Annotated in this window: 54 protein-coding genes, 1 tRNA gene and 2 pseudogenes (1 of these 57 only partly in view); 18 read left to right on the plus strand and 39 right to left on the minus strand. The window is 57.4% G+C overall.

The features are described 5' to 3' along the window. Positions 1–15: 15 nt before the first annotated feature. The gene (gene acnB / locus AWM69_RS03625; RefSeq protein ID WP_218725794.1) at positions 16–2,616 is read left to right on the plus strand and encodes a bifunctional aconitate hydratase 2/2-methylisocitrate dehydratase; all 2,601 of its coding nucleotides are present in this window, start codon (positions 16–18) and stop codon (positions 2,614–2,616) included. Positions 2,617–2,694: 78 nt separating this feature from the next. Here acnB and AWM69_RS03630 read toward each other — a convergent pair whose 3' ends face one another. Together AWM69_RS03630 and AWM69_RS03635 are read right to left on the minus strand one after the other, a co-directional pair. Then, positions 2,695–3,765 (minus strand): AI-2E family transporter, encoded by a 1,071-nt coding sequence (locus tag AWM69_RS03630; RefSeq protein WP_131652825.1) that lies wholly within the window; start codon positions 3,763–3,765, stop codon positions 2,695–2,697. 32 nt (positions 3,766–3,797) lie between these two features. Continuing rightward, the gene (locus AWM69_RS03635; protein WP_048379344.1) at positions 3,798–4,037 is read right to left on the minus strand and encodes a sulfurtransferase TusA family protein; all 240 of its coding nucleotides are present in this window, start codon (positions 4,035–4,037) and stop codon (positions 3,798–3,800) included. A 128-nt stretch (positions 4,038–4,165) separates the two neighbouring features. Between AWM69_RS03635 and AWM69_RS03640 the strand changes: the two genes are divergently transcribed. Further along, positions 4,166–5,596 (plus strand): M48 family metalloprotease, encoded by a 1,431-nt coding sequence (locus AWM69_RS03640; protein WP_131652824.1) that lies wholly within the window; start codon positions 4,166–4,168, stop codon positions 5,594–5,596. 51 nt (positions 5,597–5,647) lie between these two features. Here AWM69_RS03640 and nadA read toward each other — a convergent pair whose 3' ends face one another. The 19 genes and pseudogenes from nadA to AWM69_RS03735 all read right to left on the minus strand — a co-directional run bounded on the left by nadA (position 5,648) and on the right by AWM69_RS03735 (position 21,133). Beyond that, a complete protein-coding gene (gene nadA, locus AWM69_RS03645; RefSeq protein WP_131652823.1) occupies positions 5,648–6,706 on the minus strand; it encodes a quinolinate synthase NadA in 1,059 nt (352 codons plus the stop codon). A 252-nt stretch (positions 6,707–6,958) separates the two neighbouring features. Continuing rightward, on the minus strand, positions 6,959–7,645 hold the full coding sequence (locus AWM69_RS03650; protein ID WP_131652822.1) for a type 1 glutamine amidotransferase domain-containing protein: 687 nt from the start codon (positions 7,643–7,645) through the stop codon (positions 6,959–6,961). Between the two features lie 305 nt (positions 7,646–7,950). Next, positions 7,951–8,026, minus strand: a tRNA-Lys gene (locus tag AWM69_RS03655). A 74-nt stretch (positions 8,027–8,100) separates the two neighbouring features. Then, positions 8,101–8,793: a 7-cyano-7-deazaguanine synthase QueC gene (gene queC, locus AWM69_RS03660; protein WP_218725795.1), complete on the minus strand. Its 693-nt coding sequence runs from the start codon at positions 8,791–8,793 to the stop codon at positions 8,101–8,103. Position 8,794: 1 nt separating this feature from the next. Then, a complete protein-coding gene (gene queE / locus AWM69_RS03665) occupies positions 8,795–9,442 on the minus strand; it encodes a 7-carboxy-7-deazaguanine synthase QueE (RefSeq protein WP_131652820.1) in 648 nt (215 codons plus the stop codon). 162 nt (positions 9,443–9,604) lie between these two features. Next, a complete protein-coding gene (gene ybgF / locus AWM69_RS03670; protein ID WP_218725796.1) occupies positions 9,605–10,432 on the minus strand; it encodes a tol-pal system protein YbgF in 828 nt (275 codons plus the stop codon). A gap of 6 nt (positions 10,433–10,438) precedes the next feature. Beyond that, the gene (gene pal / locus AWM69_RS03675) at positions 10,439–10,939 is read right to left on the minus strand and encodes a peptidoglycan-associated lipoprotein Pal (protein ID WP_003441254.1); all 501 of its coding nucleotides are present in this window, start codon (positions 10,937–10,939) and stop codon (positions 10,439–10,441) included. Between the two features lie 55 nt (positions 10,940–10,994). Continuing rightward, entirely contained in the window at positions 10,995–12,245 is a 1,251-nt protein-coding gene (gene tolB, locus AWM69_RS03680; protein ID WP_218725797.1) for a Tol-Pal system beta propeller repeat protein TolB, read from the minus strand. A gap of 47 nt (positions 12,246–12,292) precedes the next feature. After that, the gene (gene tolA, locus AWM69_RS03685; RefSeq protein ID WP_131652817.1) at positions 12,293–13,417 is read right to left on the minus strand and encodes a cell envelope integrity protein TolA; all 1,125 of its coding nucleotides are present in this window, start codon (positions 13,415–13,417) and stop codon (positions 12,293–12,295) included. Next, positions 13,417–13,869, minus strand: a complete 453-nt coding sequence (gene tolR / locus AWM69_RS03690; protein WP_162199347.1) for a protein TolR — start codon at positions 13,867–13,869, stop codon at positions 13,417–13,419. The genes tolA and tolR overlap by 1 nt, the downstream gene beginning before the upstream one ends. 23 nt (positions 13,870–13,892) lie before the next feature. Continuing rightward, positions 13,893–14,588, minus strand: a complete 696-nt coding sequence (gene tolQ, locus AWM69_RS03695; RefSeq protein WP_131652816.1) for a protein TolQ — start codon at positions 14,586–14,588, stop codon at positions 13,893–13,895. Further along, positions 14,578–15,045, minus strand: coding sequence for a tol-pal system-associated acyl-CoA thioesterase (ybgC, locus tag AWM69_RS03700; protein WP_131652815.1), 468 nt, complete (start codon positions 15,043–15,045; stop codon positions 14,578–14,580). The genes tolQ and ybgC overlap by 11 nt, the downstream gene beginning before the upstream one ends. Before the next feature lie 139 nt (positions 15,046–15,184). Beyond that, positions 15,185–16,243 carry a Holliday junction branch migration DNA helicase RuvB gene (gene ruvB, locus AWM69_RS03705; RefSeq protein WP_218725798.1) on the minus strand — a complete coding sequence of 353 codons (1,059 nt, stop codon included), beginning with the start codon at positions 16,241–16,243 and terminating at the stop codon, positions 15,185–15,187. Further along, positions 16,244–16,852: a Holliday junction branch migration protein RuvA gene (ruvA, locus tag AWM69_RS03710; protein ID WP_048379320.1), complete on the minus strand. Its 609-nt coding sequence runs from the start codon at positions 16,850–16,852 to the stop codon at positions 16,244–16,246. A 111-nt stretch (positions 16,853–16,963) separates the two neighbouring features. Then, positions 16,964–17,488: a crossover junction endodeoxyribonuclease RuvC gene (gene ruvC, locus AWM69_RS03715; RefSeq protein ID WP_131652813.1), complete on the minus strand. Its 525-nt coding sequence runs from the start codon at positions 17,486–17,488 to the stop codon at positions 16,964–16,966. A gap of 128 nt (positions 17,489–17,616) precedes the next feature. After that, a complete protein-coding gene (locus AWM69_RS03720) occupies positions 17,617–18,363 on the minus strand; it encodes a YebC/PmpR family DNA-binding transcriptional regulator (RefSeq protein ID WP_048379317.1) in 747 nt (248 codons plus the stop codon). A 120-nt stretch (positions 18,364–18,483) separates the two neighbouring features. Beyond that, the gene (aspS, locus tag AWM69_RS03725) at positions 18,484–20,259 is read right to left on the minus strand and encodes an aspartate--tRNA ligase (RefSeq protein WP_131652812.1); all 1,776 of its coding nucleotides are present in this window, start codon (positions 20,257–20,259) and stop codon (positions 18,484–18,486) included. 109 nt (positions 20,260–20,368) lie between these two features. Continuing rightward, positions 20,369–20,590, minus strand: a complete 222-nt coding sequence (locus AWM69_RS03730) for an FmdB family zinc ribbon protein (RefSeq protein ID WP_003441220.1) — start codon at positions 20,588–20,590, stop codon at positions 20,369–20,371. 180 nt (positions 20,591–20,770) lie between these two features. After that, positions 20,771–21,133: pseudogene (locus AWM69_RS03735) on the minus strand (ribbon-helix-helix domain-containing protein). Positions 21,134–21,998: 865 nt separating this feature from the next. Here AWM69_RS03735 and AWM69_RS23005 point away from each other — a divergent pair. Continuing rightward, the gene (locus AWM69_RS23005; protein WP_048379309.1) at positions 21,999–22,601 is read left to right on the plus strand and encodes a cold-shock protein; all 603 of its coding nucleotides are present in this window, start codon (positions 21,999–22,001) and stop codon (positions 22,599–22,601) included. Between the two features lie 63 nt (positions 22,602–22,664). Here AWM69_RS23005 and AWM69_RS03745 read toward each other — a convergent pair whose 3' ends face one another. Together AWM69_RS03745 and AWM69_RS03750 are read right to left on the minus strand one after the other, a co-directional pair. Further along, the gene (locus tag AWM69_RS03745; protein ID WP_095029646.1) at positions 22,665–22,871 is read right to left on the minus strand and encodes a SlyX family protein; all 207 of its coding nucleotides are present in this window, start codon (positions 22,869–22,871) and stop codon (positions 22,665–22,667) included. Then, positions 22,868–23,299, minus strand: coding sequence for an HIT domain-containing protein (locus AWM69_RS03750; protein WP_048379307.1), 432 nt, complete (start codon positions 23,297–23,299; stop codon positions 22,868–22,870). The genes AWM69_RS03745 and AWM69_RS03750 overlap by 4 nt, the downstream gene beginning before the upstream one ends. Positions 23,300–24,074: 775 nt before the next feature. Between AWM69_RS03750 and AWM69_RS03755 the strand changes: the two genes are divergently transcribed. Beyond that, positions 24,075–25,340 carry an OprD family porin gene (locus AWM69_RS03755; RefSeq protein WP_218725799.1) on the plus strand — a complete coding sequence of 422 codons (1,266 nt, stop codon included), beginning with the start codon at positions 24,075–24,077 and terminating at the stop codon, positions 25,338–25,340. A 272-nt stretch (positions 25,341–25,612) separates the two neighbouring features. On the opposite strand, the gene AWM69_RS03760 is transcribed toward AWM69_RS03755, so the two are convergent. Both AWM69_RS03760 and AWM69_RS03765 read right to left on the minus strand, forming a co-directional pair. Next, on the minus strand, positions 25,613–26,455 hold the full coding sequence (locus tag AWM69_RS03760; RefSeq protein WP_218725800.1) for a mechanosensitive ion channel family protein: 843 nt from the start codon (positions 26,453–26,455) through the stop codon (positions 25,613–25,615). A 177-nt stretch (positions 26,456–26,632) separates the two neighbouring features. Then, positions 26,633–27,118: a YajQ family cyclic di-GMP-binding protein gene (locus AWM69_RS03765; RefSeq protein WP_048379301.1), complete on the minus strand. Its 486-nt coding sequence runs from the start codon at positions 27,116–27,118 to the stop codon at positions 26,633–26,635. 117 nt (positions 27,119–27,235) lie between these two features. Between AWM69_RS03765 and AWM69_RS03770 the strand changes: the two genes are divergently transcribed. Genes AWM69_RS03770 through AWM69_RS03780 form a run of 3 tightly spaced genes read left to right on the plus strand, consistent with a single transcriptional unit; the run spans position 27,236 to position 30,868 of the window. Further along, complete coding sequence (locus AWM69_RS03770; RefSeq protein ID WP_218725801.1) at positions 27,236–28,201, plus strand: putative 2-dehydropantoate 2-reductase; 966 nt, start codon at positions 27,236–27,238, stop codon at positions 28,199–28,201. 46 nt (positions 28,202–28,247) lie between these two features. After that, positions 28,248–30,284 carry an ATP-binding protein gene (locus AWM69_RS03775; RefSeq protein ID WP_218725802.1) on the plus strand — a complete coding sequence of 679 codons (2,037 nt, stop codon included), beginning with the start codon at positions 28,248–28,250 and terminating at the stop codon, positions 30,282–30,284. A gap of 2 nt (positions 30,285–30,286) precedes the next feature. After that, positions 30,287–30,868, plus strand: coding sequence for a cob(I)yrinic acid a,c-diamide adenosyltransferase (locus tag AWM69_RS03780; RefSeq protein WP_131652808.1), 582 nt, complete (start codon positions 30,287–30,289; stop codon positions 30,866–30,868). A 106-nt stretch (positions 30,869–30,974) separates the two neighbouring features. On the opposite strand, the gene AWM69_RS03785 is transcribed toward AWM69_RS03780, so the two are convergent. From AWM69_RS03785 to secA, 4 genes are all read right to left on the minus strand, one after another. Continuing rightward, complete coding sequence (locus AWM69_RS03785) at positions 30,975–31,919, minus strand: Nudix family hydrolase (RefSeq protein WP_218725803.1); 945 nt, start codon at positions 31,917–31,919, stop codon at positions 30,975–30,977. Beyond that, the gene (locus AWM69_RS03790) at positions 31,916–32,548 is read right to left on the minus strand and encodes a glutathione S-transferase family protein (RefSeq protein WP_218725804.1); all 633 of its coding nucleotides are present in this window, start codon (positions 32,546–32,548) and stop codon (positions 31,916–31,918) included. The genes AWM69_RS03785 and AWM69_RS03790 overlap by 4 nt, the downstream gene beginning before the upstream one ends. A gap of 100 nt (positions 32,549–32,648) precedes the next feature. Continuing rightward, entirely contained in the window at positions 32,649–33,866 is a 1,218-nt protein-coding gene (gene argJ, locus AWM69_RS03795; protein ID WP_218725805.1) for a bifunctional glutamate N-acetyltransferase/amino-acid acetyltransferase ArgJ, read from the minus strand. A 115-nt stretch (positions 33,867–33,981) separates the two neighbouring features. Further along, on the minus strand, positions 33,982–36,735 hold the full coding sequence (gene secA, locus AWM69_RS03800) for a preprotein translocase subunit SecA (RefSeq protein ID WP_131652804.1): 2,754 nt from the start codon (positions 36,733–36,735) through the stop codon (positions 33,982–33,984). Positions 36,736–37,043: 308 nt separating this feature from the next. Here secA and AWM69_RS03805 point away from each other — a divergent pair, with 308 nt between their 5' ends. Then, positions 37,044–37,499 (plus strand): DUF721 domain-containing protein, encoded by a 456-nt coding sequence (locus tag AWM69_RS03805; protein WP_131652803.1) that lies wholly within the window; start codon positions 37,044–37,046, stop codon positions 37,497–37,499. A 49-nt stretch (positions 37,500–37,548) separates the two neighbouring features. Here the strand turns inward: AWM69_RS03805 and AWM69_RS03810 are convergent, their stop codons facing one another. Next, complete coding sequence (locus AWM69_RS03810; RefSeq protein ID WP_218725806.1) at positions 37,549–39,042, minus strand: helicase HerA-like domain-containing protein; 1,494 nt, start codon at positions 39,040–39,042, stop codon at positions 37,549–37,551. 196 nt (positions 39,043–39,238) lie between these two features. Between AWM69_RS03810 and AWM69_RS23065 the strand changes: the two are divergent. The 4 genes and pseudogenes from AWM69_RS23065 to AWM69_RS03825 all read left to right on the plus strand — a co-directional run. Beyond that, positions 39,239–40,270 (plus strand): annotated as a pseudogene (locus tag AWM69_RS23065) (cache domain-containing protein); the annotation flags it as partial. Positions 40,271–40,363: 93 nt separating this feature from the next. Further along, on the plus strand, positions 40,364–41,128 hold the full coding sequence (locus AWM69_RS23070; protein WP_373274289.1) for a methyl-accepting chemotaxis protein: 765 nt from the start codon (positions 40,364–40,366) through the stop codon (positions 41,126–41,128). Between the two features lie 125 nt (positions 41,129–41,253). Continuing rightward, positions 41,254–42,366 (plus strand): glycosyltransferase, encoded by a 1,113-nt coding sequence (locus AWM69_RS03820; RefSeq protein WP_131652800.1) that lies wholly within the window; start codon positions 41,254–41,256, stop codon positions 42,364–42,366. Beyond that, a complete protein-coding gene (locus AWM69_RS03825) occupies positions 42,359–43,144 on the plus strand; it encodes a DUF2334 domain-containing protein (protein WP_218725808.1) in 786 nt (261 codons plus the stop codon). The genes AWM69_RS03820 and AWM69_RS03825 overlap by 8 nt, the downstream gene beginning before the upstream one ends. Here AWM69_RS03825 and AWM69_RS03830 read toward each other — a convergent pair. Next, complete coding sequence (locus tag AWM69_RS03830) at positions 43,133–43,330, minus strand: hypothetical protein (RefSeq protein WP_218725809.1); 198 nt, start codon at positions 43,328–43,330, stop codon at positions 43,133–43,135. The two genes, AWM69_RS03825 and AWM69_RS03830, sit on opposite strands and share 12 nt — an antisense overlap. A 70-nt stretch (positions 43,331–43,400) precedes the next feature. After that, complete coding sequence (gene purU, locus AWM69_RS03835) at positions 43,401–44,249, minus strand: formyltetrahydrofolate deformylase (RefSeq protein ID WP_048379257.1); 849 nt, start codon at positions 44,247–44,249, stop codon at positions 43,401–43,403. 350 nt (positions 44,250–44,599) lie between these two features. On the opposite strand from purU, the gene mvaT reads away from it, so the two are divergent. Then, on the plus strand, positions 44,600–44,977 hold the full coding sequence (mvaT, locus tag AWM69_RS03840) for a histone-like nucleoid-structuring protein MvaT (protein ID WP_048363549.1): 378 nt from the start codon (positions 44,600–44,602) through the stop codon (positions 44,975–44,977). Positions 44,978–45,053: 76 nt separating this feature from the next. On the opposite strand, the gene sbcB is transcribed toward mvaT, so the two are convergent. From sbcB to AWM69_RS03855, 3 genes are all read right to left on the minus strand, one after another. Next, a complete protein-coding gene (sbcB, locus tag AWM69_RS03845) occupies positions 45,054–46,505 on the minus strand; it encodes an exodeoxyribonuclease I (RefSeq protein ID WP_218725810.1) in 1,452 nt (483 codons plus the stop codon). A 92-nt stretch (positions 46,506–46,597) separates the two neighbouring features. Further along, a complete protein-coding gene (locus tag AWM69_RS22765) occupies positions 46,598–46,954 on the minus strand; it encodes a PilZ domain-containing protein (RefSeq protein WP_131652796.1) in 357 nt (118 codons plus the stop codon). Between the two features lie 263 nt (positions 46,955–47,217). After that, entirely contained in the window at positions 47,218–47,592 is a 375-nt protein-coding gene (locus tag AWM69_RS03855; protein WP_218725812.1) for a tol-pal system YbgF family protein, read from the minus strand. Between the two features lie 185 nt (positions 47,593–47,777). Between AWM69_RS03855 and pyk the strand changes: the two genes are divergently transcribed. Continuing rightward, positions 47,778–49,229 carry a pyruvate kinase gene (gene pyk / locus AWM69_RS03860; RefSeq protein ID WP_048379244.1) on the plus strand — a complete coding sequence of 484 codons (1,452 nt, stop codon included), beginning with the start codon at positions 47,778–47,780 and terminating at the stop codon, positions 49,227–49,229. Between the two features lie 169 nt (positions 49,230–49,398). Here the strand turns inward: pyk and AWM69_RS03865 are convergent, their stop codons facing one another. Together AWM69_RS03865 and AWM69_RS03870 are read right to left on the minus strand one after the other, a co-directional pair. Continuing rightward, positions 49,399–50,157, minus strand: a complete 759-nt coding sequence (locus AWM69_RS03865) for an enoyl-CoA hydratase-related protein (RefSeq protein ID WP_218725813.1) — start codon at positions 50,155–50,157, stop codon at positions 49,399–49,401. Between the two features lie 30 nt (positions 50,158–50,187). Further along, entirely contained in the window at positions 50,188–51,126 is a 939-nt protein-coding gene (locus AWM69_RS03870) for an iron-sulfur-binding ferredoxin reductase (RefSeq protein ID WP_131652793.1), read from the minus strand. Between the two features lie 339 nt (positions 51,127–51,465). Here AWM69_RS03870 and AWM69_RS03875 point away from each other — a divergent pair, with 339 nt between their 5' ends. Next, on the plus strand, positions 51,466–52,989 hold the full coding sequence (locus tag AWM69_RS03875) for a fumarate hydratase (RefSeq protein ID WP_131652792.1): 1,524 nt from the start codon (positions 51,466–51,468) through the stop codon (positions 52,987–52,989). Between the two features lie 74 nt (positions 52,990–53,063). Here the strand turns inward: AWM69_RS03875 and yiaY are convergent, their stop codons facing one another. After that, positions 53,064–54,212: an L-threonine dehydrogenase gene (gene yiaY / locus AWM69_RS03880; protein ID WP_218725814.1), complete on the minus strand. Its 1,149-nt coding sequence runs from the start codon at positions 54,210–54,212 to the stop codon at positions 53,064–53,066. 156 nt (positions 54,213–54,368) lie between these two features. Here yiaY and AWM69_RS03885 point away from each other — a divergent pair, with 156 nt between their 5' ends. Further along, complete coding sequence (locus tag AWM69_RS03885; protein ID WP_218725815.1) at positions 54,369–55,394, plus strand: DUF4917 family protein; 1,026 nt, start codon at positions 54,369–54,371, stop codon at positions 55,392–55,394. A gap of 52 nt (positions 55,395–55,446) precedes the next feature. Here AWM69_RS03885 and AWM69_RS03890 read toward each other — a convergent pair whose 3' ends face one another. Continuing rightward, positions 55,447–55,779: a YegP family protein gene (locus AWM69_RS03890; protein ID WP_048379232.1), complete on the minus strand. Its 333-nt coding sequence runs from the start codon at positions 55,777–55,779 to the stop codon at positions 55,447–55,449. A gap of 174 nt (positions 55,780–55,953) precedes the next feature. Between AWM69_RS03890 and AWM69_RS03895 the strand changes: the two genes are divergently transcribed. Both AWM69_RS03895 and AWM69_RS03900 read left to right on the plus strand, forming a co-directional pair. Continuing rightward, positions 55,954–56,493 carry an RNA polymerase sigma factor gene (locus AWM69_RS03895; RefSeq protein ID WP_131652789.1) on the plus strand — a complete coding sequence of 180 codons (540 nt, stop codon included), beginning with the start codon at positions 55,954–55,956 and terminating at the stop codon, positions 56,491–56,493. Continuing rightward, a protein-coding gene (locus AWM69_RS03900; RefSeq protein WP_218725816.1) for a FecR domain-containing protein crosses the window boundary here: on the plus strand, positions 56,490–57,272 show its 5' portion. The gene runs 162 nt beyond the window's last position; only the first 783 of its 945 coding nucleotides appear in the window; its start codon is at positions 56,490–56,492; its stop codon lies off the right edge, out of view. The genes AWM69_RS03895 and AWM69_RS03900 overlap by 4 nt, the downstream gene beginning before the upstream one ends.

Here is a 57,272-nt window from a genome sequence, read left to right on the forward strand (position 1 = left end):
ATGAGGGTAATAACTGTGCTTGAAGCCTACCGCAAACATATCGAAGAGCGCGCAGCCCTGGGTATCGTTCCCCAGCCGCTTAACGCCGAACAAACCGCTTCCCTGGTTGAGCTGCTGAAAAACCCACCGGCTGGCGAAGAAGATTTCCTTGTTGACCTGATCACCAATCGCATTCCACCTGGTGTGGACGAAGCTGCTTACGTGAAAGCAGGCTTTTTGGCCGCCGTTGCCAAAGGTGAAGCCACTTCCCCTCTGATCAGCAAAAAGCGCGCTGTTGAACTGCTTGGCACCATGCAAGGCGGCTACAACATCGTGACTCTGGTTGACCTGCTGGACGACGCAGAGCTGGCACCGGTTGCCGCAGAGCAACTCAAGCACACCCTGCTGATGTTTGACGCCTTCCACGACGTCGCTGAAAAAGCCAAAAACGGCAATGCCCACGCTAAAGCAGTGGTGCAGTCCTGGGCTGACGGCGAGTGGTTCAAGAACCGTCCTACCCTGGCTGACAAAATCAGCCTGCGCGTATTCAAGGTAACCGGCGAAACCAACACCGACGACCTGTCGCCTGCACCGGACGCCTGGTCCCGTCCTGACATCCCGCTGCACGCCCTGGCCATGCTGAAAATGGCACGTGACGGTATCGTGCCGGACGTTCAAGGCGCTATCGGCCCGATGAAGCAGATCGAAGAAATGCGCGGCCAGGGCTTCCCTATCGCCTACGTCGGTGACGTTGTCGGTACCGGCTCTTCGCGTAAATCGGCCACCAACTCCGTACTGTGGTTCTTCGGCGACGACGTTCCTTATGTACCGAACAAGCGTGCCGGCGGTTTCTGCTTCGGCAACAAAATCGCTCCGATCTTCTACAACACCATGGAAGATGCGGGCGCACTGCCGATCGAGTTCGACGTTTCCAACATGCACATGGGCGACGTGATCGACCTGTACCCGCATGCAGGCAAAGTCTGCAAACACGGTACTGACGAAGTCATCACCACCTTCGAAATGAAGACCCCGGTGCTGTTGGACGAAGTCCGCGCTGGCGGCCGTATCCCTCTGATCATTGGCCGTGGCCTGACCGAGAAGGCTCGCGCAGAACTGGGCCTGGGTCCATCCGACCTGTTCAAGAAGCCGGAAGCACCTATCGAAAGCACCAAGGGCTTCACCCTGGCGCAAAAAATGGTCGGCAAGGCATGCGGCGTGACTGGCGTTCGTCCAGGCACTTACTGCGAACCTAAAATGACCACCGTCGGTTCTCAGGACACCACCGGTCCAATGACCCGTGACGAACTGAAAGACCTGGCGTGCCTGGGCTTCTCCGCTGATCTGGTGATGCAGTCTTTCTGCCACACCGCGGCCTATCCAAAGCCGATCGACGTGACCACGCACCACACCCTGCCAGACTTCATCAAGACCCGCGGCGGCGTTTCCCTGCGTCCGGGCGACGGCATCATCCACAGCTGGTTGAACCGTATGCTGCTGCCGGATACCGTCGGCACTGGCGGCGACTCCCACACTCGCTTCCCGATGGGCATTTCGTTCCCGGCCGGTTCCGGCCTGGTAGCGTTCGCCGCAGCCACTGGCGTCATGCCACTGGACATGCCGGAATCGATTCTGGTTCGTTTCAAAGGCGAAATGCAGCCTGGTATCACCCTGCGTGACCTGGTTCACGCCATTCCTTACGTCGCTATCCAGAAAGGCCTGCTGACCGTAGAGAAGAAAGGCAAGATCAACGAATTCTCGGGTCGCATCCTGGAAATCGAAGGTCTGGACAACCTGAGCATCGAGCAGGCATTCGAACTGTCCGATGCCTCGGCAGAGCGTTCGGCGGCAGGCTGCACCATCAAGCTGTCCAAAGAATCGATCACCGAATACCTGAACTCCAACATCACCCTGCTGCGCTGGATGATCGGTGAAGGTTACGGCGACGCTCGCACCCTTGAGCGTCGTGCTCAAGCGATGGAAGCCTGGATAGCCAACCCGGAACTGATGGAAGCCGATGCTGACGCCGAATACGCTGAAATCATCGAAATCGATCTGGCCGACATCAAAGAGCCTGTGCTCTGCGCGCCAAACGACCCGGATGACGCTCGCCTGCTGTCCACTGTTGCCGGTGAGAAGATCGACGAAGTGTTCATCGGTTCGTGCATGACCAACATCGGCCACTTCCGCGCTGCGGGCAAGTTGCTGGACAAGGTCAAAGGTCAGCTGCCAACGCGTCTGTGGCTGTCGCCACCGACCAAGATGGACGCTCACCAACTGACCGAAGAAGGCTACTACGGCATCTACGGCAAAGCTGGCGCACGCATGGAAATGCCAGGCTGCTCGCTGTGCATGGGTAACCAGGCACGCGTTGAGCCTAACTCTACCGTGGTGTCGACTTCGACCCGTAACTTCCCGAACCGTCTGGGTGACGGCGCTAACGTCTACCTGGCTTCGGCCGAGCTGGCGTCGGTTGCCTCGATCCTGGGTCGCCTGCCTTCCGTTGAGGAATACATGGCGTACGCGGCCGAGATCAACACCATGGCAGCGGACGTGTACCGCTACCTGAGCTTTGATCAGATCGCCGAATTCCGTGAAGCGGCTGCAAATGCCAATATCCCGGTTATTCAAGCGTAAGCTGAAGCGGTAACGAAAAAGCCCCGCCGTTCGATCCTCTCGAGCGGCGGGGCTTTTTCATGCCTGCCTGAAGGTGATTTACAGCAAGGGCGCGACCGTTTGCTCGCTTCGCGGCCAGGCATCGAGCACGGCCTTGAACAAGGTTGCCAGGGGGATCGCAAAGAACACGCCCCAGAACCCCCACAACCCGCCAAACAACAGCACCGCACAAATGATTGCCACCGGGTGCAGGTTGACGGCTTCCGAGAACAGCAGCGGCACCAGCACGTTGCCATCCAGCGTCTGAATGATCCCGTAGACCGCCATCAGGTAAATGAACTGATCACTCCAGCCCCACTGGAACAGTGCAATCAGCAGCACCGGCACAGTCACCACCACCGCCCCAACATACGGCACCACCACCGACACGCCGACCAACAAAGCGAGCAACGCCGAGTAATTGAGACCCATGGTCACGAAAGCGATGTAGGTCACGCCGCCGCAGATGAAAATCTCGATAACCTTGCCGCGGATGTAATTGGCAATCTGCCGGTTCATTTCCTGCGCAACACGGGTAATCAGGGCGCGCTCACGGGGCAAGTACCCGCGGACCCAGCGGCTGATCATCGCCCGGTCCTTCAGGAAGAAGAACACCAGAATCGGCACCAGCACCAGATAGATCATGATATTGATCAACAACGGCAAGCTGGACAGCGAAAAGGTCAGCGCCCATTGACCGAATTTTCCGATTTCTCCGCGCGCCGCCTCAATGGCTTGCAACACCTGCTCATCCGATACCAGATGCGGGTAACGCTCCGGTAACAGCAACAGCAGCGATTGCCACTTGGCAAGCATGCCCGGTAGCTCATTGAACAACGTAATCAACTGGTGCCAGAGCAACGGCAAGACCACCACCATAAACACCAGCAACAGCCCCATGAAGAGTGCAAACACCAGGCCTACGGCTGCAGCGGCTGGCACCCGTAGCCGCTCCAGCGCCACCACCAGCCCCTGCATCAGGTACGCCAGTACCATGCCCGCCAACACCGGTGCGAGCATGCCGCCCAAGGTCAGCACCGCCGTAAAGGCCAGTACCAGTAATACCGCCAGGACCACAGCCTCTTCATCCGAGAAGTAGCGCTGTACCCAATCCCGCAACACTTTGAACATCGACATTCCTTAAAAGACAGTGCGGCGAGGATTCAGGCCTTGCGAAGCCAGTAGCGGTAGGTACCGGCATCAGACTCTTCGCGCAGCAGTTCATGACCTGCCAGACGCGCAAAGGATCGAAAATCACGCTGTGACCCCGCATCGGTGGCAATCACTTTAAGCACCTGACCAGCGCTCAGCCGATTCAGCTCCATTTTGGCCTTGAGCAGTGGCAGCGGGCAGCTCAGGCCGCTGGCATCCACTAGCGCATCGTGCGCCAATGCATCGATCATTGTTGACTCCTCAGACGTGCCAGGATTGGCATTTTTTATGCTCGCTAGAATACCCCAAGCCGACCCGCTACTGGTCGTCGGGCGAGTGTCCAGCTACAGTGAGCGCTTTACCGACAAGAGCTTTGTGCATGACTTTTCTGCGCCCTACCCTGTTGACGCTCGCCTGCCTGCTCGCATCACCGAGCTTCGCCGACAACTTGCCGTCTCTGGGTGACGCCAGCTCGTCCATTGTCTCGCCCCAACAAGAGTACCAATTGGGCCGAGCCTGGCTAAGCATGCTGCGTGGCCAGGTATCGCAACTCAATGACCCGCAGCTCAAGGACTACGTCGAAGCCAGCGTTTACAAGCTGGTTGAAACCAGCCAGGTTCAGGATCGCCGCCTGGAGTTCATCCTGATCAACAGCCCGCAACTTAACGCGTTTGCGGCGCCAGGGGGGATCATCGGGGTCAATGGCGGTTTGTTTCTCAATGCCCAGACCGAAGGTGAATACGCCTCGGTCATGGCTCACGAACTGGCTCACTTGTCACAACGGCACTTTGCACGGGGCGTAGAAGCCCAGCAACGCATGCAGTTGCCAATGATGGCGGCCCTGCTCGCAGGCATTATCGTGGCGGCCTCGGGCGCAGGTGACGCCGGGATCGCCGCCATTGCCGGGACACAGGCAGCAGCCATGCAAGAACAACGGCGTTTCTCACGCCAAAATGAGCAAGAGGCTGACCGGATCGGCATTCTCAATCTGGAAAAAGCCGGCTACGACCCACGCTCCATGCCCACCATGTTCGAGCGCCTGATGCGCCAGTACCGCTTCGACGGCCGGCCGCCGGAGTTTCTGCTGACTCACCCGGTTACAGAGTCGCGGATCGCCGACACCCGTAACCGCGCCGAACAGGCACGCTCCGGCGGCACCGAAGACAGCCTGCGCTATCAATTGATCCGTGCCAGGGTGCAACTCAACTACGAGGATACCCCGGGGCTGGCCGCCAAGCGCTTCCGCGTGCAGCTCGATGAGAACCCGAAAAACGATGTAGCGCGCTATGGCCTGGCGATTGCCCAAATCAAAGGCAGTCAATTCAAGGAGGCCCGCGAAAATCTCAAGACATTGCTGGACAAGGCGCCTAACGACATCACCTATAACCTGGCGCAGATTGAACTGGACATGGCCAACAACCGTCTGGCTGAAGCTCAGCAGCGGATCGACAGAATGCGCACCCTGTACCCGGGCAACTACCCGCTCAATCAGGCCCGGGTCGACCTGCTGCTCAAGCAGGACCGCCCGAAGGACGCCGAGAAGGCGCTCGATGCCCTGCTCAAAAGCCGCCCCGATGACCCGGATGTCTGGTACATGGTTGCCGAAACACGTGGTCTGTCAGGCAATATCATCGGCCTGCATCAGGCCCGGGCCGAATACTTCGCTCTGGTGGGTGATTATTCTCAGGCCATCAAGCATCTGGACTTTGCGAAAAAACTCACCAGCAACTTCCAGCTCTCATCCCGCCTGGATGCCCGTCAGCGCGAACTGATGGATCAGGAGCGGTCCATCAAAGAGATGATGAACTGATCCCGGCTCCCCGGCTGGCGCCGCTGATCGCGCCGCCGCCGGGGTGGGCCGTCAGGCATTGCCCGCCAGTTTCAAGCGTGCGGCCTGGGTAAAGTCCAGCATGCGCTTGAGGGGGCGAACGGCGTGAGGCACCAATGCCGGATCAACGAAAATCTCGTTACTGCCGGTTTTCAGACACTCCAGCGTGCGCTCAAGCGTGTTCATGGCCATCCACGGGCAATGGGCGCAACTGCGGCAGGCGGCGCCATTACCGGCTGTTGGCGCCTCGATAAAGACCTTGTCCGGGCACAGCTGCTGCATTTTGTAAAAAATGCCGCGGTCAGTGGCCACGATAAAAGTCTTGTTGGGCAGGTTTTGCGCAGCGGCAATCAGCTGACTGGTGGAGCCGACGGCATCGGCCAGGTCGATCACCGACTCCGGCGATTCCGGGTGAACCAGAATGGCCGCATCCGGGTACAGCGCCTTCATGTCTTCAAGCTGCTTGGACTTGAACTCTTCGTGGACGATGCAAGCGCCGTCCCAGAGCAGCATGTCGGCACCGGTCTGACGCTGAATGTAGCGCCCCAAGTGTTTGTCCGGGCCCCAGATGATGGTTTCGCCGTTGTCCATCAGGCTTTCGACGATTTCCAGGGCGCAACTTGAGGTCACCACCCAGTCAGCCCGGGCCTTCACCGCTGCCGACGTGTTGGCATACACCACCACGGTACGCTCGGGATGCTTGTCGCAAAACGCCGAGAACTCTTCAACCGGGCACCCCAGGTCCAGCGAACAGGTCGCCTCTAGCGTCGGCATCAGCACGCGCTTTTCAGGGGTGAGGATTTTTGCCGTTTCCCCCATAAAGCGCACACCCGCGACCAGAATGGTCTTGGCCGGGTGGGCCGCGCCAAAGCGGGCCATCTCAAGGGAGTCGGATACACAGCCACCGGTTTCTTCAGCCAGGGCCTGAATCACCGGATCACAATAAAAGTGTGCCACCAGCACCGCGTCGCGGGCCTTGAGCTCAGCTGCAATCTGCTCGCGCAGGATAAGGGATTGTGCCTCAGTCAACGGTTTGGGTTGCTTGGCATCGAGGTGGGCTTGAACCAGAAGTCGTTCAGAAATTTGCGTCATGTTCGCAAGACCTGCAAGCGCTGCTGCGCGAAAGTCGAGTGTACCACCAGCTCTGGACTGTTCGAGTCCCGCTGGGAGAATGTGTGTTATCAGGCACGGACCAGCTATCAAGGGCGACAAGGCTACAGAATAACCTTGGAATTCAAAAGTTTAATGTTGCGGGGAGCCTGTGATGAGGGGATTCAGACCACTGGCGTGACGAAAAGCCGATACCTGTCTTGCATCAGGTACCGGCTTTCACGCCGAGAGCGATTATCGAAGCGTGCTTAACAGCGCTTCAGCCACCGCCCCGCCTGACGCCGGGTTTTGACCCGTGATGAGGCGCCCGTCCGCAACGACATAGGGCGCCCAGGGCTGATCGGCTTTCTCATAACGGGCACCGCACTTCACCAGTTCGGTCTCCGTCAGATACGGCACGCAGTCTGCCAGACCGACCAGGTGTTCTTCTTCATTGGAGAAACCGGTGAGGTTCTTCCCTTTAATCAGCAGCTCGCCATCCGACAGCCTGATATTCAACAGCCCAACGGCACCATGACACACCGAAGCGACTACACCGCCACGCTCATAGATGCTCCGGCTCAAGGCTTGCAACTCCGTATTATCAGGGAAGTCCCAGATCACCCCATGACCGCCGGCATAATAAATGGCGATGTAGTCATCCGGATTAACCTCAGCGGGCTTGAGCGTCGCCCCCAGCCGATTCATGAAGGCCTTGTCGTGATACCACTGCCAGTCAATCTCGGTGGCCATTTCTGCGGCAAGACTGTGGGGATCAATCGGCGTGTACCCTCCCTGCGGACTCACATAATCGACGGCATAACCGGCAGCCTGGACCTTGGCCACAAAATGCACAGCCTCGCCCAGCCACAAGCCGGTGGCCCGCGGCAGGTCGGGGTATTTTTCGACGCTGGTCAGTACCACCAGTATTTTCTTGCTCATCATGAACCTCCTTAATGGACGCAACCCTTGCTGCCCGGGAACACGGCAGACCTAGAGCATAGACACAAGGTGAGATGCATAAGTGTCCTGTCCGCTTGCGTTCGATCAAGGCTGTCGCCATATCGAGGTCTGCTGCTCGCTTGAGATGGCCGAGTCCGCGCCGTGCTGACGCCATACGGCAGTCGCCAGTTTCGCCAACGGCCCCGGCGTTGTGTACGACCGCTTAGATTCGCACCCGACCAAATCACAGACGCAAAAAAGCCGGTTAACCCTAAGGGCTGACCGGCTGTTTTGGTGTAGCTATATGGTGGGTCGTGTGGGATTCGAACCTACGACCAATTGGTTAAAAGCCAACTGCTCTACCAACTGAGCTAACGACCCGCTTCGTTGTGGGACGTATAATACTGATTTTTAACGAGAATTCAACACCCTGTTAAAAATAAATGCGAAATAATTCAAAAATAGCGGGTTGGGTCAGTAATTCCGGCGGCTGCAAAGCCTTCGGCACGCAGGCGGCAGCTATCGCACTTGCCGCAGGCTTGCCCCTGAGCGTCCGCCTGATAGCAAGAAACCGTCAGTGAGTAGTCCACCCCCAGCTTCACGCCCGCTTGCACGATCTGAGCCTTGCTCATGTTTTGCAATGGCGCCTGGATCCGGAACCCCTGCCCTTCTACCCCGGCTTTGGTCGCCAAATTTGCCATGACCTCAAACGCCTCGACAAACTCAGGACGGCAATCCGGGTAGCCCGAATAATCCACAGCATTGACGCCGATGAAGATATCTCGTGCTTGCAGGACCTCTGCCCACCCCAGCGCCAGAGACAGGAACACCGTGTTACGCGCAGGCACGTAGGTCACCGGGATACCTTCACTCGCAGACTCCGGTACATCGATGGAGTCGTCGGTCAGCGCCGAGCCGCCGATACCGTTCAGATTCAGGCCAATAACCTTATGCTCAACCGCCCCCAGATCGCGTGCAACCCGTGCTGCGGCATCGAGTTCGGCACGGCTGCGCTGACCATAGTCAAAGCTCATGGTGTAGCAGCTATAACCTTCAGCACGCGCCATGGCCACAACCGTGGCGGAGTCTAGCCCGCCAGAGAGCAGGATCACGGCCCGTTTTTCGGTAACAACAGTCTGTTCAGTCATATCAGCGCCCCGGCTCGTCGTTCCACAGGTATTTATGCAGCTGCATTTGCAGGCGCACTGGCAGATTATCCGCCACGATCCAGTCAGCCAGATCACGGGCTGGCAAGTCATGGTGGCTCGGCGAAAACAGCACTTCACCGGCCCGCCGATCCAGTCCGTACTCAATCAGCTTGGAAACCGCCCAGTCGTAGTCTTCCCGTGAGCAGATCACAAACTTGACCTGGTCATTGGGGGTTAGCAAAGCGATATTTTCATAGAGGTTGCGATGGGATTCTTTGGAACCCGGCGTTTTGAGGTCGAGCACGCGGCTTACGCGCGGATCGACCGCCGAAATATCCAGCGCACCACTGGTCTCGATCGAGACCTCGTAGCCCGCATCACACAGCTGTTTGAGCAGAGGAATGGCATTGGGCTGGGCCAATGGCTCACCGCCCGTCACACAGACGTAGCGCGGACGAAAATCGGCGACCTGCTCCAGAATACTGTCGAGCGTACGTAGGGTGCCACCGCTGAAGGCGTAAGCGCTGTCGCAATAACCACAACGTAAAGGGCAGCCAGTCAGGCGAACAAAAACGGTGGGCAGGCCAGCCGTTCGCGTTTCACCCTGTAACGAGTAAAAAACTTCGGTAATTCTCAATGTGTCTTGCATATCCGCCACGGGCGTAACAGCTAAACAGGCTGTCCGCCTCCGTCAGGCACTCCAAAAAACCTGCCGAGCAGGGTTCAGAGGAGCGTATTTCATAAAAGGGCGTGGATTCTAACGAAAAAACCCGCGACAAGCGCGGGTTTCTCGATATAAGCCGTTTGTCGCTTACATGCGTTGCAAATCACGCTGAGCCAACTGAGCAGCCGAAGTACCCGGATACTGGGCCACAACCTGTTGCAAAATGCCTTTGACCTTGTCGGTATGACCCAGACGACGCTCTACATCAGCAAGCTTGTAGAGTGAATCCGGCACTTTTCCGTGCTTGGGATACAACTGGCTAACCTTCGCAAATGCCTGACCAGCGGCTTGCAGATCACCTTTGGCCAGATTGACTTCACCCAACCAGTACTGGGCATTGCCCGCGTATTGGCTATTCGGGTATTTGCGCAAAAAGGCGGTGAATGCCTGGCTCGCCCTGTCGAAATCCTTGGCTTTGATCAAGTCGAAAGCCGCATCGTAATAGAGCTTTTCTTTCGCAGGATCAGCAGGTTCATTACTGGCAGCCGCCTGAGAAGCAGGTGCTGCAGTATTACCGGCATTACCGGCGGCATTAGCGCCACCAGCAGAAGAATTATCAGGCGCGGCGGCAGGAGCCATGCCAGCACCAATGCGCCGATCAAGTTCCTGGTATCGCTCCAGGCTTTCTTGTTTCATGCGCGAGACATCATTTTGCAGAACTTCGATCACACCCTGTTGGCGTGCAATCTGCTCCTGCATTTGTTGCAACTGGTTGAACAGTTCGCCCTGTGCCGAGACAGGGGTCGAAACCCCTCCCCCGGCATAGGCGCCGCTCGCACCGTAACCCGTTGACGGAGAACTCCCCCCGCTATTGTTATAGCCAGAGTTATCCTCGACCACAGGAACCGCAGCCCATGCCGCTAGAGGCATGAGGCTGAGAGTCAGAATAGTTACAGCACGGCGGCACGTTCGCATGACGAATTACTTACGCAGTTCGACGCGACGGTTTTGAGCCCACGACTGTTCGTCGTTGCCAGTAGCGATTGGACGCTCTTTACCGTAGGACACCAGCTCCAGCTGTGCTGGAGAAACACCTTGCAGTACCAGGTAGCGTTGAACGGCTTTCGCACGACGCTCGCCCAGTGCCATGTTGTACTCACGAGTACCACGGGCGTCAGTGTTACCTTCCAGAACAACGCGAGCGCCGTTTGCTTTCAGGTCTTTAGCGTGAACGTCCAGAGCGCGCATTGCTTCTGGCTTCAGGTCCGAACTGTCGTATTCGAAGTAGAAAACTGTGATGGCACGCAGAGCAGCTTCTTCGCTCAGGGAACCATCAACAGCGCCAGTGTTTGCGCCGTAACCAGCGTTTGGATCAACAGCAGCGCCTTCACCGGCATTGTCGCCGCCTTTGGACGAGCAACCTACAGCTACAGCCATGGCCAGTGCCAGCGCAGCGAATTTACCAAACTTCAGCATTTCCATCGTAAAACTCCTAATGAACCCCAAGTGTTATATGCAACGTACAACTATCACCACGTCAGTTCAGGTAAGGGGACCAGGAAGGTTCTCTGACTTCGCCTTGAGCGGTAGGAAGAGGGAGCCTTACGCGTCCATTGATAGACACGAGCATCAAGACTCCCCGGCCCTGCTGGCGGGTGGCGTAGATTACCATGGTGCCGTTGGGTGCAACAGTAGCTGACTCATCAAGGTTGGTATCTGTGAGAATTTTCACGCTTCCACGCTGCAAATCCTGCGCTGCAACCCGGAAATTGGTGAAACCATCCTGACGATGGATCATTACCAGGGTCTTTTCGTCAGCCGAAAGCTTCGGACTGGCGTTGTAGTTCCCGATAAACGTTACGCGCTCTGCATTACCGCTGCCAACTGTGGTTTTGTAAATCTGTGGTTTGCCGCCACGGTCGGAGGTGAAATAGATAGTCGAGCCATCTTTACCCCAAAACGGTTCGGTATCAATAGCCGGGCTATTCGTCACGCGAGTCACTTGGCGCGACGCCAGGCTCATCACGTAAATTTCAGCATTGCCATCTTTGGACAGGACAAATGCCAGCTTCGAACCATCCGGAGACCACGCAGGGGCGCCGTTCAAGCCTTCAAAGTTAGTGATTTGCTCACGACGACCCGTGTCGATGTTCTGCATGAAGATACGCGGACGCTTCTGCTCGAACGACACATAAGCAATGCGCTTGCCATCGGGTGCAAAACGTGGCGACAGGATCGGCTCACGCGACTGCAGCAGGGTGACGGCACGAGCACCGTCATAGTCGGAACGCTGCAGCGTGTAGCGCGTGTTTGTCGCGCTGGCACGTTCAGCCGTCACGTAAAGCAGGCGCGTCGAGAAAGCACCTTTGATACCGGTCAGCTTTTCGAACGACTGGTCGGAGATGTAATGCGCCATGTCGCGCAGTTGCTCGGTCGTACCCGACACGCTGCCAGTCAATACTGGCTGCTCGGTTGCGACGTTGAACAAGGCATATTGCACCTGAAGACGCCCGCCTGCCGGCACGATGTTACCCACCATGACGTATTGGGCACCCAAGGCTTTCCAGTCACGGAAAATGACTTCACTGGCCTGGGTCGGCAAGCCAATCATGTTCTGCTTTGGAATCGGCGCGTAGTAACCCGAGTTGCGCAGGTCATTGCCGATGATTTCAGCCATGTCATCCGGCAGCACGTTACCGCCCTGCCAACCGAATGGTACAACCGCAATTGGCGTGGCCCGGTCGCTACCGCTGGTGACCAGAATGTTCTTTTCATCTGCTACAGCCATCCCTGCCAAGCAGCAGACGACGACCAGCAGTCCTCGAAAAAAGTTAATCACAAGGCTAGATCCTCAGGGGTGAATGTCATCTTGAATGATCGATAAGGATTGAAATCGCTGGGCTTCATGCCCTGCATTTCGGTTAGACGGCCAATATTCTTGACCGCTGCCACAGCCGAGCTATCGAACGGGCCATCACCACTGGACTTGGCAACCGTCACTGAGGTTACCGTGCCATCAGGCAACATGCCGATTTGCAGCACTACTGTCATATTCTTGCGCGCTGAAGGAGGACGAGCCCACCCTTCTGCTGCCCGGGCACGAATCAAGTCGTCGAAGCTTCCGGCGACTTCATCACCCTGCTCATCCGCCAGGGCTTGTTGGCGTTGCGGCGTATCAGACAGCAAATCCGCCAGGGCCTGGGCCTTTTTGTCTTCGGTTGATTTGCGCGCTGCTTCCACGGCCTTTTTCTTGGCAGCATCGGCAGCCGCTTTTTTCTTCGCATCATCAGCGGTCTTTTTCTTCGCTGCGTCTGCTACGGCTTTTTTCTTGGCGTCTTCAACTTTCTTGGCGTCTTCAGCTGCTTTTTTCTTCGCATCTTCGACAACCTTTTTCTTGGCGTCTTCGGCAGCCTTCTTCTTCGCCTCTTCTTCAGCGGCTTTTTTGGCTTCTGCCTCAGACTTCTTCTTGGCTATGTCAGCCAGTTTTTTCTCTTCAGCCTTTTTGGCGTCAGCAGACTTCTTGGCAGCATCCGCCTTTTTCGCTTCGTCGGCTTTTTTGGCCTCGTCAGCTTTCTTGGCTTCACTGGCCTTGGCTTCTTCGGCTTTCTTCGCCTCTGCCGCCTTTTCTGCAGACTCTTCTTTCTTTTGTTCAGCCTTTTGTTCAGCGGCCTTTACAGCTTCCTGCTCAACCTTTTTTTGCTCCATCTGTTCGACTTCAGTCTGGCGCGCGGCGGATTTCTTCGCTTCCCCTGCAATCTTTTGATTGGTTTGGGTGGTCGCCTGACTTTTGGACTTGAGCTGGTACAGCGTCGCTTGAACAATAGGCTTGGAAGGCGGCAGCTCCGGCGTCATGGCAAAACTGACGAACAGCATGCCAAAAATCAGGATGTGCAGCCCTATCGCCCAGACTGCAGGCCAAAAGTAATTCTCAGAGGCGGACGGCTCCCGCTGTTCGCGCATCAGGGAGCCTCGGTTATCAAGCCAACGTTACCGACCCCGGCTTTTTGCAGGCCGCCCATGGCACCCATTACAGCGCCGTAATCCACGGTTTTGTCACCGCGAATAAAGACCTGGGTCTGCTTGCCGCCTTCGTTGCCTGCGCGAATGATTTTAGTCACGGCGTCAGTCATCTGAGGCAGAGTCATGGCCCTGTCCATCTGCTTTTCGGTGTCGACTTCACTGCCAAGGTTCCAGAAATAGGTCTTGTCAGCCTTGATCGAAATAGTCAAAACCTGAGTGTTGTTGTCTTGCGGCAAGGCCTCGCTGGAGACCTTGGGCAAATCAACCTTCACACCCTGATTGAGCATCGGTGCGGTCACCATGAAGATGACCAGCAGTACCAGCATCACGTCGATGTAAGGCACTACGTTCATCTCGGCAACCGGCTTGCGCTTGCGTCGAGCTCGGGCGATTAAAGCCATTGGAAATTACCTGCTTATTCTTCGCTGGTGTGCACTTTGCGGTGCAGGATCGCCTGGAATTCGTCGGCGAAGGTGTAGTAACGGCTGATCAGCGTTTCGCTGCGTGCAGCAAAACGGTTGTAGGCAATCACCGCCGGAATCGCAGCGAAAAGACCGATCGCAGTCGCGATCAGGGCTTCGGCAATACCTGGGGCTACCGTGGCAAGGGTTGCTTGCTGGGCAGTTGCCAGCCCGCGGAAGGAGTTCATGATCCCCCACACCGTACCAAACAGGCCGATATACGGGCTGACAGAGCCCACCGTGGCGAGGAACGGCAAGCTTTGTTCCAGCTTCTCTTCTTCACGGGAAATCGCCACGCGCATGGCACGCGCCACGCCCTCCATCACCGCTTCAGGGTCTACACCCGGCTGCTGACGCAGACGGGAGAACTCTTTGAAACCCGCACGAAAAATCTGTTCAACGCCTGAGTCCGGATCAGGATTGCTGCCTGCCTGACGGTACAGCTTCGACAAATCGATGCCCGACCAGAAGCGCTCTTCAAAGCTTTCAAGGGCACGTCGACCGGCGCGCAGCATGGTGCTGCGCTGAAAAATCATGACCCACGAGGTAACCGATGCAGCTACCAGGATCAACATTACCAACTGAACAACGATGCTGGCATTGCTGACCAAGCTCCACATGGAGGAATGGTCGACGACGTTAGCTTCCACGCTTTATCTCCTGCTCTAAATGTTTACCCGCGCCGCTCACGTCGGCAAAGGCCGTACGCAAGGCTTCGGGAATGGCCCGGGGTTTGAAACTATCGGCGCGCACACAGGCCACCAAAAACTGCCCTTCGCAGAGCAGTGTTGTATCCGCAGCCCGCCAGACCTGCTGCTTGAAACGCAGGCTGGCACGGTTGAGTTCTATTACTTGCGCACTTACCAACAGTTCGTCGTCCAGTCGCGCCGGTGCGTGGTAACGCGCCTCGCTGGAATGCACGACAAATAACAGGTTCTCGCCCACCAGCGCGGACTGGGAAAAACCCAGTTCCCGGAGCCTTTCGGTTCGAGCCCGTTCCATAAACTTTAGATAATTTACGTAATACACGACGCCACCCGCATCGGTGTCTTCGTAATAAACGCGACAGCGGTGTGCGAACGGCTCAAGCCTGTTTTGCGCGCGCATACTCTAGTGCTTACTCCTCAGGTTGCCAATCCGCCAAACGACTGTTTTTTCACTCTTTCCCGGCCTTTAAGACCCGGGATTTTTAACACCCGTCCCTGTGACATCAAAAACCCTCAAAAAATCGACCTCGAAGGGCTTATTAATCACCCAACGCGTTCAAAAACTCATCCGAGGTCGGCATCTCGCCCATACGGGACGGAATGTTCAAGCCGAAGTGCAAATACGCATGACGGGTCACAACACGACCGCGAGGCGTACGCATAATGTAGCCCTGTTGAATCAGATAAGGCTCCAGCACATCTTCAATCGTATGGCGCTCTTCACTGATTGCCGCTGCGAGACTGTCGATACCGACGGGCCCGCCATCGAATTTTTCAATCATGGTCAACAGCAAGCGCCGGTCCTGATGATCAAAACCATGTTCATCAACGTCCAGCAGGTTCAGCGCCAGGTCTGCCACCGACTTGGTGATATGCCCCTTGGCGCGTACTTCAGCGAAATCCCGGACACGCCGCAAGAGGCGATTGGCAATTCGCGGCGTTCCGCGCGCGCGGCGGGCAATCTCGTAGGCGCCCTCGGGATCCAGCGGCAAGCCGAAAATAGTGGCCGAACGCGAGACGATCGTCGCCAGGTCATCCGTGCTGTAAAACTCAAGCCGCTGAACAATGCCAAAACGGTCGCGTAACGGGTTGGTCAGCATCCCGGCCCGCGTGGTCGCCCCCACCAGAGTAAACGGCGGCAGATCAAGCTTGATCGAACGGGCCGCCGGCCCCTCGCCAATCATGATGTCGAGCTGAAAGTCCTCCATCGCCGGGTAAAGAACCTCCTCGACGATGGGTGACAAACGATGGATTTCATCGATGAACAGAACGTCGTGCGGCTCCAGATTGGTCAGCAACGCCGCCAGATCACCCGGACGCTCCAGTACCGGACCCGAGGTGCTCTTGATCGACACCCCCATTTCCTGGGCAATGATATTGGCGAGCGTGGTTTTACCCAGCCCCGGAGGGCCGAAAATCAGCGTGTGATCCAACGACTCGGAACGTCCGCGAGCGGCCTGGATAAACAGCTCCATCTGCTCGCGCACCGTTGGCTGGCCAATGTAGTCAGCCAGGCTCAAAGGGCGGATTGCCCGATCCTGAACCTCTTCCCGGTCTCGCCCGCTGGAGGCGGTTATCAAACGATCGGCTTCAATCACTTAAATCATTCCCTTAAGGGCACGGCGAATCATGTCTTCACTGCTCAATGTCTTGTCCTTGATCGCCGAGACGGCCTTGCTCGCCTCCTGTGGCTTGTAGCCAAGGGAAATCAAGGCGCTGACCGCATCGCTTTCGGCACTGGCCACGGGTGCCGGTGCGTCGGGCTGGTTGGGGACCAGCGCAAACATGCTTGGCACTTGTTCCCATGCCTTGAAACGATCCTTGAGTTCAACCAATAACCGCTCAGCTGTCTTCTTGCCGACACCCGGCACCTTGGTCAGCGCCGACGTGTCCTGAGCCTGCACGCACCGGACCAGCTCATCAACCTCCAGACTGGACATCAATGCCAGGGCCAGTTTGGGGCCAACACCGTTAAGGCGTATCAGCTCACGAAAAAAATCACGCTCACGCTTGCCAATGAAACCATAGAGCAATTGGGCGTCTTCGCGAACCACCAGATGCGTATGCAAGGTTAGCGGCTCTCCCAGGGAAGGCAGCCGATAAAGCGTGGTCATTGGCACTTCGAGCTCATACCCCAGGCCGTTTACATCAAGAATCAGGTGCGGCGGCTGTTTTTCAGCCAGAGTCCCGCGCAAGCGTCCAATCACGTTTCAGATCCTTTTCTCTGGCCAGATCAATGGCTGACAAGTAGAGCGGCAGCGTTTCATCATTGCAGATGAAACGCTGCCAGCAAGCTCGAATTCATTATAAAAAGCGTCTCACAACCTCAAGCGCCCACCCCGGCTACGCGCAGCACCCAAACCATGGGGCAACAGGCTGGAGCGGGTATGCGCATGGCATAGAGCAATCGCCAGGGCATCCGAGGCATCGATTTGCGGCTTGGTGGTGAGCTTGAGCAAGTGCATGACCATCATCATCACCTGCTCTTTGTTGGCGCCCCCCGTCCCTGCCACCGCCTGCTTGACCTGAGTGGCCGAGTATTCGGCAATCTCAAGGTTCTCTTCGGCACCCGCCACAATGGCAGCACCCCGTGCCTGCCCCAGCTTCAACGCCGAGTCGGCATTGCGGGCCATAAACACTTTTTCGATGCCCATCGTGACCGGCCCGTAGGTCTGGATGACCTCGCGTACTCCGCGATAGACGATCTGCAACCGCTCATGCAACTCGCCACTGCCTGTACGAATACAACCCGAAGCCACATACACACAGCCACGCCCGGTGTCCCGTACCACGCCGTAGCCAGTGATTCGCGAACCAGGATCGATACCAAGAATAAGAGTCATAACGCCTGCAGCTTATGAAGTGATGCCCACGGGCACAAACCCGGACAGCTTAAAGGCAGAAGCCGGAGGTGCACAGCACACGATTTTCGCGGCGTTGCACCTCCGGCCTCAAGGATTACAGCAAGGTATCAGGCTAGCTGTTCCAGGACTGCATCAGGAATTTCAGCATTGGAGTACACGTTTTGCACGTCGTCCAGGTCTTCAAGCATGTCGATCAGCTTGAGTACCTTTTCCGCGCCCTCCAGGTCCAGCTCGGCGCTGGTGGTCGGCAACATCACGATTTCGGCGTCAGCGGGCGTAAAGCCAGCGGCCTCAAGGGCATTGCGCACGGCATAGAAACCCGAGAACGACGTGAATACGTCAATGGAGCCATCTTCATTGGTCACGACATCGTCGGCATCCGCCTCCATCGCCGCTTCCATCAAAGCGTCTTCATCAACACCCGCCGCATAGGAGATCTGCCCCTTGCGCTCGAACAGATACGCCACAGAGCCGTCTGTTCCCAGATTGCCACCGCACTTGCTGAACGCATGACGCACTGCGGCGGCTGTACGGTTACGGTTATCTGTCATGCATTCAACCATGACCGCTACACCACCCGGGCCATATCCCTCGTAGCTCAGCTCGACCATGTCGTCAGTGTCAGCCGCCCCAGCACCTCGAGCAACCGCACGATCAATGATGTCGCGACTCATGTTTGCGCCCAAGGCCTTGTCCAGGGCCAGGCGCAAACGCGGGTTGGAACCCGGATCAGCGCCGCCCTGACGGGCTGCAACGGTCAGTTCACGAATCCACTTGGTGAAAATCTTGCCTTTTTTGGCATCCTGACGCTCTTTGCGGTGCTTGATATTCGCCCACTTAGAATGACCTGCCATAACCTACTCCGAATCCTTTTATGCCACGTTGTCGAACCCCGGGTGAGACCGGGGCCGGCAATAAAAATTCTCGACCCAATGACAAAGGCGCATCCGGAGATGCGCCTTTGAAGGTCAGACTTACTCTGCCTTAGGCTGTTCGCGCAAACGAATGTGCAACTCGCGCAGTGCCTTGGCATCAACCAGGCCCGGGGCCTGGGTCATGACGCAGGCGGCGCTCTGGGTTTTCGGGAAGGCAATCACTTCACGAATCGATTGAGCGCCAGTCATCAGCATCACCAGACGATCCAGACCGAAGGCCAGACCACCGTGCGGCGGTGCGCCGTACTTCAGGGCATCCAGCAGGAAGCCGAATTTCTCTTCCTGTTCCGACTCTTCGATACCCAGCAGGCGGAAAACAGCTTGCTGCATTTCCTTGCGGTGGATACGGATCGAACCGCCACCCAGCTCAGTACCGTTCAGCACCATGTCATAGGCACGGGACAGCGCAGTGGCAGGGTTGGCTTCAAGCTCTTCAGGCGAGCATTTAGGCGCGGTGAACGGGTGGTGCAACGCGCTGAAGCTGCCGTCATCGTTTTCTTCGAACATCGGGAAGTCGACAACCCACATCGGTGCCCACTCGCACGTCAGCAGGTTCAGGTCATTACCGACCTTGATGCGCAGGGCGCCCAGGGCTTCGCTAACGATCTTGGCCTTGTCGGCACCGAAGAACACGATGTCGCCATCAACCGCACCCACACGATCGAGGATCACGTTCAGGTTGGCTTCAGGGATGTTTTTAACGATAGGCGACTGCAGACCTTCAACACCTTTGGCGCGCTCGTTGACCTTGATGTACGCCAGGCCTTTGGCACCGTAGATGCTGACGAACTTGGTGTAGTCGTCGATCTGTTTGCGCGGCATGCTGCCGGCGCCCGGTACTCGCAGGGCGGCGATGCGGCACTTGGGATCGTTGGCCGGGCCGCTGAACACCTTGAAGTCCACATCTTTAAGCTGGTCGGCAACGTCAACCAGTTCCAGCGGGTTACGCAGGTCGGGTTTGTCGGAGCCGTAACGGCGCATGGCTTCTTCAAAAGTCATGTGCGGGAATTCACCGAACTCCAGATCCAGCACTTCCTTGAACAGGTTGCGGATCATGCCTTCGGTCAGGCCCATGATGTCTTTTTCATCGAGGAAGCTGGTTTCGATGTCGATCTGAGTGAACTCAGGCTGACGGTCGGCACGCAGGTCTTCGTCGCGGAAGCACTTGGCGATCTGGTAGTAACGGTCAAAACCGGCCACCATCAGCAATTGCTTGAACAGCTGTGGCGATTGCGGCAGGGCAAAGAAAGACCCGGCGTGGGTACGGCTCGGCACCAGGTAGTCACGCGCACCTTCAGGGGTGGCACGGGTCAGGATAGGTGTTTCAACGTCCAGGAAGCCGTTTTCGTCCAGGTAGCGACGAATGCTGGTGGTCATGCGCGAACGCAGACGCAGCTTTTCGAGCATTTCTGGACGACGCAGGTCAATGAAGCGATAACGCAGGCGGGTTTCTTCGCCAACGTCAGAGAATTCGTTGAGCGGGAATGGCGGGGTCTCGGCTTCGTTCAGGACTTCGAGTTCGTAGCCCAGAACTTCGATCATGCCCGACGCCATGTTGGCGTTGCCGGCACCGGCGGGACGCAGGCGCACCTTGCCGGTGACCTTGACGACATACTCACTGCGCACACGGTCTGCCGCAGCGAAGGTTTCAGCGCGATCCGGGTCGAATACCACTTGAGCCAGACCATCACGATCACGGATATCGAGGAAAATCACCCCACCGTGGTCGCGGCGACGGTGGACCCATCCGCAAAGGGTAATTTCCTGGCCTTCCAGGCTTTCGTTCAGTTGGCCGCAATAATGGCTGCGCATCATGATAGTGGTTTCACTTCTCGTAATTCGAAATTCGGTGGAGGTCTTGCGCACCGTCGGTGCCGTGAGCATTGCAAGAGCCCGCTTGTGTTCTGACTGCGTTCGTTCAACCTCAGTCGGACTTGTCGCCGCCTGCCAGATTCTTTTTCGAGCCTGTCTTGAAGTCTGTTTCATACCAGCCTGTACCGCTGAGGCGGAAGCCAGGCATGGACAGCATCTTCTTCAACTCAGGGGCCTGGCAGGCAGGACAATCAACCAGCGGTGAGTCACTGATCTTTTGAATGGCTTCCAGCTGATGACCACAGGAAGCGCATTGGTAATCGTACATGGGCATTGGCGTGTCTCGACAATCCGTTAGCGGCAACCCTTATAGAGGGCCACGCAGCAAAGCGCGTGATTATATCTGGTAAATCGAGCCATTGCAGCCGCATGAGAGCCATTGCGCCCTAAATGCATCACGAATACCGAAAGATTACAAGCCACCGAACACGACCTCGCGTTCTCACCCCCTCCTTCAGCTCACAAACACCTGTGCATGCCCCCCTCCCCGTGCAACACGCCCAGCCTTGAGGAGATGCATGACGCAGACAACCCGAATGAGCCCGCTGAAATTTTTTACACCGCCATGGCGCAAGTGAACTTATCTGTCGATGTAAGACAGCAGTGCATTGATGGAGCAATCGTTAATACGGGAAATATCAGACAATACTTCCCAATACACTTCTTCCAGCCGTAAACACGTGGCAAAACCGTTCAGCCTGACCGACCGTGAAAGTGGCTGGGCCAACGCCATGCCAAAATCAAGAACTACAGGGTCGACCCGAACTCTTTGCAGCATCCTGCCACCGGCACTCTCCTGCCGAACTAACCGTCCCATATTCAAAGCACTCCCTTGCAACTGTTGTTAACCCATAAACTTTTATTTAAAGACGCACCTCATAAAAACATCATGCAAGAATTCCCTTCCAGCGGATCCTCCCCTCAAATACGTAGGAGGGCTCTTGGTGCAACTGAAGAATGTGATCCTGCCGGCAGCCTCAGACACAGCCCGACACCGCATCAGACACTGCGCACCCCGCCACCCCGACTGCCGCCGCATGAGCCTCCCCCCCTCCGTACAGCACCACCGTCTTTCGGTACTCACCGCCTGCTGATAACTCCCGGGCAGCAAACGACCGAACCTGAACCCTGACGATCCACGTCATATACCCGCACATAAAACACCTAACCTTTCATTTACTCTCCAAACAATAGTGCGGGCGCCATAGAGCACGCACGACAACTTAACGGGGCGCAGCACGACTTCGAAGTTTCATTACCGGACGAACACGACCGACTGTCGCCCATACTTTGCAGAGCAACCTCAAACTAGCCAACTTACTTAAACCAAAGAAAACGACCAGCGGTCGCCCCAGCGTTTGAGCTGAGGCACTCCAACTCTTCCCATTCCGATCAGTCTGGACCCCAGAAAAAGGCTACGAATGTCTAGGACAATGCTTTCATGATAAGTACAGATAATTCGGACCGCCCTGCGTAATGCTTCTCACAGACGCTGCCTTACGCTTAATTTGAGAAGGCCCAAGCTTTGCTGTTAAATAGGCAGCGTGTCGCCTTCACCAAGTCTCTGGGGAGGGCGCATAGGCTGATGCCCCGTACGTGTCCGGCGCCTCCATTTTTTTCAGAAGCGAACCGTGCGCCATCAGCTCTTCCTTGCTGATCCGTCTTAATGTGAGTTAATTGAAATGTTGAAAATCGTCCACCTGCTAACGGGCGCAGCTGCCTTGCTGCTGTCCTTCATTCCCAGCCTGCAATCCGACGCTGTACCTTACCTCCAACATGCCGATGCGCTGTACCTGGCTTTCCTTGGCCTGCTTAACCTGACACTGGCGCCAGTGATTCCCTTCTGGAACAAAGGCCCGCGTCATCAACTGCAAAACCTGGTCAGTGCCCTGATGGTTCTTTCCGTGGTCCTGCAAACGCTGACGCTCTTCGGCCTTCTGCTGCCGATCGGCGAGCAACCTGCAGTCCTGCTGGGTCTCGTACCCGCAGTCATTGCCGTTCTGCTTCATCTGGCAGTCAGCTTCTACAAGTCTTCTCCCTCTGCAGCCTCGCAGAGCTATGACATGACCAACCGCGATACAGGCACTGTAAAGTGGTTCAATACGTCCAAGGGTTTCGGTTTTATTTCCCGAGATTCCGGCGATGACATTTTTGTCCACTTTCGCGCCATTCGAGGCGAAGGTCATCGCGTATTGGTAGAAGGACAGCGCGTTGAGTTCTCCGTAATGAACCGCGACAAAGGCCTGCAAGCTGAAGATGTGATTGCAGCTTTGCCACGCCGCTGATTCCAGCCTGAAAAAAAACCGCGATCAGCCAGGCTGCTTCGCGGTTTTTTATTGCCTGATGATCTAGTAATGCGGGGGCGGCGCTTCTTCCTCGAACGACTCGAACTGCCCACCCATTTCTTCCTGACGCTTGAGCAAGGCAGTCATCTGCATTTGCAAACGGTCAACAGCGTTCTGTTGCGCTACCAGCACATCATTCAAGGCCTGAATGGTGTCATCCTGAAAAGCCAGTCGACTTTCAAGATCCATCACCCGAGCTTCGAGCGTCATGACTCACCCTCCGAAAATGTGAAGCCTGCGTCAAGAACCGGCTTGAGCCTGTCGCGGATTGCACACACCTGATCACGCGTATACGGCTTCGCGGGATGCTTGCCCCAGACCGGTCCGGGCCATGCCACGTCTGCCTGGTAACGGACAATCACATGCATGTGCAATTGACTGACCACATTACCCAGCGTGGCGACGTTCATTTTATCCGCACCAAACACTTCTTTCAGCACCTGCGCCAAAGCCGTCGTTTCATTCCACATCAGCTGTTGATCGTGGTCATTCAATTGAAACAACTCGCTTATACCCTCGCGTCGCGGCACCAGAATGAACCAGGGGTAATTCGAATCATTGGAAAGCAGCAAACGGCACAAGGGGAAGTCCCCTATCAGCCACGTATCCTCTTGAAGGCGTGTATCCATAACGAACACGGGAGACTCTCCTGTTTGACCGGTAATTTAAGCTCAACACGATGCCCGATCATCTGCATCAACCGCCAAGCGACAGAGCAGCAGGATACGCCTGATTGGCGCCCACATCACCTCAACCGGCACCTGCACGCCAGCGGATGCAGACCCGTGCAGCCCTTGCGGCACAGAAACAGGCATGCACCAAAACTGCACATCCAGGGCGCTATGAGTGCACTTAAATGTCACCAAGCACCCCAACAAGAGGTAACCGGTAACGCTTTGCAGATTCGATCAGCACCGGCATTTGACCTTGCAACGAAAAAACCCGTGACCCGTTTTACATTTTCAACGTTTTATTCGAGCGCCTCCCGAGCAGATTCGCCAAAAAAAGCCGGAATGCATTATTTTTCAACCCTCAGGGCAACTTGAGCATGCTTGTTGCATGAGGTATCGCCATCGTCCTCAGGGCCTCAGCCGGAGTGCTGTAAGCCTGGCGACAAACAATAATAGCCGGACCTTAAGGACAAGGCGATTTCAATGACTGTGCACGTGTTTTTTTACACGCGCATCCCTCACTGAAAACATACTGGAACACTGCACAACGCTACGCGCTTGCGACATGTAGGGTGCAATTTGCGACATGCCGTAAAGAAGCCGAAAGCTTTTGAGGGCAAGTATCGCCAACATGGCCGGCGTGATATAAGTTTGCGCCGACACAAAAAGAAAGAGCCGCCCCAGATAATAAATTCAGGTGGGACGGCAGTACTCTTCCTAAAAACCAAAGGAGCAAATCACGATGCGCGTGATGAAGTGGAGCATGATCGCCCTGGCTGTTTCAGCCGGCACAACTCAGTTCGCAATGGCTTCGTCCCAGGACGAATCCAAAGGTTTCATTGAAGACAGCTCGCTGACTTCCAAAACCCGCATGCTGTACATGAATCGCGACTTCCGCAACGGTGGGGGCAATATTGCAAAACCGGGCGGCGGCTTTAAAAGCGGCTACCGTGAATCCTGGGGCCTGAGCGAGCTGCTCAACTACGAGTCCGGCTTCACTCAAGGCACCGTTGGCGTGGGTGTTGATGCGTTCGCCATGGGTACAGTACGCCTGGACGGCGGCGGTGGCCGCGCAGGTAACGGTCTGTTCGCCACCGACAGCGACGGCTCCCCGGAAGACACTCAGTCCAAGATTGGCGGCGCGGTGAAGATGCGCTTGTCCGACACCGTTCTGAAGTACGGTAACCAGTTCGTTGCCAGCCCGGTTCTCTCTACTGACGACAGCCGCCTGCTGCCAGAAGTCGCTACCGGCACCTTGCTCACCAGCAAGGAAATCGAAGGCCTGGAACTGAGCGCTGGCCGTTTCACCGGCATGAGCTCGCAGACCGGCATGTACCGCGACAGCCTGCATATGACATCGGCAAACATTGCCGGTGCGACCTACCAGTTCACTGACAACCTGGTCGGTGGCGTGGCTGCATCCGATGTTGAAGACTACTTCAAGAAGCAGTACGCCAACCTGAACTACACCCTGCCTATCAACGATTCCCAAGCCCTGAACTTCGACTTCAACGGCTACCTGACTTCGAGCGAAGGCAAGGAACTGGCAGGCGACGTTGACAACAAAATCTGGAGCCTGGCAGCTGCCTATAGCCTTGGCGCTCACAAGTTCACCATCGCTCACCAGCGCTCCAGCGGTGACAGCGGTTACTACTACGGCGTTGACGGCGGCGGCACCATCTTCCTCGCCAACTCCGTGCAGTACTCCGACTTTAACGGCAAGGACGAGCGTTCATGGCAAGGTCGCTACGACCTGAACATGGCCAGCTACGGCGTTCCAGGCCTGAGCTTCATGGCTCGCTACGTGAAGGGTGACAACATCTCCACAAGCGAAGGCGAAGGCAAAGAGCACGAGTTCAACTTCGAAAGCAAATACGTGTTGCAGGAAGGCCCGGCCAAAGACCTGTCTTTCCGTCTGCGTAGCGCGATTTATCGGACTACCAGCAACTACGGTACAGACACCAACGACGTTCGCGTCATCGTTGAGTACCCATTGAATATCTTGTAATTACCGCCTTCGGGCATAATCACAAGTCCGGTTCAATAAAAAGCCACGCCCTTGTATAAGGTGCGTGGCTTTTTTATGCCCGGGCTGTCGATACCGATATATAGCAAGCTAACCAACTAAGTTTAATGCAAGTAATTATCAGTATGGATTATTGCTCTGCTACCGGTGTATTTCACTGACGACAAAAACAATTAAAGGGGCCATGGCCCCTTTAATATGCACACCCTCTAATTTGCGTTAATCAGAGGTTGCTCGTAACGCTACCTCACGGTTTATTGCGCGCCAGCTTCCTGAACCACGCGAATCACACGCTGCGGAAAAGGAATATCAACACCTGCCGCCTTCAAGCGATCACGAGAGCGTTCGTTGAACATGAACAGCACATCCCAGTAATCCGGGGTGTTCACCCAAACACGCAGCGACACGGTGATTGCACTGTCGCCCAAAGCCGTCACGACTGCGACAGGCTCAGGATCCTTCAGCACGCGCGGATCATCGGCCAACGTCAGCAGCACTTCACGTACCTTTTGCAGGTCCGCGTCGTAATCCACACCCACATCGAACACCACCTTGCGCGTCGGCTGACGGTTGTAGTTAGTGATGATGCCGTTGGACAGATTGCCGTTCGGCACGATGACGGTTTTATTGTCACCGGTACGCAGCACCGTGTGAAAAATCTGAATGCTGTCAACGGTTCCGCTCACGCCTTGGGCTTCGATCCAGTCACCGATCTTGAACGGGCGGAACAACAGAATCAGTACCCCGCCTGCAAAGTTTGCCAGGCTACCCTGCAACGCCAGGCCAATGGCCAGGCCTGCCGCACCGATGGCTGCCACGAACGACGTCGTCTGGATGCCGATCATTGAAGCGACGCTGACCACCAGCAATATCTTGAGAATGATATTGGCCAGGTTACTGATAAAGCCTTGCAGCGCCTGGTCAGCCTTTCTCAGCGCCAGCAAATGCGCCAGCTTGGAGGTTACCCGATTGATCAACCACCAGCCTATTGCCAGCGTGACCAACGCCAATAAAACACGGCTGCCGTATTCCATGATCATCGGAATCCAGGCCTCTGAGGCCTTGATCAATTGGTCGACTTCAGTGTTCAAATCCATTTATCTCTCCTTCTACCGAAACCCGGCATATCATTTATTCAGCGAGACGATTGAGCGGATAACGCTCAATCGTTTCTGCATTACCCGGGAAATACGGACGCCGATGCTGGCCATAGGTTCCCGCAGCCCCCTTGGTCGCGCCATTACGGTGCGAAAGGACTGCTTTAGCCCCCGTGATCAGTCGCGGAAGTTGTTGAATTGCAGCGGCAGGTCGAAGGTCTTGGCGCGCAAGGCAGCGATTGCCTCTTGCAGGTCATCACGCTTCTTGCCGGTGATACGTACCTGCTCACCCTGAATGGCAGCCTGGACCTTGAGCTTGGCATCTTTGACATGAGCGACGATCTTCTTCGCCATCTCTTTATCAATGCCTTCTTTAAGCACGGCTTCCTGCTTCATCAGCTTGCCTGACGCATAAGCATCCTTGACCTCAAGGCACTGAACGTCGATCTTGCGCTTGACCAATGCCAGCTTGAGGATCTCGATCATTGCTTCCAGCTGGAAGTCAGCTTCAGCGGTCAGGTTCACCGTCAGGTCCTTCTCTTTAAACTCAAAAGAGCCCTTGCCCTTGAGGTCATAACGGCGATCCAGTTCCTTGACGGCGTTTTCGACGGCGTTGGTGACTTCGTGCTTGTCCAGTTCGGATACCACGTCGAACGACGGCATGTGATTTTCTCCAATAGTAAAAGGGCACGCTCAACACAGATGGAGCGCGCCTGGCCTGACAGTTAAAATGCGCGGGCATTATAGCGGTTCTTCGACCTCAATCACTTGCGAGCACACATGCCAAACGCATCCACCCCACAAACTGCTGCCGATTCGTCACCCCGAGCATCCGGACTCTGGCACATTCTGGGTGCCGGAAGCATGGGGACGTTGTGGGCCACACGGCTGGCACGAGCGGGTTTTCCGGTCCGGCTGATTGTACGCAACCCGGCGCGACTGAAAGCCTACCAAGCGGCTCAAGGGTTGACGCTGGTTGAGGGCGACCAGGCGCAACGACTGCCCATCGGCGCCCAGCTCCCTGAAGACGACGAACCGATCCGGCGCTTGCTGGTCACTTGCAAAGCCTATGACGCCGAACGTGCCGTTGCGCAGATCGCCGTACGGCTTAGCCCTGATGCCGAGCTGATCCTGCTGCAAAACGGCCTGGGCAGCCAGCAAGCCGTTGCCGAACGCGTTCCGCACGCGCGCTGCATCTTTGCCTCCAGCACCGAAGGCGCCTTTCGTGATGGCGACTGGCGCACAGTGTTTGCCGGGCACGGCAATACCTGGCTCGGTGACGCCCATCAGGGCCCCGCACCGCTGTGGCTCGACGAACTTCAACGCAGTGGTATCCGCCATGAGTGGAGCTCGAACATTGTCGGCCGCCTGTGGCGAAAACTTGCCCTTAACTGTGCAATCAATCCCCTGACGGTGCTCCATGATTGCCGGAATGGCGGCTTGAAAGCCCACCGCACCGAGGTCGAAATCTTATGCGCCGAACTGGCCACCTTGCTTGAGGGTTGCGGACAACCCGAAGCAGCCATCGACCTCAGCGATGAAGTGAACCGGGTTATCGAGGCCACCGCCAACAACTACTCTTCGATGCACCAGGACGTGGCCCAGGGTCGGCGCACCGAAATCAGTTACCTGCTGGGTTACGCCTGCGCAGCCGCCCGCCGTCAACAGCTCGCGCTGCCCCACCTGGAGCACCTGTACCAGCGGCTGACCGAGCACCTGCAACGGCGCGGATTGCCCTCTAACTGAGGCCCGCGCTACCCTGAAGGCGTGTTCCTCTTTATGCGGCCATCCTATGCCCTTGCGCCAGCGCCTTGAAAACCTGCCGGTCGGCCAGAAGTTGCTGGCCGCCCTCCTTGTGCTGCTGACAACGGTCCTGCTGGTGGCCAACTTGACGTTTATCAGCGTGGCTTACTGGATTTCCCATGAAAGTACCGCCCCGCAAGCCTTGCAGACCCTGGGCAGGCTGACCTCAAACCCGGCCCTTATCGCCAGAGCGCTGAACAGCCCCGAAGACGCCCACGCATTGCTTACAGAAATCGGCAGCTATGCCCCTCTGCGAGCCGCGGCCATATATGACAGTACCGGCAATCGACTGGCGCAGCTGCAACAGGGTGAGCACCTGCACCTCCCCAATCACTATCACCAGATTGAAGCCTGGCGCCTGACGGAGTTGCGCAGCAATCACCTCACCCCCCTGCCCAACGGCGACCAGCCCCCCGGACACTTGCTGTTGATAGCCAGCAGTGAACTGCCCACCGCGTTTTATACCGGCACATTCGCTGCAAGCCTGGGGATACTGGTCTTCAGCGTTTTACTGTGGTTTGCCGTGGCCCGGCAGATCAAGCGCCTGATTACCCAGCCTATCCATCGACTTGAGGAATTGTCTCGCCAGGTCACCCGGGAAGAGAACTACGCCTTGCGCGCCGTTCCCGGCAATAACGATGAAATCGGCAACCTGGCAGAAGCGTTCAATACCATGCTGTCGCGCATTGAAGCGCGCGAACAGGAACTCAAGCGCGCAAGAGACGAAGCCCGAGGGGCTTACGATCAAGCCCAGACACTGGCCGAAGAAACCCGCCATACCAATCGCAAGCTGGAGAAAGAGGTTCAGGTTCGAAGCAAAATCGAAAAAACCCTCACCGGCTTCCAGAACTATCTGAACTGCATCATCGACTCCATGCCCTCGGCCTTGATTGCACTGGACGAGCAGCTTTATGTCACGCAATGGAATCAGGAGGCCAGCGCGCTTTCGGGAACGCCGTTGAATGAAGCCATGAATCAGCTGATTTACCTCGCCTTTGAGCCGTTGCAACCCTTCGTGCCACAGCTCAAGGACACCATCGCCCACCACCAGGTCACCAAGATCGAGCGCGTGACCTGGGGCCACGGTGACGAAGCACGGCACTACGCCCTGACGTTCTACCCGCTGATGGGGGGAAGCGGACGCGGGGTGGTGATTCGAATCGACGACATTAGCCAGCGCCTGTCGATGGAAGACATGATGGTGCAATCAGAAAAGATGCTATCTGTCGGCGGCCTGGCAGCCGGAATGGCACATGAAATCAATAATCCGTTGGGCGCCATCCTGCACAACGTGCAGAACATTCGCCGACGCCTGTCGAGCGATCTGCCCAAGAATATCGAGCAGGCGGCACAGGCCGGAATAGACCTGAATGCCATCAGCCAGTATCTGCAGGCGCGGGAAGTGCCGGAGCTGCTCGACGGCATTCAACAGGCTGGCGCCAGGGCCGCTAAAATCGTCACCCACATGCTCAGTTTCAGCCGACGCAGCAACCGGCAAATGAGCCCCTGCGACTTATCGGCCCTGATCGATCAGGCCGTGGACATCGCCAGCAATGACTTTGACCTGGCCATCGGTTTTGACTTCAAGGGACATGCCATTACCCGCCAGTTCGACCCCCAGCTCGGCCCCGTCCCCGGCATTCCCAACGAGCTGGAACAAGTCCTGCTCAACCTGCTGAAAAACGCCGCCCAGGCGATTCACCAGCGCCGCGACCCGCACGAGCCTGGGCGGATCATCCTGCGCACAAGGCTCAATCCACCCTGGGCGGAAATACAGGTCGAGGACAATGGCGCCGGTATGCCGGAATACGTGCGCAAGCGGATTTTCGAACCCTTTTTTACCACCAAGGAAGTTGGCCAGGGCACAGGGCTGGGCTTGTCCGTGTCTTACTTCATCATTACCAACAACCATAAAGGCCAAATGGAAGTACAGTCCACCCTGGAACAAGGCACCTGTTTTACCCTGCGCCTGCCATTGGCCGGTAATCTGCTGCCTCTACACGAATCAACCACGGTGGAGTTGTAAACATGGGCTTTCGTTTATCGAAGATTTACACCCGTACGGGCGACAAAGGCGAAACCGGACTGGGTGATGGTCGACGCGTGCCGAAGGATCATCCGCGGATTGAAGCCATCGGTGAAGTCGATACGCTCAACAGCCAGGTTGGCGTGTTGCTGGCCGGACTGGCCGAGCACAGCCAGCAGCACCCCGGGCTCAACGAACTGATTGAAGTGCTCGAACCTTGCCAGCACCGCTTGTTTGACCTGGGCGGCGAACTGGCCATGCCGGCGTACCAAGCGCTCGACACCACAGAGATCGAACGCCTGGAAACTGCGATCGATCGCTGGAACGAAGAATTGGGGCCGCTGGAAAACTTCATCCTGCCCGGCGGCTCAAGCCTGATTGCCCAAGCCCATGTCTGCCGCTGCCTGGCACGCAGCGCCGAACGACGCTGCCAACAGCTCAACGCTCAGGAGCCGCTGGCTGGCGTAGGGCTGGCTTATATCAATCGCTTGTCTGACCTGCTATTCGTCGCCGCACGCCTGATCGCCAGACGCCAGGGAATTGCCGAGATACTGTGGCAAGCAGCAGCAAAGCCTCAAAGCTGACGGCGGCGACGAACAGTGTGTGTAGCCGCTGCCGCAGCTGCGCACAGGGCCGAAGGGTTTTCAAACCCATCGCAGCCCACGGCAGCAGCTACAGAGCCCTGTAGAGTCAGGCCTGTGGCCAGAACGCCCGTATGCCTGCAATACCCTGCGCGCCCATCGCCCATGCGTGCTGACGATCATCCGGACCCAGTCCACCGAGCAGAAATACCGGTTTGCTGAAATCAGCGATCAGGTGTTGCACATGCTCCCAACCCAAAGGCTCTGCATCGGGATGGGTCTCGGTTGGCAAAACCGGGGACAGGGTGACGAAATCCACGTCCATCTGTTCGGCCAACAACAACTCTTCTGCGTTATGGCACGATGCTGCCAGCCAGCGTGTCTTGGGAAAAGGCCGGCCGTTGGGAGCCAGCTTGCGCAGTTGCTTGGCGGTCAAATGCCAGCCGGCGGACGGGAAATCCCCCAGCCATTCAAGTGGCCCCTTGAGCATCAGTTGCGCCTTGCCGGCACACAAGCCCGTCGCATCTACCGCCAAATCACGGTACTTGGGGTCATAACCATTGGGGGCACGCAGCGATACCAGCTTGATCCCGCCTGCTACGGCCTTCTGCAGCCCGCGAAGAAGCTCCGGTGCTTCCAGGCCATCCGGGGTAATCAGGTACTGATCAGGTAAACGGGCGGCCGCCACTATCGGCTGGTTAGCGGCCGGGAACGCGTAATCCGCCAGCTCGCGCTGAGCAACCCAGGCCAATGGCTGGCCTTCTGCACCGTGGGGTTCGCCCGTGAAGGCCGAAACCTCCCACACATCCAGAAGCACCTGTTTGTCGGGATAATCATGCTGGACCTGGATCAAGGGTCGAGCCGCCTCGACGACGATACCCAGCTCCTCTTTCAGCTCACGACCCAATGCCGCCTCGACCGACTCGCCTGCCTCCACTTTGCCACCGGGAAACTCCCACAGGCCGCCCTGGTGCTGGGTGTCGGCGCGACGGGCAATCAGGATCCTGCCATCGACGCCGCGGATAACGGCCGCAGCCACATGAACTCGTTTCACCCTTGCACTTCCTCTAATCCGGCCTGTTGCCAGGCTTTAAACGCAGGCCATTGATAAATGGCCTCGACATAAGCTTCATCTTCAGCCGACAGCGCGACTTTGTAAGTCCGAAGTCGCACAGCAACCGGTGCAAAAAAGGCATCCACCAAGCTCCGCCGGCCGAACAGCCAGGGACCGCTCTCGGTGGCCGCCGCACGGCATTCCGCCCACAAGGCAGCCATCCGCTCAATGTCGGCCCGAGCCTCCACCGGCATGGGCTCCAGCGCTTCGTCACGCTGCAAGTCAAAGGGCAGATGGCTGCGCAGGCCGAAAAAACCACTGTGCATTTGCGCACAGGCCGATCGGGCCTGAGCCCGCGCCGCGATATCGGACGGCCATAATTGCGCCGCCGGGAATCGCTCATTCAGGTATTCCGCAATGGCCAGGGAGTCGGCAATGGTGCCGTGCTCAGTCTTCAGCAGCGGTACTTTGCCCGTTGCCGAATGCTGTAGCAGCAACGCCCGGGTATCGGCCTGCCCCAGCCTGATCATCTGTTCGGTATACGTCACCCCCGCCAAATCCAGCGCCAGCGCGCCACGCAAGGACCAGGATGAATGCAACTTGTCGCCAATGATCAGGTGGAAGTTCACGGGAAGGCACCTTCAGTCAACGAGGGAGAACAGAATGAGGCGACAATCACCCGCCGGTCGCGACAGCATCGACTGGCCGGCCCGTGATTGTCGAGACAACTCAGGTACGGTATTCGGCGTTGATTTTCACGTATTCATGGGACAAGTCCGTGGTCCAGATCGTTTCGCTGCAGTCGCCACGACCCAGTTCGATCCGGATCGTGATTTCCTCACGGGCCATCACCGCAGAACCCTGCTCCTCGGTGTAGGTGGCCGAACGGGCACCACCGCTGGCAATGCACACTTCGCCGAGGAATACATCGATCTTGCTCACATCCAGGTCAGGGACACCGGCACGCCCGACAGCGGCGAGAATACGACCCCAGTTGGGGTCAGAGGCGAACAGCGCCGTTTTGATCAGTGGCGAGTGTGCCACGGTGTAACCCACGTCCAGGCATTCCTGATGGTTGCCACCGCCATTCACTTCAACGGTCACGAACTTGGTCGCGCCCTCGCCGTCACGCACGATGGCCTGGGCCACTTCCATGCAGACTTCCAGTACGGCCTTTTTCAGGGCAGCGAACAACGGGCCGCTGGCCTCGGTGATTTCAGGCAGGCTGGTCTTGCCGGTGGCGATCAACATGCAGCAGTCATTGGTCGACGTATCACCATCGATCGTAATGCGGTTGAACGACTTGTTCGCACCATCGAGCAACAGGTTTTGCAGCACATCGCGGGAAACCCGGGCATCCGTGGCGATATAGCCGAGCATGGTTGCCATGTTCGGACGAATCATCCCGGCGCCCTTGCTGATGCCCGTCACGGTGACGGTGATGCCGTCGTGCTCAAACTGACGGCTGGCCCCTTTGGGCAGGGTGTCGGTGGTCATGATCCCTGTAGCGGCCTGGGCCCAGTTGTTTTCCGAGAGGTCATCCAGCGCCGCCTGCAATGCGCCTTCGATTTTCTCGACCGGCAATGGCTCACCGATAACGCCTGTGGAGTATGGCAACACGGCGCTGGCATCGACACCGGTCAACTCGGCCAGTCTGGCGCAGGTGCGCGTGGCCGCAACCAGCCCGGGCTCACCGGTGCCGGCGTTGGCATTGCCGGTATTGGTCAGCAGGTAACGAACTGGCCCCTGTACCCGTTGCTTGGCCAAAATGACCGGTGCTGCACAAAATGCGTTCAACGTGAACACGCCGGCAACGCTGGAGCCTTCGGCACAGCGCATCACCACCACATCCTTGCGCCCTGGACGTTTGATGCCTGCTGATGCAATGCCAAGTTCAAAACCGGCCACCGGGTGCAAAGTGGGCAAAGGACCAAGACCAACAGCCATGATGCGCTCCTAAATAAAATATGCGCCGTCGCAAGGGGACGGTGAATTCAATGGTAAAACGCCGCGACGGCTAATGCCGGTCGCGGCGCAGGTGTTTCAGCAGTTGAAGCGGGCTTTAATTGATTTGCCCGTGGCAGTGCTTGAATTTTTTGCCCGAGCCGCAGTAGCACAGCTCGTTGCGACCCAGTTTCGGCTCGCTCCGGACAGGCTCGGTCGGTGTTGCAACCTCAGAGACCTCGGCGCCTTCCAGCACTTCGCTCAGGGCGTCGGGCTGATCAAGGCCTGGCGCCTCCGCATGCTGGAACTGCATGCGGGAAGCCAGCTCTTCAGCTTCCTGACGCAGACGGGCTTCTTCTTCGACCGGATCTTCACGGCGAACCTGCACATGCGACAGCACACGGATCGAGTCGCGTTTGATCGAGTCAAGCAGCTCGGAGAACAGGTTGAACGACTCGCGCTTGTACTCCTGCTTCGGGTTCTTCTGCGCATAACCACGCAGGTGGATACCGTGACGCAGGTGGTCCATGGTCGACAGGTGGTCTTTCCACAGGTCGTCCAGTACACGCAGGACGATCTGTTTCTCGAACGTGCGCAGCGCATCAGCACCGGCCTGCTCTTCTTTCTCGTTGTAAGCGGCGATCAGTTCAGCCAGCAGCTTCTCACGCAGGGTTTCTTCGTACAGGTGATCATCTTCGTCGAGCCATTGCTGGATCGGCAGCTTCACACCGAAACCGCTTTCTAGTGCGGCTTCGAGCCCTGTCACGTCCCACTGCTCCGGCAACGATTGAGGCGGGATATGCGCGTTGATCGTGCTGTCGAGCACGTCCTTGCGGAAGTCAGCGATGGTTTCACCGATGTTGTCGGCAGCCAGCAACGTGTTACGCATGTGATAAATCACTTTACGCTGTTCGTTGTTGACGTCATCGAACTCCAGCAATTGCTTACGAATGTCGAAGTTGCGACCTTCAACCTTGCGCTGAGCCTTTTCGATGGCGTTGGTCACCATGCGGTGCTCGATCGCTTCGCCAGACTGCATGCCCAGGGCCTTCATGAAATTCTTCACCCGGTCAGAGGCGAAGATACGCATCAGGCTGTCTTCAAGCGACAGGTAGAAACGGCTGGAACCCGAGTCACCCTGACGGCCGGCACGACCACGCAGCTGGTTATCGATACGGCGCGACTCGTGACGCTCGGAAGCGATCACGTGCAGGCCACCGGACTCCAGCACTTGCTGGTGACGTTTTTGCCAGTCGGCCTTGATCTGGGCGATCTGTTCCGGGGTCGGATTCTCAAGAGAAGCGACTTCCACCTCCCAGTTACCGCCCAACAGGATGTCGGTACCACGACCGGCCATGTTGGTGGCGATGGTCAGTGCACCCGGACGACCGGCCTGGGCAATGATCTCGGCTTCTTTTTCGTGGAACTTGGCGTTCAGAACCTTGTGCTCGATGCCTTCCTTGTTCAACAGCCTGGACATGTGCTCGGAGGTTTCGATGGTGGCCGTACCCACCAGTACCGGACGGCCCTTGGCCATGCAGTCCTTGATGTCGGCTACGATCGCCGCGTACTTTTCGTCCGCGGTGAGGAATACCAGGTCGTTGAAATCCTTACGGGCCAGCGGCTTGTTCGGCGGGATGACCATCACCGACAGACCGTAGATCTGGTGGAACTCGAACGCTTCGGTGTCAGCCGTACCGGTCATGCCGGACAGCTTGTTGTACAGACGGAAGTAGTTCTGGAAGGTTGTGGAGGCCAGTGTCTGGCTCTCGGCCTGGATGTTCAGGCCTTCCTTCGCTTCGATGGCCTGGTGCAGGCCTTCGGACAGACGACGACCGGGCATCGTACGGCCCGTGTGCTCGTCGACCAGCAGTACCTGACCGTCTTCCACGATGTATTCAACGTTGCGGTTGAACAGTTTGTGGGCACGCAGCGCCGCATACACATGGGTCAGCAGGCCCAGGTTATGCGCCGAGTACAGGCTTTCGCCCTCGGCGAGCAAGCCGATCTGGGTCAGCATGTCTTCAACGAACTGGTGACCGGCTTCGTTCAGCTCGACCTGGCGGGTCTTCTCATCGATCGTGAAATGGCCGGCCTTGGTGACCTCGCCTTCCACTTCCTCGATGTGCTGCTCAAGGCGCGGGATCAGTTTGTTGATCTCGGTGTAGAGCTTGGAACTGTCTTCGGCCTGACCGGAGATGATCAGCGGGGTACGGGCTTCGTCGATCAGAATCGAGTCGACTTCGTCGATCACGGCGAAATTTAGCTCGCGCTGGAATTTTTCTTCCATGCTGAAAGCCATGTTGTCGCGCAGGTAATCGAAGCCAAACTCGTTGTTGGTGCCATACGTGATGTCGGCAGCGTAGGCCTCACGTTTTTCCTGAGGCGGCTGGAACGGCGTGACGATACCCACCGTAAGGCCCAGGAATTCGTAAAGCGGACGCATCCAGTTGGCATCCCGACGTGCGAGGTAATCGTTCACGGTAACAACGTGCACGCCCTTGCCGGACAACGCGTTGAGGTAAACCCCCAGGGTTGCTACCAAGGTCTTGCCTTCACCGGTGCGCATTTCTGCGATCATGCCTTCATGCAAGGTCATGCCACCGATCAGCTGTACGTCGAAGTGGCGCATGCCCATGACACGCTTACCGGCTTCGCGGCATACCGCAAATGCTTCCGGCAGCAGTTGATCGAGGGTCTCACCTTTAGCTATGCGGGCCTTGAACTCTTCGGTCTTGGCGCGCAACTGCTCATCAGTCAGAGCAACCATTTGCTCTTCAAAGGCATTGACGACCTGTACCGTCTTGAGCATGCGTTTAACTTCGCGCTCGTTCTTGCTTCCAAAAAGTTTCTTTAACAAAGGCGCAAACATATCGGCAGGATCTTCCACACATAGGGATGGAGGGCGGCCCCGTGAGTCGCCCGAGCAGCCCTGATGGCCGCATGCGAACGAGCATTCTACCCGGAAACGTCGGTGAGGAAAGTGGCGTTATTCCACGATACTGGTGCAGCGTTGTGACGGGGCCTCACTAAAATAAGGCCTTTTTGCTGAACTTCAACCCACGATGTGCAGAAGTTACTCATTGATTTCACAAATAAAGTCCGTGAAATCAGGATGCCTTCGAGTGGAGCAGGCGGTTTCTGCTAAGATTGCAGCTCTGTTTTCTCAGGTGTTTGAACATGGCATTTCGCCCACATCCAGCACGGGCCCCTTCCGTTCTGCTCCGCGAGGCCAAGCCCCTAAAAGCCATTTTTGGCCATGCCAAACGGCTGGCGCATCTGCAGCGCCTGCTCGAAAGCCAGCTCCAGCCCGCTGCACGTGAACATTGCCACGTCGCCTCATGGCGCGAAGGCAGCCTGTTGTTGATCGTCACTGACGGTCACTGGGCCACCCGCCTGCGCTATCAGCAAAAGCGCCTGCAACGCCAGCTGCAAGCGTTCGACGAATTCGCCAGCCTGACCCGGATCCTGTTTAAAGTGCAGCCGCCAACCGTACTGGCCAAAGTGGCCGGACACACGCTTGATCTTTCGGTCGATGCCGCACAAACCATCCAGGCCACCGCCGACGGCATCACCGACCCGGCGCTGCGTGCCGCGCTTGAGCGCCTGGCCAGTCACGCCAGGCCTAAAGACTAGACACCGCTGATCTGCAGGAGCGAGTCAGCGGTGTACATGCATCACCTGCTTACTTGCGCTTGCTGCCCCCCAGCAATGACCCCATCAGCCCACGGACCAGTTGACGCCCCAGTTGGCCTGCGGCCTGTCGGGCCATGGATTGCAGCGCCTTGCCCGCTGTCGAGCCCAGAAAGTCCCCGGCCTGGTCAAGAAAACCCGGTTCCGGGGCGGCCGCCTTGCCAGGGGCGGATTGCGCTGGCACCTCAGGAGCAACCCCTTTGCGGGCCAGCAGGATTTCGTACGCAGATTCCCGGTCGACCGGCTTGTCATAACGCCCTTGCAAGGCAGAACCGCTAATCAACGCTGAGCGCTCGGCTTCGGTCAACGGCCCGATGCGCGATTGCGGCGGCGCGATCAGTACGCGCTGGACCATGGCTGGCGTACCTTTTTCCTCCAGCATGCCGACCAGAGCCTCCCCTGTCCCCAATTCTGTCAACACCGCCAGGGCATCGAACTGCGGGTTCGGCCGAAAGCCGTCTGCGACCGCCCTCAAGGACTTTTGCTCTTTGGCTGTAAACGCCCGTAGCCCGTGCTGGATACGCAAACCCAGTTGCGCGAGCACTGCGTCCGGCAGGTCAGCCGGTGACTGGGTGACGAAATACACCCCCACCCCTTTGGAGCGAATCAACCGAACGACTTGCTCCAGACGATCTTGGAGCGCTTTTGGCGTGTCGGCGAACAGCAAGTGTGCCTCATCAAAAAACAAAGCCAGCAATGGCTTGTCTGCATCACCGCGCTCCGGCAACTGCTCGAAAAGCTCCGCCAGCAACCACAGCAGAAAAGTCGCATAGACCTTTGGCGCTTCATGCACGAGACGGCTGGCATCAAGCAGGTGAATCTGCCCGCGCCCATCGCTGGCAGGTTGCAAAATGTCTTCCAGCTGCAGTGCCGGCTCACCAAACAACGCTTCGGCACCCTGCTGCTCAAGGGTGGACAAACGTCGCAACAGGGCCTGGCTCGACCCCGTGGTCATCAAGGCCGCGTCATCTCCCAACACCTCAGGGTTATCACGCAAATGATTGAGCAGCGCCTTGAGGTCTTTCAGATCGAGCAGCAACAGACCTTCACGATCCGCCACCTTGAATGCAGCATACAAAGCGGCTTGCTGGCTGTCGGTGAGCTCCAGCAAGCTGCCAAGCAGCAATGGCCCCATTTCGCTCAACGTCGTACGTAATGGATGACCTGTTTTTCCCTGTATGTCCCACAGCGTTACCGGATACGCCTTAGGCTGATAGTTAAGCCACGGCATCCCGGCAATCCGCTCCGCAACTTTGCCCTGGGGATTGCCTGCCGCCCCAAGGCCACACAAGTCACCTTTGATGTCGGCGGCGAACACGGCCACGCCGGCATCGCTGAACTGCTCGGCCAAGCGTTGCAGGGTGACGGTTTTACCTGTCCCCGTGGCCCCTGCCACCAAACCGTGGCGGTTTGCCAGGCGCAATGACTGAGCGATGGCCTGACCCGAGAGGTCAGCACCGAGAACAAGAGCAGAAGAGTCAGGCATTTTGCCACCTTTAATTAATCTTTCACGGTCCGGCGTCGATACACCCTTAATGCTAGACCAGGAAATTCCGAATTTAGCGTAGGAAAGCGCCCCATTAAATATAGAAATTTCGCCAGTTTGGGCAGCAATTTCTAGTGTGCGCGTTTTTTCAGAGTGTAGGCCTCAAACTTTTAGACCTTAGCGGACCCTTCAAGCCATGAATAAAAACCTGCGTTTCAGCCACAAAATACTGCTTGCCGCGTCCCTGATCGTAATAGCCGCCTTCTCGCTATTTACGCTGTACAACGATTACCTGCAACGTAACGCCATCCGCGATGATCTGGAGAGCTACTTGCACGAGATGGGCAGCGTCACCGCCAACAACATCCAGACCTGGCTCGGTGGCCGGATATTGCTGGTCGAAAACCTGGCGCAATCAATCGCCATCGTTCCAGAACCGGCCCAGGTGGCAAGCCTGCTGGAACAAAAAGCATTGAGCAGCACGTTCATGGGGGTTTATCTGGGTGACAGTCAGGGCCGTTTTACCATGCGCCCCGACATTCAAATGCCTGAAGGTTTCGACCCGCGTACCCGTCCTTGGTACAAGGATGCGCTGAACAACGACACTGCCAGCCTGACCGAGCCGTACATCGATGCAGTGACCGGTCAGATGATCATCTCCATCGGCACGGCGGTAAAGAAAGCCGGACAAACCCTGGGCGTCGTGGGTGCAGACCTGTCGCTCAAAACCATTACCGACACCATCAACGCTTTGAACTTCGACGGCATGGGCTATGCCTTCCTGGTTCGGCAAGACGGCAAAATCCTGGTACACCCTGACAACGCTCTGGTGATGAAAAACCTGAAGGACATTTACCCTCAGGACACGCCGCCCATCAGTACCGATATCAGCGAAATCCAGGTCAATGGCCAGACCCGGATCGTGACCTTTGCGCCAGTCAAAGGGTTGGGCTCGGTCAATTGGTTCATCGGCCTGTCCATTGATAAAGAGCAAGCGTTTGCCATGCTCACGACATTCCGCACCTCCGCGATCATTGCCACCGCGATTGCCGTGGTCTTGATCATTGCCCTGCTCGGCCTGTTGATTCGCCTGCTCATGCAACCGTTGCATGTCATGACCCGCGCCATGCAGAACATCGCCGAAGGTGAAGGTGATTTGACTCGCCGCCTGAGCGTTGAATCCCGGGATGAGTTCGGCATCCTGGGGAGCGCCTTTAACCAGTTTGTCGAACGCATTCACACGTCAATCGGCGAAGTGGCCTCCGCCACCGAGCAGGTCAACGAAGTCGCCTTGCGTGTCGTCAGTGCTTCCAACTCGTCGATGCTCAATTCGGACGAACAAGCCAGCCGCACCAACAGTGTCGCGGCGGCCATCAATGAACTGGGCGCCGCCGCCCAGGAAATAGCCCGCAACGCGGCACAGGCATCGCATCAGGCCAGCGATGCCCGCGGGCTTGCCGAAGACGGCCAGCAAGTGGTTGAACACAGCATCCACTCGATGCAGCAGCTGTCACACATGCTCAGTACGTCCAGCAGCCACATCGAAGCGTTGAACGACAAGACCGTCAACATCGGGCAGATTCTGGAAGTGATCACCAGCATCTCCCGACAAACCAACCTGCTGGCACTGAACGCTGCCATTGAAGCCGCCCGGGCCGGTGAAGCCGGGCGCGGTTTTGCTGTCGTGGCCGACGAGGTGCGCAACCTGGCACACCGCACACAAGAGTCGGCGCAGCAAGTGCAGACCATGATCGAAGAGTTGCAGGTCAGTGCCCGCAACTCTGTCAGCACGATGGAAGAGAGTCAGCGCCATAGCCAGGACAGTGTGGAGATCGCCAATCGGGCGGGCGAGCGACTGATCGGCGTGACGGCGCGTATTGGCGAAATCGACGGCATGAATCAATCCGTCGCTACCGCGACCGAGGAGCAGACCTCGGTGGTCGAATCGATCAACATGGACATCACCGAGATCAACACGCTCAATCAGGAAGGCGTCGAAAATCTTCAGTCAACGCTGCGCGCTTGCTCCGATCTGGAGCAACAAGCGGCTCGCCTGAAACAACTGGTAGGCAGCTTCCGCATCTAATCCCGGGACCGCGTAACTGCTGGCCGGCAGTTACGCGCTGCATTGCAGCGGCTCAATCCTGATGAGCATCTATCATCCAATGAGGTCAATACCATGGATGATCGTGAATCAGAGGACTCAAGGCCGTGCATATTGCTGACATCACCATGTTCTATGCGCCCGCCAGCGGCGGAGTGCGCACCTATCTGGATGCCAAACACCGACGTTTGAGCCACTTGCCGGGGATTCGTCACAGCCTGTTGATACCGGGCAGCAACCTGACTCAACACGACGGTATTTATCAGGTCCCCTCGCCTGCCCTGCCCTTCGGCAATGGTTTTCGCTTCCCTATCCGCCTCGCGCCCTGGTGCAACATGTTGCACGAACTGCAACCTGACCTGATCGAAGTCGGCGATCCTTACCTCACTGCCTGGGCCGCACTCGACGCTCGACGCCAGCTGGATATACCGGTGATCGGTTTTTATCACTCGGACCTGCCGCTGCTGGTGCGCAACCGCATGGGTAGCTGGCTCACACCGAACGCCGAAGCCTATATCAGCCGCCTGTACAGCCACTTCGACCGAGTGCTGGCACCCAGCCAGGTCATGGCTGACAAGTTGATAAACCTGGGGGTCGACAATGTGTTCGTGCAGACACTGGGCGTCGACTTGCAAACGTTCAACCCTCAGCACCGCGATCCCGAACTGCGCGCCGAATTGCAGATCAACGAAAATGCTCACTTGTTGATTTTTGCCGGTCGCGGCTCCAAAGAAAAAAACCTGCCGGTCCTGCTCGAGTGCATGCGCCACCTGGGGGATCGTTATCACCTGCTGTTGGTAGGTTCACAGATGCCCTCCCATGTCCCGGATAACGTCACGGTGATTGATGACTTTTGTCCCGCCGCTCAATTGGCGCGCCTTATGGCCAGTGCCGATGCATTGATCCATGCCGGCGATCAGGAAACCTTCGGCCTGGTCATCCTCGAAGCCATGGCCAGCGGCATTCCAGTGGTCGCCGTGGCTGCCGGGGCATTCAACGAACTGGTCCACGATCAGGTCGGCATTCTCTGCCAGCCCAATCAGCCACAGGCCATGGCCGATGCCGTGCGCGAGCTGTTCGCCGGCGATCCCCAGCGCCTCGGCCGCCAAGCGCGTCTGCATGCCGAGCTGCATTACTCCTGGGACAAGGTGGTACAGGCGCTACTGACGCATTATCAAGCCGTGCTCGGTAGCCATCAGGCGCTGGCTGCCCATGTCTGATCTCAGTGTCGCGCTGGTGCTGCATGATGTGGCCCCGCAAACATGGCCGGACTACCAGCCATTCGTCGAGCGCATCGATGCCCTTGGCGCCATCCCGATCACCTGGCTGGTGGTGCCGGACTTTCATCATGCCAGTCCCCTGGCCGAAGCCGGTGCGTTCAGGCAACAGCTGGACAGCCGCGTCATGAAGGGCGATGAGTTGGTGCTGCATGGCTACTTTCATGCCGATGACCAGCCAGCGCCACGTACGCCGCGGGATTGGTTCATGCGCAGGGTGTATACCTGGGAGGGAGAGTTTTACACGTTGTCCGAAGCACAGGCGCTGAACCGGCTGCAGCAAGGCCTGGAGGTGTTCGAGCGTTATCAATGGCCCGTTCAGGGGTTCGTCGCACCTGCTTGGCTGATGAGTGAGGGAACGCGCCAGGCCTTGCGCCAGTTACCCTTTCGCTACACCAGCGACCCACAGCATCTTTATCGCCTGCCTGAATTCACCGCCATCGAGGCGCCGGGCCTGGTCTGGAGTGCCGGCAGCGCCTGGCGCCGAGGCGTGTCGAAAGTGATCAGCGATGTGCGCGAACAGCGCTGGCACAATGCGCCATTGATCCGACTGGGGCTGCACCCGGTGGATATGCGTCACCGCTTTTCCCGAGATTACTGGTTCCGGACCGTACAAAGGTTGATTGCCGAGGGCCGCGAGCCGGTGACCAAAACTCAGTGGCTGGCTTCAACTGCGCCATCCTCTGACACGCGGCCGATACAAACCGTCTCACGTGTCTGAGGGCGTGCTCTCATCCGGAGCGGATTCGGGAAGCGGGAGCGGATGCAGTGCACGCCATAAGGCGGCTGCATCCGGAAATTCTGTACCGTCTTCAGGGCCCAGTGCATCAGGGTCGTATCGGCTCAAGCAGCCTTCGCCCAACGTTGCCGGTGCCCGTGAAACGGCTTTTTCGAGAGGGTCTGTCATATCAATATCCTGTCGTCGCGCCCTGTGGGCTGCGACGACAAAATCAGTCACGCAACAGCGCTGTGAGTTCTCAGAACACCACGGTCTTGTTGCCGTGCACCAGAACGCGGTCTTCCAGGTGATAACGCAGGCCACGGGCCAGCACCATCTTCTCGACATCCCGTCCGAAACGCACCATGTCTTCGATGCTGTCGCTGTGGCTGACGCGCACCACGTCCTGTTCGATGATCGGGCCGGCATCCAGCTCTTCGGTCACGTAGTGGCACGTTGCGCCGATCAGCTTCACGCCACGCAGCGAGGCCTGGTGATAGGGCTTGGCGCCCACAAATGACGGCAGGAAGCTGTGGTGAATGTTGATCACCTGATGCGCATATTCGCGGCACAGGTCTGGCGGCAGGATTTGCATATAACGCGCCAGCACCACAACCTCGGCGTCATGCTGCTTGACCAGGCGCGAGACTTCAGCGAAGGCGGGTTCTTTGTTCTTGGGATCAACCGGCACATGGTAGTAAGGAATGCCGTGCCACTCGACCATGCTGCGCAAGTCATCGTGGTTGGAAATCACGCACGAAATCTCGCAGTCCAGCTCATCGCTGTGCCAGCGGTGCAGCAAGTCAGCCAGGCAGTGGGATTCGCGACTGGCCATCAATACCACACGCTTTTTTTGCGCCGTGTCGGTAATCCGCCACACCATCGAAAACTCTTCGGCAATCGGGGCAAATGCCTCGCGAAACGCTTCCAGCCCGAAAGGCAGAGAATCAGCACGAATCTCGTGACGCATGAAGAACCAACCGCTTTGATCGTCCGAGTGGTGGCTCGCTTCAGTGATCCAGCCATTGTGGGAGGCCAGGAAATTACTGACCTTGGCAACAATGCCGACGCCGTCGGGGCACGCAATCACCAATCGAAAAGTGCGCATGAGGGAAAAACTCCAAAACTTTACTAAGGCCGCCATTCTAGCGAGTGCGCAGCAAAACGACAGTATTCCTTGTGCCTTATTGCTCGCGTCATGTGGTCACACAGCACGTGAGCCCACGCCAACGCGGTAGAGGCCTGCAGGCTTTTTCACCACGCTTAGAATCAATTATTAGGGCGCCTTATTATCCGGATAAACGCCCACTGTTTAATAGCGTGTATATGTGAAGAATGAAAAGTTAATGATTCATTTTTTTAAATTATTCAGCCCGTGGATATTTACTTGCCGTAACTGCCTGACTATTATTGCGCCACTGTCTCCCTGTAAACCCTTTTCAACATAAGGTTTTCCTCATGTCCTTGATCAACGAATACCGCGCAACAGAAGAAGCCATCAAAGAATTGCAAGCGCGCCTGAAGAACCTGTCGGAAGATGACAAACTTCAAACCGAGCTGGAATTTGAAGGCAAACTGCGCACCCTGATGGGCGAATATCAAAAATCGCTGCGCGATATCATCGCGCTGCTGGATCCAGAATCCAAAGTAAGCAAAGCACCCCGCGGCGTAGTGAAAACTACCGGCACCAAACGTGCCCGCAAGGTTAAACAGTACAAAAACCCGCACAACGGCGAAGTGATTGAAACCAAAGGCGGCAATCACAAGACGCTGAAAGAGTGGAAAGCCAAGTGGGGCGGCGACGTGGTTGAAGGCTGGGCTACTTTGCTGGACTAAGTGACACCGTGTGCGCAACGTTGTTGCGTCACCCATAAAAAACGCCAGCTTGCTGGCGTTTTTTTATGGGCTGATTTTAACTTGAGTGCTCGGTTTGTGTGTCCAGGCCGACACGACGACTCAAGCTGCGCGCGTATCGCTTCCACTCATCCAGCAGTGTCAACTGCGCGGGCGTGGCCGCACGGGACAGCTCGTCAGCCTGCTGCGTAAACGCTTCCAGGGTCAGGGGGGCTCCCATGGCCGGATCAGTCAAACGTTGTTGGCAGAATAACTGCCAACGTTCGAGTTCTTGTGCATTTAAGGTATGAGGAAAGTTTCGGGCCCGATAACGAAACAATAACTCGGGCAAACGCTCGTCATCAAAAGGCCAGGCGTCATTCGCTAATTGCTCGGGGTCGCTCAGCCTGACCTGTTCACACAGTCGACGATCACGGTCGCCGAGAAAGCCGTCATACAACTGCTGCTCGGGGTCTTCACTGGGGGTAAAGTCTTCACGGGCATAAAGGGCGGATAACTTATCCTGCCAAACTTCCTGCGTCTCCGTCAGCTGGCGGGCACGGGCCTCATAATGCGCCATGTCCCATTGCAAACGCTGTTGATCCTGCGCACGCACTACATTCAAGGGCGCGACCACCGGACAACGATTAACGTGTATCAGCTTGAGCGGTATTGGCAGTTGCCCTTCGGGCAAGTCTTCCCGACGCGTATAAAGCAGCGCACGCAATGATTCGGCATCCATGTCCAATAAAGGCTGAGGATCAAAGTGCAGGTCACACACAATCAGCGCATTGCGATTTTTAGGGTGCCACGCAAGAGGCAATACCACGCCCACATAATGCCTGGCCGCAGAAAAGCGCCCGGAGACATGCACCATCGGCTGTAACAAGCGAACCTGATCCTGCACTCGCTGTTTGGTCCTTAATTGAAATAACCAGTCATATAACTTGGGCTGCCTGGACCTGATCAGCCGCGCCAGCGCGATAGTGGCCCGCACATCGGATAACGCATCGTGAGCCTGACCATGGTCAATGCCATTGGCCGCCGTCAATCGCTCCAGCTTGAGTGTTACTCGGCCGTCTTCCTGAGGCCAGACAATCCCTTCGGGGCGCAAGGCATATGCCGTGCGCACCACATCAATCAAATCCCAACGGCTGTTGCCGCCCTGCCACTCACGTGCGTAAGGGTCGAAAAAGTTTCGATACAGGCTGTAGCGCGTGACCTCATCATCGAAACGCAATGTGTTGTAGCCCGCACCGCAGGTACCGGGCAGCGCCAGCTGGGCATGTGTCCGGGTCATGAACTCGGCTTCACCGAGGCCTTTGTCTTCCAGGCGCCCGGGGGTGATGCCGGTAATCAGGCAAGCCATGGGGTGAGGCAGGATGTCGTCGCTGGGCTGGCAATAAAGGTTGAGGGGCTGATCAATCTCATTGAGTTCAGCATCGGTGCGGATACCGGCGACCTGCACGGCTCGATCGCAGCGCGGGTTGATGCCGGTGGTTTCATAGTCGTACCAGAAAATAGAGGTCACGGGGTGTTCCTGAACAGTAGACCCCATCAGTCTAGGCGTTCCGGCCCGGGCACGGCCAGCCCTGCACCTGACGCCCGAGCCAGAAGCTCGCCTTATGCAGAGGCTTGCAAGGGATGAAAACTGAAGTACCGATGCAAGGCACTGATCAGCGAGGCGTATTCGGCAGGCGGTTTGAACAGGATAAAACCGGAGTCGTAATAATGTGGCGAGGCATCCTCATGGCTCCACAGGCAGCGCGCCGACAGATCAATAAACTGCTGGTCACCTTCATGGGCGGGCAGTTTGAGGCGAAATTCAAAATTGCCTCCCACCAGCAACGGCAGCTGGCTGATCAACATGATTCGGTCTTCGGTCACATTACCCAGAAAACCCAAGGGTTTATCCGTGAACCGATTGAACACTTTCAAAAAACACACCAGTTGATGGCGCTCGATACGGCGGTCAGACATCCTGTTGAATATCACGATAAAAAGCCATCCTGCCTAACTGCGCCCGACGTTAGAAATGCCCTGCGCGTCATTCGGACCGGGCTTTTCACCCCCGCCATCACGCGCCGCATTCGCCCGAAACTCAGGACAACAGCCTTGGAAGCACAGCCACACACCCGCTACCCAGCGCTGAAACCTTTGAGCTTTTCACCCTGAAAAATAACTCAAATGAGCACATACCATAGTAAAAAGAGATCAAACGACCAGTCAGAGGTCATTCCCAGTCAAATTTTCGCAGGCAGTGACTGAGCCGTCCCCGGCCCCGGAATAAACTTCAGGATGCGCAACGTCTCAATCCGCGCCTTGGCCCGGTAGGCATATTCGCTCTTCGGGAATTCGTTGATGATGTACTGATACGTCTGCGCGGCATCCAGATAAAACCGGGTACGTTCAAGGCACAAGCCACGCAACATGGCCGTTTGCGGCCAGATATAGGGCCGGCTGCGGCTGTCACGGTCAACCTTGGACAATTCCAGCATCACCGTTTCGCAGTTGCCGCGATCATAAGCCCGGTAAGCATTATTCAAATGATGGTTCATCGACCAGCGCGTGCAGCCCGCCATCGTGCAGACCATTATTAAAACGAGCATGAATCGCATGGGTCTCTCCTGTTCTTAACAGTGTATCGACCCCACCGCCAAATTCTTCAAGCCCGGTTTAACAGCAATTAAACGTTCATCGCACCGATGCACCACAACTTAAGTCGAAAGTAGTGCAGAGGAACAATGACTACAGCGAAAGACCATAGTAGCCTTTGGCAGCGCTTGAACTCAGGAGTCTTTGCATGTCCGTTCGTCGAACTAAAATCGTTGCCACACTTGGCCCTGCCAGCAATTCACCGGAGATGCTGGAACAGCTGATCCTCGCTGGCCTGGACGTCGCCCGTCTGAACTTTTCCCACGGTACTCCGGATGAGCACAAGGCTCGTGCCAAGCTGGTGCGCGAAATCGCCGCCAAGCATGGTCGCTTCGTTGCCCTCCTGGGTGACCTGCAAGGCCCGAAAATTCGCATCGCCAAATTTGCCAACAAACGCATCGAACTGAAAATCGGTGATCGTTTTACCTTCTCCACCAGCCACCCGCTGACTGAAGGTACCCAGGAAATCGTCGGTATCGACTACCCCGACCTGGTCAAGGATTGCGGCGTGGGCGACGAGCTGCTGCTCGATGACGGCCGTGTTGTCATGCGTGTTGATACCGCCACCGCCGACGCTCTGCATTGCTCGGTCCTGATCGGCGGCCCGCTGTCCGACCATAAAGGCATCAACCGTCGTGGTGGTGGCCTGACCGCGCCAGCCCTGACTGAAAAAGACAAGGCCGATATCAAGCTGGCTGCCGAAATGGAAGTCGACTACCTGGCCGTGTCGTTCCCCCGCGATGCCGCTGACATGGAATACGCACGTCAACTGCGTGACGAAGCGGGCGGTACTGCCTGGCTGGTTGCCAAGATTGAACGCGCCGAAGCCGTGGCCGACGATGAAACCCTCGACGGTTTGATCAAAGCCAGCGACGCCGTCATGGTTGCCCGTGGCGACCTGGGCGTTGAAATCGGTGATGCCGAGCTGGTAGGCATTCAGAAGAAAATCATTCTGCATGCACGTCGCCACAACAAAGCGGTGATCGTTGCGACCCAGATGATGGAGTCGATGATCCAGAACCCGATGCCCACTCGTGCCGAAGTGTCCGACGTTGCCAACGCCGTTCTCGACTACACCGACGCCGTGATGCTTTCGGCTGAAAGTGCTGCCGGTGCCTATCCACTGGAAGCGGTACAGGCCATGGCCCGTATCTGCGTCGGCGCTGAAAAGCACCCGACCAGCAAAACCTCCAGCCACCGTATCGGCAAGACCTTCGAAAGCTGCGACCAGAGCATTGCGCTGGCGGCCATGTACACCGCCAACCACTTCCCGGGTGTCAAAGCGATCATCGCCCTGACCGAAAGCGGTTACACGCCGTTGATCATGTCGCGTATCCGTTCCTCGGTGCCGATCTACGCGTTCTCCCCGCACCGTGAAACCCAAGCTCGCGCGGCCATGTTCCGTGGCGTGTACACCGTACCGTTCGACCCGGCTTCGCTGCCGCCAGAGCAAGTCAGCCAAGCGGCTATCGACGAGCTGCTCAAGCGTGGCGTCGTTGAGAAAGGCGACTGGGTCATCCTGACCAAGGGCGACAGCTACCACACCATCGGTGGCACCAACGGCATGAAGATTCTGCATGTCGGCGACAAAATGGTCTGAGCCTGACAAGGCCACAGCCAAAAAGCCCCGCCTGAGTGATCAGGCGGGGCTTTTTTTTCGAAGTTTTGCTGGCCGGGCCTATCGCGCCGCCCATCGCAGCCTTCGGCAGCGACTACAGAAGCAAGCCCAAATCCGTAGCAGTCACCGCGTCCAAGGATCACGGCAGCGGCTATGGGCTACGGGGTTTATCCATAAATCCGGATAACGCGGCCACCGCTTCCGGGGAGTTCAGGCGCTGAATGAACAGCCAACCCTCATCCTCGATCACCTGGCGCAATTGCTCACGCCCTGGCGTCTTCATTAGCCGCTTGCTGTCCTGTACCGCCGCCGGGGCCAATGCCGCCAACCGCTGTGCGGCGTCCCGAGCGGCTTCCAGTGTGGCCACGCCTTCAGGCAACGCGGCATTGGCCAGCCCCCAGGCCGCAGCCTGCTCACCACTGAACCCCTCGCCCAACAGCAACAGTTGCGCTGCCCTCACCGGCCCGAGCAACTGCGGCAATAACAGGCTGGAGCCAAATTCCGGGCTTAACCCCAGATTGACAAACGGCATGCGCAATCGTGCGTCGCGGCTCACATAAACCAGATCGCAATGCAGCAGCAACGTGGTACCAATCCCCACCGCCGCGCCTGCCACTGCCGCCACCACCGGCTTGCGGCATTCCAGCAGGCTGCGCATAAAACGAAACACCGGGCTGCTCATGTCCTGTGGTGGCTGCTGCAGGAAGTCAGCAATATCGTTGCCGCTGGTGAAGCATTCAGCCGTACCGCAGATCAGCAGCGCATGCACGCTGGCATCGGCATCGGCCTGCTCCAGGGCCTGCGCCAATTGACCGTACATCTCGCGGGTCAGGGCGTTTTTCTTGTCCGGGCGATTAAGGCGCAAGATCAGCACCGCGCCGTCGCGTTCAACCACTATGGCTTGAGTCATGCTCACTCTCGATAAGTCGGGAAACGGCGCTTAACTGCGGGTCAAAAAGGTATCCGCCAACAGTTGATTGCGCGCCAGCCCTGCCAGATACAAGCGTTTGGAAAACGCCTCGACGCTGTCGGGGTGACCACAGACTAAGGCCCGGGTTTGCCGGGAAACAAGACGCATCCGGACTAGAAAATCAGCTAATTGCTCACGCACCAACCATTCGACCTGCAGATTCGGGTGCGCTGCGGCCAAGGCCATAATTTCATGTTCAAGATAATGCTCGGCGTGATTTCGAGCCACATGAACCAGCTGGATCGGGCCCTGATGATCCTGGCGCAGGGCTTCGCGCAGCACCCCGTACAACGGCCCCAGCCCCGTACCCGACGCCAGCAGCCAGAGCGGGTGCTCTTGCCAGTCGGGATCGTAATGCAAGGCTCCGCCGCGCAATTCGCCCAGACGCACCGGATCACCGACACTGAACTGTCGCGCCGCGTTGACGAATTCCCCGGGATGGGCGCAGTCCAGGTGAAACTCCAGAAAACGGTCTTCTTCGGGCAGACTGGCCAGCGAATACGGGCGGGCGACCCCGTTGGCCGTCCACAACACGGCATGCTGCCCGGCGCGATACCGCAAGGGACGCTGCGTCGACAGCCGCAAGCGCAGCACATTCGGGCTCAGCCACTCGAGCCCCGACACCTCTGCCGCCAATCCATCGCGCACCGGATCGAACGTCTCGAGTTGCAAGTCCTCGGTCACCTGACATTGGCAGGCCAGACGCCACCCTTGCTCACGCTGGGCCGGCGCCAGGGCCTCTGGCTTGAGGTCTGCAGGTTCGCCCCGCACACAGCGCACCAGGCAAGCATGGCAACTGCCCGCTCGGCAACTGTAGGGCACGGCCACACCCGCCTGATTCAGGCTGTCGAGCAAGTTGCTGTCTCGGGCAACTGACCAGCGGCGATCAGCAACATGTAACTCGGGCACTTCATGCCTCCTGATAGCAGTCAATTGCGTAGAGAGTGTCTTGCCCCTTAGCGCGGCACATCCAAGGCAGAGGTACACCGGGCTTTACGACGGCTGCGCCGCCGGGCGCGGCTACGACTGGCCCTGGTAACAGACAGTCTAATGGCGCCAACAATCACATCCTACTTTCGTTTGCACCACAGCGGGTGTATCACAGAGTGCTCCGGGTTATACTGCCGCGCCTTTTTTGTACCGGTCATGCGTGCCCGGTATGCCTAGCAAAGTTGTTTTCGACAGACCGATAGACCAAGGTCGCAAACACCTTTTTGAATGTTCCCGTCTTATAGAGGAGCGCGACCCATGACCGTGATCAAGCAAGACGACCTGATTCAGAGCGTTGCTGACGCCCTGCAATTCATTTCTTACTACCATCCCGTGGATTTCATCCAGGCCATGCACGAAGCTTACCTGCGCGAAGAATCGCCAGCAGCCCGTGACTCGATGGCACAAATCCTGATCAATTCGCGCATGTGTGCCACTGGCCACCGCCCGATTTGCCAGGACACCGGCATCGTCACCGTATTCGTACGCGTGGGCATGGATGTGCGCTGGACCGGCGCCACCATGAGCCTGGACGACATGATCAACGAAGGCGTGCGTCGCGCTTACAACCTCCCGGAAAACGTCCTGCGTGCTTCGATCCTGGCCGACCCGGCCGGCGCTCGTCGCAACACCAAGGACAACACCCCGGCAGTCATCCACTACTCCATCGTTCCGGGCAATACCGTTGAAGTGGATGTAGCCGCCAAGGGTGGCGGTTCCGAGAACAAGTCGAAAATGGCCATGCTCAACCCGTCCGACTCGATCGTTGACTGGGTGCTCAAGACCGTTCCGACCATGGGCGCTGGCTGGTGCCCACCGGGCATGCTCGGCATTGGCATTGGCGGCACGGCTGAAAAAGCGGCAGTGATGGCCAAGGAAGTGTTGATGGAGTCCATCGACATTCACGAGCTGATCAAGCGCGGCCCGTCCAACCGTATCGAAGAAATGCGTCTGGAGCTGTTCGAGAAGGTCAATCAGCTGGGCATCGGTGCCCAGGGCCTGGGCGGTCTGACCACCGTACTTGACGTTAAAATCATGGATTACCCGACCCACGCAGCCTCGCTGCCGGTGTGCATGATCCCGAACTGCGCAGCCACCCGCCACGCTCACTTTGTTCTGGATGGCTCCGGCCCTGCAGAACTCGAAGCGCCACCGCTGGACGCCTACCCGCAAATCGTCTGGGAAGCAGGCCCGTCTGCCCGCCGTGTCGACCTCGACACCCTGACGCCGGAAGACGTGCAAAGCTGGAAACCAGGCGAAACCGTGCTGCTGAACGGCAAGATGCTGACCGGCCGCGATGCTGCACACAAGCGCATGGTTGAGATGCTGAACAAGGGTGAAACCTTGCCGGTCGACCTGAAAGGCCGCTTCATCTACTACGTAGGCCCGGTTGATCCGGTGCGCGACGAAGTGGTTGGCCCTGCAGGCCCGACCACAGCTACGCGGATGGACAAGTTCACCCGTCAGATCCTCGATCAGACCGGCCTGCTGGGCATGATCGGTAAATCCGAGCGCGGCCCTACCGCCATCGAAGCCATCAAGGAACACAAAGCCGTGTACCTGATGGCCGTGGGCGGCGCGGCGTATCTGGTTGCCCAGGCAATCAAGAAGTCGCGCGTCGTGGCCTTTGCCGAACTGGGCATGGAAGCGATCTACGAGTTCGACGTCAAAGACATGCCTGTCACAGTGGCTGTCGACAGCAACGGCGAGTCGGTACACATCACCGGCCCGGCGATCTGGCAGAAGAAAATCAGCGACAGCCTGGCCGTTGAAGTGCAATAAACACTTCTGAGCCAGACATAAAAACGGCCGGGTTAACCCGGCCGTTTTTTTTTGCATCCGCACCAGCTGTTTCGTTAGAACGCGTTGCGGAAGATCTCTTCAATCTGACCCTGATCCGCCCGCCGCGGGTTGGTCAGACCACACGCGTCCTTCAGCGCATTGGTCGCCAGAATCGGGATGTCATCCAGCTTAGCCCCCAGATCGCGCAAACCGGCCGGAATCTCGACGTCCCGTGCCAGGGTGCGAATCGCCGCGACGGCTGCTTGCGCACCCTCTTCCGGGCTCAGGCCACTCACATCGACCCCAAGCGCACGGGCCACATCGGTCAGGCGCGCCGCACAAACGCTGGCGTTAAAGGTTTGTACATGGGGCAACAGCACCGCGTTGCACACCCCGTGGGGCAAGTCATAGAAGCCACCCAGCTGGTGCGCCATCGCGTGCACAAAGCCCAGCGACGCGTTGTTAAACGCCATGCCGGCGAGAAACTGTGCGTAGGCCATGTTCTCCCTTGCCGTCAGATCCTTGCCGTCCTGTACCGCCTTACGCAAGTTCTGGCTGATCAGTTCCATCGCTTTGATGGCACAGGCATCAGTAATCGGGTTGGCCGCCGTCGACACATAGGCCTCAATGGCATGGGTCAGCGCATCCATGCCGGTAGCTGCGGTCAGTCCTTTAGGCATTGCCACCATCAACTCCGGATCGTTGACCGAGAGTAACGGCGTCACGTTGCGGTCCACGATGGCCATTTTCACATGCCGATCTTCATCGGTAATGATGCAGAAACGGGTCATTTCACTGGCCGTACCCGCCGTGGTATTGATCGCCACCAGAGGCAGCTGCGGCTTGCTGGACTGATCGAGCCCCTCATAATCACGGATGTGCCCGCCATTGGTGGCGCACAGCGCAATGCCCTTGGCACAGTCGTGAGGCGAGCCGCCGCCCAGCGACACGACGAAATCACATTGATGTTGCTTCAAAACCTCCAGGCCGGCCTCGACGTTGGCGATGCTCGGGTTGGGTTTGGCACCATCGAATATCACCGACTCGATGTCCTGCAACGCCAGTTTCTCTGCGATTCGAGCCGCCACACCGGCTTTGGCCAGGCCTGCATCCGTTACGATCAAAGCCTTGCGAAAACCATAATTGCGAATCGCAGTCATGGCTTCATCCAGGCACCCGTTGCCCATGATGTTCACGGCAGGAATAAAGAAGGTACTGGTCATGGCAAGTCCTCTTTCAGGTGTCCGGGGCACACCCCGCGACGTGAGTTGGGTCAATAAACTCAGCTTCACCCAATCGGACGTTTTCGATGTTGATCTGGCTCAACACTTGAGCGTGATAAAGTCCTGCACCGCCCACGCCTTGAGACGATATTTGCGATGACCCCCTTCCAGGAATTTGATGCCGAACTAGAAGACTGGAATGCGCTAAGCACCAGCGCGCCATGCAGCGGGCTACTGGTGGGCAACGGTGCAAGCATGGCCGTCTGGCATGACTTTTATTACGAATCACTGTTTGAAAAAGCCAAAAGCGTCGCCGAAAAGCCCCTTAGCCAGACCGAACTCAGCGTATTCGAGGCCCTGAACACGCGTAACTTCGAGCACGTATTAAGTGCCCTTAAAACCGCGAGCAAGGTCAACAAGGCGTTGGCCATCAGTTCGGCCTCGCCCCGCAAACGCTACTACGCAATCAAGGAAGCACTGATCAACTGCACCCAGGACGTGCACATTCCCTGGCGCCTGATGCAGGCCGAAACGCTGGCTTGCTGGAACCAGGAACTGGCACGTTACGCCACGGTGTACTGCAGCAACTACGACCTGCTCACGCCTTGGGCGGTGATGCAGGCGCCCAAAGGCTTCAATGACATGTTCAACACCCCGGGAGCGACCTTTGAAACGGGCGCAGCGCTGACCAAAAGCAAAGCCACCCGCGTGCTGTACCTGCACGGAGGCTTGCATCTGGTGAAAAATCAGGACGGCAAGGCGCGCAAAATCATCAATACCGCACCCACGCTATTGAGCAATTTTGCGATCAACCACTCCATCAGCGCGCTGGATGATGTGCCACTTTTTGTCAGCGAAGGCAGCAGTGAGGACAAGCGTAAATCCATACGTCACTCGGATTACCTGTCCTTTTGCCATGCGCAATTGATGGGGCACAAAGACGCCCTGTGTATTTTCGGCCATAGCCTCGGCGAGCAGGACCAGCACCTGATTGATGCGCTGCGTCAGGCCCCGCTGAAAACCCTGTGCATCTCGATATACCCGCGCAACGAGGCGTTCATCCGCTTTCAGAAGAACCACTACAGCCGGTTGTTTGCCGAGCAAAAACTGGCACTGCGTTTCTTCAACTCGAAAACGCATCCACTGGGTTACACCCGACACTCCGTGCCCGTAGAGGTCTAACACCGGCAGCCCCTGTAGAGGCGAGATTGCTTCGCACCTACAGGGTCGGCGGTCAGAGCTTTTCTTTGATCACCGTGGTTGGCCCGTTGTTTTTGACGCTGGCAATGCCTTTGTCCCGGGCCGCTTCGCTGGAATATTGCTCGCTGCTACCAATGATCTGGTGATTGGCCGCCTTGAGGTTGAAGTACGGTTTGCCATCTTTGGCCACTTTCTTGTCATAGCGCTCATCCAGCGGGCTGTTGACTTGCACCGACGCAATCCCGCTTTTTGCCGCCGCGAGGGTGGTGTACTGCTCACTGGTCAAAATGGTTTCGGCATTCGCCGCTTTCAACACAAATCGAAATTGCCCGCTGCTGGTTTTGCTCAGTTCGTACCAACCCGACATAGTCTTCTCCTGAAGGTTGCACACGCATATGCCTTATCCAGTAAAGCGCTCATCAGACTTTTAGCCATTTATCTGTAGGAAATAACGGAAGATAGTGTTTAAAGGCAGACAAATAGCAATAGTTATCGATACCATTCGAGAATAAATTGCATTGCAGCATCCACAAGGATCTTCATGTCTCGCTTCAAACCCGACCCGCTGGCGGCCGAATATTTCCGTGAGTGTTATGCGCAGATTTTGCAGTTCCTGCGTAAACGCACGGATAACGCCAGCGATGCCGCTGACATGACCCAGGATGTCTTCACCCAATGGCTGGGTTATCAGGATCGGAGCAAGGTCGAACAACCACGAGCCTTTTTGTTCCAGGTGGCGCGCAATCTGTTGCGTGATCACTGGCGCCGTCAGCAGGTACGACAGGCCGTGCATCCGCACACTGTCGAGCATGCACCCGAGCCCTTAAGCGATGAGAAGGATGATCCGATGGCCGCCGTCCAGCGCTTGCAGCGCCTTGCGCAGCTCAAGGCCGTGCTCGACGAACTCTCCCCTCGCCGACGCGAAGCCCTTATGCTGCATCGCTTTGAAGGCCTGAGCCAGGTACAGATCGCTGAACGAATGGGAATCTCCGTAAGCATGGTGGAAAAGCATATTGCCTTTGCCTTGTTGCACTGCAAGCAGCACCTCCAACGGGACACGGGCAAGGAATCGCAGCAATGAGCCCTTTTCAAACGGCCGATAACGACAGTATCGACACACAAGCGGCCAACTGGTTTTCGCGCAACCGTAACGATCGCAGTCACGCGAGTCGCGACCTGTTCAATACATGGCTGGCCGACCCTGCCCATGCACAGGCATACGCCGAATTCGAAGCTCTGTGGGCAGAACTCGGCGAGCTTGAAGCGCTCAATGCTCCGCTCGCCCTGCCCGTGCGCAAGCGTCGGCGCACAGGCTTGGCACTCGCCACTGCCGCCGCCGTACTTTGCGCCGTGTTTGCCATGAATATCGGCGCGCCCGTCACGCTGCAGCAACAGCAAATCGTCACCCGGGAGCAAGGCGCACGCACCGTGTTACTGGACGACGGCAGCCGCTTGACCGTTAATGCCAATACCCGGGTTCGTGTCGACTTCAGCGCCCATCAGCGCACGCTTTATCTGGATCAGGGCCAACTCTATATCGAGGTGGCAGCCAATAAAGAACAGCCATTGGTGGTGCAGGCCGGTGCGGCACGCATCCGTGTTGTCGGCACCGGGTTTGATGTGCGCCGCAGCCAGCGGCAACTGGTTGTCAGTGTCGCCCACGGCCAGGTTGCATTCATGCCCGACCCCAAAACATCCACATTGCTGACGGCCCGACAGCGCGCTACCTACAGCTATGCCAACGCTTCACTGCAGGCGCAAACCCTTGGCGCAGGCGAAGTCGCCGATTGGCGCAGCGGCCACCTGGCGTTTCGCAATCGCGAACTGGCCAGCCTGGTAGACGAGCTGGACGTGTATCGC

The sequence above is a fragment of the Pseudomonas sp. D1HM genome (genome assembly GCF_019266105.1).
GTDB classification, from domain to species: domain Bacteria; phylum Pseudomonadota; class Gammaproteobacteria; order Pseudomonadales; family Pseudomonadaceae; genus Aquipseudomonas; species Aquipseudomonas taetrolens.

Excerpts from the sequence above, each read along its gene's own strand:
- AWM69_RS03630 (WP_131652825.1), bottom strand. The coding sequence starts at position 3,765 with ATGTTCAAAGTGTTGCGGGATTGGGTACAGCGCTACTTCTCGGATGAA.
- AWM69_RS03635 (WP_048379344.1), bottom strand. The coding sequence starts at position 4,037 with ATGATCGATGCATTGGCGCACGATGCGCTAGTGGATGCCAGCGGCCTG.
- AWM69_RS03640 (WP_131652824.1), top strand. The coding sequence starts at position 4,166 with ATGACTTTTCTGCGCCCTACCCTGTTGACGCTCGCCTGCCTGCTCGCA.
- nadA (WP_131652823.1), bottom strand. The coding sequence starts at position 6,706 with ATGACGCAAATTTCTGAACGACTTCTGGTTCAAGCCCACCTCGATGCC.
- AWM69_RS03650 (WP_131652822.1), bottom strand. The coding sequence starts at position 7,645 with ATGAGCAAGAAAATACTGGTGGTACTGACCAGCGTCGAAAAATACCCC.
- queC (WP_218725795.1), bottom strand. The coding sequence starts at position 8,793 with ATGACTGAACAGACTGTTGTTACCGAAAAACGGGCCGTGATCCTGCTC.
- queE (WP_131652820.1), bottom strand. The coding sequence starts at position 9,442 with ATGCAAGACACATTGAGAATTACCGAAGTTTTTTACTCGTTACAGGGT.
- ybgF (WP_218725796.1), bottom strand. The coding sequence starts at position 10,432 with ATGCGAACGTGCCGCCGTGCTGTAACTATTCTGACTCTCAGCCTCATG.
- pal (WP_003441254.1), bottom strand. The coding sequence starts at position 10,939 with ATGGAAATGCTGAAGTTTGGTAAATTCGCTGCGCTGGCACTGGCCATG.
- tolB (WP_218725797.1), bottom strand. The coding sequence starts at position 12,245 with ATGGCTGTAGCAGATGAAAAGAACATTCTGGTCACCAGCGGTAGCGAC.
- tolA (WP_131652817.1), bottom strand. The coding sequence starts at position 13,417 with ATGCGCGAACAGCGGGAGCCGTCCGCCTCTGAGAATTACTTTTGGCCT.
- ybgC (WP_131652815.1), bottom strand. The coding sequence starts at position 15,045 with ATGCGCGCGCAAAACAGGCTTGAGCCGTTCGCACACCGCTGTCGCGTT.
- ruvC (WP_131652813.1), bottom strand. The coding sequence starts at position 17,488 with ATGACTCTTATTCTTGGTATCGATCCTGGTTCGCGAATCACTGGCTAC.
- AWM69_RS03720 (WP_048379317.1), bottom strand. The coding sequence starts at position 18,363 with ATGGCAGGTCATTCTAAGTGGGCGAATATCAAGCACCGCAAAGAGCGT.
- aspS (WP_131652812.1), bottom strand. The coding sequence starts at position 20,259 with ATGATGCGCAGCCATTATTGCGGCCAACTGAACGAAAGCCTGGAAGGC.
- AWM69_RS03730 (WP_003441220.1), bottom strand. The coding sequence starts at position 20,590 with ATGCCCATGTACGATTACCAATGCGCTTCCTGTGGTCATCAGCTGGAA.
- AWM69_RS23005 (WP_048379309.1), top strand. The coding sequence starts at position 21,999 with ATGTTGAAAATCGTCCACCTGCTAACGGGCGCAGCTGCCTTGCTGCTG.
- AWM69_RS03745 (WP_095029646.1), bottom strand. The coding sequence starts at position 22,871 with ATGACGCTCGAAGCTCGGGTGATGGATCTTGAAAGTCGACTGGCTTTT.
- AWM69_RS03755 (WP_218725799.1), top strand. The coding sequence starts at position 24,075 with ATGCGCGTGATGAAGTGGAGCATGATCGCCCTGGCTGTTTCAGCCGGC.
- AWM69_RS03760 (WP_218725800.1), bottom strand. The coding sequence starts at position 26,455 with ATGGATTTGAACACTGAAGTCGACCAATTGATCAAGGCCTCAGAGGCC.
- AWM69_RS03765 (WP_048379301.1), bottom strand. The coding sequence starts at position 27,118 with ATGCCGTCGTTCGACGTGGTATCCGAACTGGACAAGCACGAAGTCACC.
- AWM69_RS03770 (WP_218725801.1), top strand. The coding sequence starts at position 27,236 with ATGCCAAACGCATCCACCCCACAAACTGCTGCCGATTCGTCACCCCGA.
- AWM69_RS03775 (WP_218725802.1), top strand. The coding sequence starts at position 28,248 with ATGCCCTTGCGCCAGCGCCTTGAAAACCTGCCGGTCGGCCAGAAGTTG.
- AWM69_RS03780 (WP_131652808.1), top strand. The coding sequence starts at position 30,287 with ATGGGCTTTCGTTTATCGAAGATTTACACCCGTACGGGCGACAAAGGC.
- argJ (WP_218725805.1), bottom strand. The coding sequence starts at position 33,866 with ATGGCTGTTGGTCTTGGTCCTTTGCCCACTTTGCACCCGGTGGCCGGT.
- secA (WP_131652804.1), bottom strand. The coding sequence starts at position 36,735 with ATGTTTGCGCCTTTGTTAAAGAAACTTTTTGGAAGCAAGAACGAGCGC.
- AWM69_RS03805 (WP_131652803.1), top strand. The coding sequence starts at position 37,044 with ATGGCATTTCGCCCACATCCAGCACGGGCCCCTTCCGTTCTGCTCCGC.
- AWM69_RS03810 (WP_218725806.1), bottom strand. The coding sequence starts at position 39,042 with ATGCCTGACTCTTCTGCTCTTGTTCTCGGTGCTGACCTCTCGGGTCAG.
- AWM69_RS23070 (WP_373274289.1), top strand. The coding sequence starts at position 40,364 with ATGCTCAATTCGGACGAACAAGCCAGCCGCACCAACAGTGTCGCGGCG.
- AWM69_RS03825 (WP_218725808.1), top strand. The coding sequence starts at position 42,359 with ATGTCTGATCTCAGTGTCGCGCTGGTGCTGCATGATGTGGCCCCGCAA.
- AWM69_RS03830 (WP_218725809.1), bottom strand. The coding sequence starts at position 43,330 with ATGACAGACCCTCTCGAAAAAGCCGTTTCACGGGCACCGGCAACGTTG.
- purU (WP_048379257.1), bottom strand. The coding sequence starts at position 44,249 with ATGCGCACTTTTCGATTGGTGATTGCGTGCCCCGACGGCGTCGGCATT.
- mvaT (WP_048363549.1), top strand. The coding sequence starts at position 44,600 with ATGTCCTTGATCAACGAATACCGCGCAACAGAAGAAGCCATCAAAGAA.
- AWM69_RS22765 (WP_131652796.1), bottom strand. The coding sequence starts at position 46,954 with ATGTCTGACCGCCGTATCGAGCGCCATCAACTGGTGTGTTTTTTGAAA.
- AWM69_RS03855 (WP_218725812.1), bottom strand. The coding sequence starts at position 47,592 with ATGCGATTCATGCTCGTTTTAATAATGGTCTGCACGATGGCGGGCTGC.
- pyk (WP_048379244.1), top strand. The coding sequence starts at position 47,778 with ATGTCCGTTCGTCGAACTAAAATCGTTGCCACACTTGGCCCTGCCAGC.
- AWM69_RS03865 (WP_218725813.1), bottom strand. The coding sequence starts at position 50,157 with ATGACTCAAGCCATAGTGGTTGAACGCGACGGCGCGGTGCTGATCTTG.
- AWM69_RS03875 (WP_131652792.1), top strand. The coding sequence starts at position 51,466 with ATGACCGTGATCAAGCAAGACGACCTGATTCAGAGCGTTGCTGACGCC.
- yiaY (WP_218725814.1), bottom strand. The coding sequence starts at position 54,212 with ATGACCAGTACCTTCTTTATTCCTGCCGTGAACATCATGGGCAACGGG.
- AWM69_RS03885 (WP_218725815.1), top strand. The coding sequence starts at position 54,369 with ATGACCCCCTTCCAGGAATTTGATGCCGAACTAGAAGACTGGAATGCG.
- AWM69_RS03890 (WP_048379232.1), bottom strand. The coding sequence starts at position 55,779 with ATGTCGGGTTGGTACGAACTGAGCAAAACCAGCAGCGGGCAATTTCGA.
- AWM69_RS03895 (WP_131652789.1), top strand. The coding sequence starts at position 55,954 with ATGTCTCGCTTCAAACCCGACCCGCTGGCGGCCGAATATTTCCGTGAG.